At 69.7% G+C, this 56,299-nt stretch carries 56 protein-coding genes (1 of these 56 cut by a window edge); 26 read left to right on the plus strand and 30 right to left on the minus strand.

Annotation, left to right across the window (positions count from 1 at the left end; translation table 11 throughout):
* From FHX42_RS24350 to purB (FHX42_RS24365), 5 genes are all read left to right on the plus strand, one after another.
* Positions 1-479: TetR/AcrR family transcriptional regulator (locus FHX42_RS24350; RefSeq protein WP_182546816.1), on the plus strand; the 479-nt coding region annotated here is incomplete at its 5' end.
* 248 nt (positions 480-727) lie between these two features.
* The gene (locus tag FHX42_RS27940) at positions 728-850 is read left to right on the plus strand and encodes a hypothetical protein (protein ID WP_407926321.1); all 123 of its coding nucleotides are present in this window, start codon (positions 728-730) and stop codon (positions 848-850) included.
* A gap of 93 nt (positions 851-943) precedes the next feature.
* Positions 944-1,117 carry a sigma factor-like helix-turn-helix DNA-binding protein gene (locus FHX42_RS27945; protein ID WP_407926322.1) on the plus strand — a complete coding sequence of 58 codons (174 nt, stop codon included), beginning with the start codon at positions 944-946 and terminating at the stop codon, positions 1,115-1,117.
* A complete protein-coding gene (locus FHX42_RS24360; RefSeq protein WP_182546817.1) occupies positions 1,117-1,896 on the plus strand; it encodes a hypothetical protein in 780 nt (259 codons plus the stop codon). Before FHX42_RS27945 ends, FHX42_RS24360 begins: the two co-directional genes overlap by 1 nt.
* A gap of 103 nt (positions 1,897-1,999) precedes the next feature.
* Positions 2,000-3,433 (plus strand): adenylosuccinate lyase, encoded by a 1,434-nt coding sequence (purB, locus tag FHX42_RS24365; RefSeq protein WP_182546818.1) that lies wholly within the window; start codon positions 2,000-2,002, stop codon positions 3,431-3,433.
* Between the two features lie 23 nt (positions 3,434-3,456).
* Here purB (FHX42_RS24365) and FHX42_RS24370 read toward each other — a convergent pair whose 3' ends face one another.
* Both FHX42_RS24370 and FHX42_RS24375 read right to left on the minus strand, forming a co-directional pair.
* Positions 3,457-4,479 carry a TerC/Alx family metal homeostasis membrane protein gene (locus FHX42_RS24370; protein WP_182546819.1) on the minus strand — a complete coding sequence of 341 codons (1,023 nt, stop codon included), beginning with the start codon at positions 4,477-4,479 and terminating at the stop codon, positions 3,457-3,459.
* Between the two features lie 224 nt (positions 4,480-4,703).
* The gene (locus tag FHX42_RS24375; RefSeq protein WP_182546820.1) at positions 4,704-5,048 is read right to left on the minus strand and encodes a hypothetical protein; all 345 of its coding nucleotides are present in this window, start codon (positions 5,046-5,048) and stop codon (positions 4,704-4,706) included.
* A gap of 223 nt (positions 5,049-5,271) precedes the next feature.
* Here FHX42_RS24375 and FHX42_RS24380 point away from each other — a divergent pair, with 223 nt between their 5' ends.
* Positions 5,272-6,459: a 4-hydroxybenzoate 3-monooxygenase gene (locus FHX42_RS24380; protein ID WP_182546821.1), complete on the plus strand. Its 1,188-nt coding sequence runs from the start codon at positions 5,272-5,274 to the stop codon at positions 6,457-6,459.
* Between the two features lie 38 nt (positions 6,460-6,497).
* Here FHX42_RS24380 and FHX42_RS24385 read toward each other — a convergent pair whose 3' ends face one another.
* Positions 6,498-7,148, minus strand: coding sequence for a TenA family protein (locus FHX42_RS24385; RefSeq protein ID WP_328796720.1), 651 nt, complete (start codon positions 7,146-7,148; stop codon positions 6,498-6,500).
* A 96-nt stretch (positions 7,149-7,244) separates the two neighbouring features.
* Between FHX42_RS24385 and FHX42_RS24390 the strand changes: the two genes are divergently transcribed.
* From FHX42_RS24390 to FHX42_RS24400, 3 genes are all read left to right on the plus strand, one after another.
* A complete protein-coding gene (locus FHX42_RS24390; RefSeq protein ID WP_182546823.1) occupies positions 7,245-8,138 on the plus strand; it encodes a phosphoribosylaminoimidazolesuccinocarboxamide synthase in 894 nt (297 codons plus the stop codon).
* A 102-nt stretch (positions 8,139-8,240) separates the two neighbouring features.
* Entirely contained in the window at positions 8,241-9,029 is a 789-nt protein-coding gene (locus FHX42_RS24395; RefSeq protein WP_182546824.1) for a DUF2334 domain-containing protein, read from the plus strand.
* A gap of 163 nt (positions 9,030-9,192) precedes the next feature.
* Positions 9,193-9,597: an ATPase gene (locus FHX42_RS24400; protein WP_328796722.1), complete on the plus strand. Its 405-nt coding sequence runs from the start codon at positions 9,193-9,195 to the stop codon at positions 9,595-9,597.
* Positions 9,598-9,682: 85 nt separating this feature from the next.
* Here FHX42_RS24400 and FHX42_RS24405 read toward each other — a convergent pair whose 3' ends face one another.
* The 5 genes from FHX42_RS24405 to FHX42_RS24425 form a co-directional block, all read right to left on the minus strand.
* Positions 9,683-10,318: an MBL fold metallo-hydrolase gene (locus FHX42_RS24405; protein WP_182546904.1), complete on the minus strand. Its 636-nt coding sequence runs from the start codon at positions 10,316-10,318 to the stop codon at positions 9,683-9,685.
* Positions 10,319-10,329: 11 nt separating this feature from the next.
* Positions 10,330-10,527: a hypothetical protein gene (locus FHX42_RS24410; RefSeq protein ID WP_235987922.1), complete on the minus strand. Its 198-nt coding sequence runs from the start codon at positions 10,525-10,527 to the stop codon at positions 10,330-10,332.
* 77 nt (positions 10,528-10,604) lie between these two features.
* Complete coding sequence (locus tag FHX42_RS24415) at positions 10,605-11,009, minus strand: ATPase (RefSeq protein ID WP_328796722.1); 405 nt, start codon at positions 11,007-11,009, stop codon at positions 10,605-10,607.
* 163 nt (positions 11,010-11,172) lie between these two features.
* Positions 11,173-11,961 (minus strand): DUF2334 domain-containing protein, encoded by a 789-nt coding sequence (locus FHX42_RS24420; protein ID WP_182546824.1) that lies wholly within the window; start codon positions 11,959-11,961, stop codon positions 11,173-11,175.
* Positions 11,962-12,063: 102 nt separating this feature from the next.
* Positions 12,064-12,957, minus strand: coding sequence for a phosphoribosylaminoimidazolesuccinocarboxamide synthase (locus tag FHX42_RS24425; protein WP_182546823.1), 894 nt, complete (start codon positions 12,955-12,957; stop codon positions 12,064-12,066).
* Between the two features lie 96 nt (positions 12,958-13,053).
* Between FHX42_RS24425 and FHX42_RS24430 the strand changes: the two genes are divergently transcribed.
* Entirely contained in the window at positions 13,054-13,704 is a 651-nt protein-coding gene (locus tag FHX42_RS24430; protein WP_328796720.1) for a TenA family protein, read from the plus strand.
* Between the two features lie 38 nt (positions 13,705-13,742).
* On the opposite strand, the gene FHX42_RS24435 is transcribed toward FHX42_RS24430, so the two are convergent.
* Positions 13,743-14,930: a 4-hydroxybenzoate 3-monooxygenase gene (locus FHX42_RS24435; RefSeq protein WP_182546821.1), complete on the minus strand. Its 1,188-nt coding sequence runs from the start codon at positions 14,928-14,930 to the stop codon at positions 13,743-13,745.
* A 223-nt stretch (positions 14,931-15,153) separates the two neighbouring features.
* Between FHX42_RS24435 and FHX42_RS24440 the strand changes: the two genes are divergently transcribed.
* Together FHX42_RS24440 and FHX42_RS24445 are read left to right on the plus strand one after the other, a co-directional pair.
* Positions 15,154-15,498, plus strand: a complete 345-nt coding sequence (locus tag FHX42_RS24440; protein WP_182546820.1) for a hypothetical protein — start codon at positions 15,154-15,156, stop codon at positions 15,496-15,498.
* Positions 15,499-15,722: 224 nt separating this feature from the next.
* Positions 15,723-16,745, plus strand: a complete 1,023-nt coding sequence (locus FHX42_RS24445) for a TerC/Alx family metal homeostasis membrane protein (protein ID WP_182546819.1) — start codon at positions 15,723-15,725, stop codon at positions 16,743-16,745.
* Between the two features lie 23 nt (positions 16,746-16,768).
* On the opposite strand, the gene purB (FHX42_RS24450) is transcribed toward FHX42_RS24445, so the two are convergent.
* The 7 genes from purB (FHX42_RS24450) to FHX42_RS24480 form a co-directional block, all read right to left on the minus strand.
* Positions 16,769-18,202 (minus strand): adenylosuccinate lyase, encoded by a 1,434-nt coding sequence (gene purB, locus FHX42_RS24450; protein WP_182546818.1) that lies wholly within the window; start codon positions 18,200-18,202, stop codon positions 16,769-16,771.
* A 103-nt stretch (positions 18,203-18,305) separates the two neighbouring features.
* Positions 18,306-19,085, minus strand: a complete 780-nt coding sequence (locus FHX42_RS24455) for a hypothetical protein (protein ID WP_182546817.1) — start codon at positions 19,083-19,085, stop codon at positions 18,306-18,308.
* Positions 19,085-19,627 carry an RNA polymerase sigma factor gene (locus FHX42_RS24460; RefSeq protein WP_182546826.1) on the minus strand — a complete coding sequence of 181 codons (543 nt, stop codon included), beginning with the start codon at positions 19,625-19,627 and terminating at the stop codon, positions 19,085-19,087. The genes FHX42_RS24455 and FHX42_RS24460 overlap by 1 nt, the downstream gene beginning before the upstream one ends.
* 90 nt (positions 19,628-19,717) lie before the next feature.
* Positions 19,718-20,302: a TetR/AcrR family transcriptional regulator gene (locus FHX42_RS24465; RefSeq protein ID WP_182546827.1), complete on the minus strand. Its 585-nt coding sequence runs from the start codon at positions 20,300-20,302 to the stop codon at positions 19,718-19,720.
* 50 nt (positions 20,303-20,352) lie between these two features.
* The gene (locus FHX42_RS24470) at positions 20,353-20,676 is read right to left on the minus strand and encodes a DMT family transporter (protein ID WP_182546828.1); all 324 of its coding nucleotides are present in this window, start codon (positions 20,674-20,676) and stop codon (positions 20,353-20,355) included.
* A 192-nt stretch (positions 20,677-20,868) separates the two neighbouring features.
* The gene (locus FHX42_RS24475; protein WP_182546829.1) at positions 20,869-21,525 is read right to left on the minus strand and encodes a hypothetical protein; all 657 of its coding nucleotides are present in this window, start codon (positions 21,523-21,525) and stop codon (positions 20,869-20,871) included.
* Between the two features lie 14 nt (positions 21,526-21,539).
* Positions 21,540-22,058 carry a SigE family RNA polymerase sigma factor gene (locus FHX42_RS24480; RefSeq protein WP_182546830.1) on the minus strand — a complete coding sequence of 173 codons (519 nt, stop codon included), beginning with the start codon at positions 22,056-22,058 and terminating at the stop codon, positions 21,540-21,542.
* Positions 22,059-22,216: 158 nt separating this feature from the next.
* Between FHX42_RS24480 and FHX42_RS24485 the strand changes: the two genes are divergently transcribed.
* Positions 22,217-23,242, plus strand: a complete 1,026-nt coding sequence (locus tag FHX42_RS24485) for a threonine aldolase family protein (RefSeq protein WP_182546831.1) — start codon at positions 22,217-22,219, stop codon at positions 23,240-23,242.
* Between the two features lie 19 nt (positions 23,243-23,261).
* Here FHX42_RS24485 and FHX42_RS24490 read toward each other — a convergent pair whose 3' ends face one another.
* A complete protein-coding gene (locus FHX42_RS24490) occupies positions 23,262-23,441 on the minus strand; it encodes a hypothetical protein (RefSeq protein WP_182546832.1) in 180 nt (59 codons plus the stop codon).
* Between the two features lie 154 nt (positions 23,442-23,595).
* Positions 23,596-24,636, minus strand: coding sequence for an NAD(P)-dependent alcohol dehydrogenase (locus FHX42_RS24495; RefSeq protein ID WP_182546833.1), 1,041 nt, complete (start codon positions 24,634-24,636; stop codon positions 23,596-23,598).
* Positions 24,637-24,898: 262 nt separating this feature from the next.
* Here FHX42_RS24495 and FHX42_RS24500 point away from each other — a divergent pair, with 262 nt between their 5' ends.
* Positions 24,899-27,169, plus strand: a complete 2,271-nt coding sequence (locus FHX42_RS24500; protein WP_182546834.1) for an oxidoreductase — start codon at positions 24,899-24,901, stop codon at positions 27,167-27,169.
* Between the two features lie 65 nt (positions 27,170-27,234).
* Here FHX42_RS24500 and FHX42_RS24505 read toward each other — a convergent pair whose 3' ends face one another.
* Positions 27,235-27,426: a hypothetical protein gene (locus FHX42_RS24505; RefSeq protein WP_182546835.1), complete on the minus strand. Its 192-nt coding sequence runs from the start codon at positions 27,424-27,426 to the stop codon at positions 27,235-27,237.
* A 312-nt stretch (positions 27,427-27,738) separates the two neighbouring features.
* Between FHX42_RS24505 and FHX42_RS24510 the strand changes: the two genes are divergently transcribed.
* Entirely contained in the window at positions 27,739-28,749 is a 1,011-nt protein-coding gene (locus tag FHX42_RS24510; RefSeq protein ID WP_182546836.1) for a BRO family protein, read from the plus strand.
* A 238-nt stretch (positions 28,750-28,987) separates the two neighbouring features.
* Positions 28,988-29,524, plus strand: a complete 537-nt coding sequence (locus tag FHX42_RS24515; RefSeq protein WP_182546837.1) for a DUF4232 domain-containing protein — start codon at positions 28,988-28,990, stop codon at positions 29,522-29,524.
* 71 nt (positions 29,525-29,595) lie between these two features.
* Here the strand turns inward: FHX42_RS24515 and FHX42_RS24520 are convergent, their stop codons facing one another.
* The 5 genes from FHX42_RS24520 to FHX42_RS24540 form a co-directional block, all read right to left on the minus strand.
* On the minus strand, positions 29,596-31,425 hold the full coding sequence (locus FHX42_RS24520; RefSeq protein ID WP_182546838.1) for a phosphoenolpyruvate carboxykinase (GTP): 1,830 nt from the start codon (positions 31,423-31,425) through the stop codon (positions 29,596-29,598).
* A gap of 342 nt (positions 31,426-31,767) precedes the next feature.
* Entirely contained in the window at positions 31,768-32,454 is a 687-nt protein-coding gene (locus FHX42_RS24525; RefSeq protein ID WP_182546839.1) for a DUF6802 family protein, read from the minus strand.
* Positions 32,455-32,564: 110 nt separating this feature from the next.
* Positions 32,565-34,466 carry a dynamin family protein gene (locus FHX42_RS24530; protein ID WP_182546840.1) on the minus strand — a complete coding sequence of 634 codons (1,902 nt, stop codon included), beginning with the start codon at positions 34,464-34,466 and terminating at the stop codon, positions 32,565-32,567.
* Positions 34,463-34,822, minus strand: coding sequence for a nucleotide exchange factor GrpE (gene grpE, locus FHX42_RS24535; RefSeq protein WP_182546905.1), 360 nt, complete (start codon positions 34,820-34,822; stop codon positions 34,463-34,465). Before grpE ends, FHX42_RS24530 begins: the two co-directional genes overlap by 4 nt.
* Before the next feature lie 242 nt (positions 34,823-35,064).
* Positions 35,065-36,588 carry a dynamin family protein gene (locus FHX42_RS24540; protein ID WP_182546841.1) on the minus strand — a complete coding sequence of 508 codons (1,524 nt, stop codon included), beginning with the start codon at positions 36,586-36,588 and terminating at the stop codon, positions 35,065-35,067.
* A 173-nt stretch (positions 36,589-36,761) separates the two neighbouring features.
* Between FHX42_RS24540 and FHX42_RS24545 the strand changes: the two genes are divergently transcribed.
* The 4 genes from FHX42_RS24545 (at position 36,762) to purL (ending at position 40,544) form a co-directional block, all read left to right on the plus strand.
* On the plus strand, positions 36,762-37,145 hold the full coding sequence (locus tag FHX42_RS24545; protein WP_182546842.1) for a hypothetical protein: 384 nt from the start codon (positions 36,762-36,764) through the stop codon (positions 37,143-37,145).
* A gap of 173 nt (positions 37,146-37,318) precedes the next feature.
* Positions 37,319-37,558, plus strand: a complete 240-nt coding sequence (gene purS, locus FHX42_RS24550) for a phosphoribosylformylglycinamidine synthase subunit PurS (RefSeq protein ID WP_182546843.1) — start codon at positions 37,319-37,321, stop codon at positions 37,556-37,558.
* Positions 37,555-38,244, plus strand: coding sequence for a phosphoribosylformylglycinamidine synthase subunit PurQ (gene purQ / locus FHX42_RS24555; protein ID WP_182546844.1), 690 nt, complete (start codon positions 37,555-37,557; stop codon positions 38,242-38,244). The genes purS and purQ overlap by 4 nt, the downstream gene beginning before the upstream one ends.
* The gene (gene purL, locus FHX42_RS24560; RefSeq protein ID WP_182546845.1) at positions 38,241-40,544 is read left to right on the plus strand and encodes a phosphoribosylformylglycinamidine synthase subunit PurL; all 2,304 of its coding nucleotides are present in this window, start codon (positions 38,241-38,243) and stop codon (positions 40,542-40,544) included. Before purQ ends, purL begins: the two co-directional genes overlap by 4 nt.
* Before the next feature lie 250 nt (positions 40,545-40,794).
* Here the strand turns inward: purL and FHX42_RS24565 are convergent, their stop codons facing one another.
* A complete protein-coding gene (locus FHX42_RS24565) occupies positions 40,795-41,613 on the minus strand; it encodes a lysozyme (RefSeq protein WP_182546846.1) in 819 nt (272 codons plus the stop codon).
* 319 nt (positions 41,614-41,932) lie between these two features.
* Between FHX42_RS24565 and FHX42_RS24570 the strand changes: the two genes are divergently transcribed.
* The gene (locus FHX42_RS24570; protein WP_182546847.1) at positions 41,933-44,119 is read left to right on the plus strand and encodes a putative bifunctional diguanylate cyclase/phosphodiesterase; all 2,187 of its coding nucleotides are present in this window, start codon (positions 41,933-41,935) and stop codon (positions 44,117-44,119) included.
* 43 nt (positions 44,120-44,162) lie between these two features.
* Here the strand turns inward: FHX42_RS24570 and FHX42_RS24575 are convergent, their stop codons facing one another.
* Complete coding sequence (locus tag FHX42_RS24575) at positions 44,163-45,017, minus strand: GGDEF domain-containing protein (RefSeq protein ID WP_182546848.1); 855 nt, start codon at positions 45,015-45,017, stop codon at positions 44,163-44,165.
* 351 nt (positions 45,018-45,368) lie between these two features.
* Between FHX42_RS24575 and FHX42_RS24580 the strand changes: the two genes are divergently transcribed.
* Positions 45,369-46,583: a glycosyltransferase 87 family protein gene (locus FHX42_RS24580; protein WP_182546906.1), complete on the plus strand. Its 1,215-nt coding sequence runs from the start codon at positions 45,369-45,371 to the stop codon at positions 46,581-46,583.
* Positions 46,584-46,705: 122 nt separating this feature from the next.
* Here the strand turns inward: FHX42_RS24580 and FHX42_RS24585 are convergent, their stop codons facing one another.
* Complete coding sequence (locus tag FHX42_RS24585) at positions 46,706-48,052, minus strand: hypothetical protein (RefSeq protein WP_182546849.1); 1,347 nt, start codon at positions 48,050-48,052, stop codon at positions 46,706-46,708.
* Positions 48,053-48,252: 200 nt separating this feature from the next.
* Positions 48,253-49,275, minus strand: a complete 1,023-nt coding sequence (locus FHX42_RS24590; RefSeq protein ID WP_182546850.1) for a hypothetical protein — start codon at positions 49,273-49,275, stop codon at positions 48,253-48,255.
* Positions 49,276-49,543: 268 nt separating this feature from the next.
* On the opposite strand from FHX42_RS24590, the gene FHX42_RS24595 reads away from it, so the two are divergent.
* Positions 49,544-50,701, plus strand: a complete 1,158-nt coding sequence (locus FHX42_RS24595; RefSeq protein WP_182546851.1) for an AI-2E family transporter — start codon at positions 49,544-49,546, stop codon at positions 50,699-50,701.
* A 28-nt stretch (positions 50,702-50,729) separates the two neighbouring features.
* Here the strand turns inward: FHX42_RS24595 and FHX42_RS24600 are convergent, their stop codons facing one another.
* Complete coding sequence (locus FHX42_RS24600; protein ID WP_182546852.1) at positions 50,730-51,926, minus strand: GGDEF domain-containing protein; 1,197 nt, start codon at positions 51,924-51,926, stop codon at positions 50,730-50,732.
* Between the two features lie 205 nt (positions 51,927-52,131).
* Between FHX42_RS24600 and macS the strand changes: the two genes are divergently transcribed.
* The gene (macS, locus tag FHX42_RS24605) at positions 52,132-53,343 is read left to right on the plus strand and encodes a MacS family sensor histidine kinase (protein WP_328796732.1); all 1,212 of its coding nucleotides are present in this window, start codon (positions 52,132-52,134) and stop codon (positions 53,341-53,343) included.
* Complete coding sequence (locus FHX42_RS24610; protein WP_182546854.1) at positions 53,340-54,002, plus strand: response regulator; 663 nt, start codon at positions 53,340-53,342, stop codon at positions 54,000-54,002. The genes macS and FHX42_RS24610 overlap by 4 nt, the downstream gene beginning before the upstream one ends.
* Before the next feature lie 181 nt (positions 54,003-54,183).
* On the opposite strand, the gene FHX42_RS24615 is transcribed toward FHX42_RS24610, so the two are convergent.
* On the minus strand, positions 54,184-55,821 hold the full coding sequence (locus tag FHX42_RS24615) for a phosphoenolpyruvate--protein phosphotransferase (protein WP_182546855.1): 1,638 nt from the start codon (positions 55,819-55,821) through the stop codon (positions 54,184-54,186).
* Between the two features lie 205 nt (positions 55,822-56,026).
* On the opposite strand from FHX42_RS24615, the gene FHX42_RS24620 reads away from it, so the two are divergent.
* Positions 56,027-56,299: the 5' portion of a hypothetical protein gene (locus FHX42_RS24620; RefSeq protein WP_182546856.1), read on the plus strand. The gene runs 132 nt beyond the window's last position; 273 of the gene's 405 nt are visible here — the first part of the coding sequence; the start codon lies at positions 56,027-56,029; the stop codon falls past the right edge of the window.

Here is a 56,299-nt window from a genome sequence, read left to right on the forward strand (position 1 = left end):
CGGTGGCCGAGCGCGCCGAACTGCCGCTCGCGTCCACCACGTACTACTTCACCTCGCTGGACGACCTGGTCACCGAGGCCGTCAGGTACGAGGCCGGTGAGGAGCTCGAAGCGGGACGGCGACGCCTGGAGCAGCTCACCGAGGAGCACCGCGGTACCGAGACCGTCACAGAGCTGATGCTGGATCTGCTGCTGGGCGTCCGCTCCCGCGACGGTGGGGTCGAGCCGGTGTTGCTGCGCTACGAGCGGCTGGTCGGCGCGCCCCGGCGCCCCTATCTGGCGCCGCTGATGCGGGAACTCTCCGCGCAGCTCCACGACCTGCTGGCCGAGATCCTCGCGCACTGCGGCATGGAAGTCGGCCGCGACCGCATGTTCGAACTGATCGCGCTGGTCGACGGTACGGTCGTCAACGCGCTGAACGAGAGCGATCCCGATCCGCGTGGTGCCGCGCGGCGAATGCTGCGTTCCCAACTGGAGTGATCGCGCGCGGAAAGTCTCTCCGCGCTCACGCAACCCCTCTTCGCTTTCCGGCGCGTAGTAGGGGCCGGTAGTGCGGAAAGGGGCCATCGACCGATGCGGAGTTCAGTACGAGGAATCGTTTCGCGTGTTCGCCAGAGACCAGGCCGCGGCGCTGCGTCGCTCGGCGTACCTGCTGTTGCGGTGACTGGCACCTGGCGAGGATCTCGCTTCAAAACACCTTCACCAAGCTTTATCGGGCCTGGAAGCGGGTGGACGACACGACGAAGGAGGCCTACGCGCGCAAGGCCCTGATGCGTGCGTGGTTGGACGAACGACGACGTCCCTGGCGCCGGGTGGAGAACCGCCAGCGGGGTGATCCCGGACTCCGGTAGTACCGGGTCCGATCCCGAGGTGGCGGGGCAACGCGCGCGGACGCGGAATCTCGTCGCGCACGCGTTGACCGAGGTGCCGCCACGGAGCGGGCGGTGCTCGTACTGCGCTACTGGGAGGACCTGCCGATCGCCGAAGTGGCGGCGGCGCTGAGGTGTTCCGAAGGCACGGTCAAGAGCCAGAGCTCGCGCGGGTTGCAGAGCCTGCGGGAGGCGATCGCGCGGTACGACCCCGACCTGGTCGGTGTCGACGCGGAAGGGACAGCGTGATGGACGAGCAGACACTGCGCGCCGGCATGCGCGACGCCCTCGACGACGAACCACCGCTGGGACTCGAGCCCGACCGGATCGCCGACGAGGCCAGGAGAGCCCAGCGCAGGCGTCGGGCGACCTTCGGCACGGGCGTGGCCACGCTCGCGGTTCTCGCGGGAGCCGCCACGATCCCCGCCGTGACGGGACCGCACCACCGGGAGGTGATCCCGGCCGCACCTTCGGTGGTCACCGACGTCCCCACCGAGGGCGCGGTCCCGCCGAAGCTGTCGCAGGACGAACTCGACCAGCGTCGCCGGATGCTCGAGAACCACGCGGCGAAGGCGGTGCGCAGGGTCGCACCGAAGCTCGACGACGTGAGTCTGGAGCATTCGGGGCTCATCGGCATCGGCGCGCCCCGGCCCCGCATGCCCCGGAAGCTGAACATGAGCGTGGGTTTCACCGACAGCACCGGGCCGACCGCGGTCTCCGTCGAGGTCGGCACCGCGGGCACCTTCGACAAGGCTCCGTCCGAATCCTGCGACGACACGCTGACCTGCGAGGTCGTGAACCGCCCGGACAGGTCCGTGCTGGTTCGCGACGCGGTGCTGGTGGGGCCGCGGTCCGCCGTGACGGAGTCGGTGTCGCACTACCGCACCGATGGCACCGTCGTCAGGGTCACGGCCTTCACCTACGACCCGGCCACGCCTTCAGCGGACGAGGTGCGCGAGAACCCCGCGCTCAGTGAGGAGCAACTCACCGGCCTGGCCACCGACCCGAAGTTCACGTTGGGCAAGTGACTCCGCAACGCCGCGCCCGCGCCCGCGACCCGGGCGCGGCACGGCCGCGTCGGGCGGACCAGGTGCACCGCCCCGAGTGGCACCGCACGTATCCTCGACGGTCGTGACGGACAAGCCCAGCATCCCCAACGTCCTGGCCAACCGCTACGCCTCGCCCGAGCTGGTCGAGCTGTGGTCACCGGCGCACAAGGTCGTTCTGGAGCGAAGGCTGTGGTTGGCGGTGCTGCGCGCGCAGGCCGACCTCGGCATCGACGTTCCCGAGCAGGCACTGGCCGACTACGAGCGGGTGCTGGAACGGGTCGACCTGGACTCCATCGCGGAGCGGGAGCGCGTGACCCGGCACGACGTGAAGGCGCGCATCGAGGAGTTCAACGCGCTGGCCGGTCACGAGCACGTGCACAAGGGCATGACCTCGCGCGACCTGACGGAGAACGTCGAGCAGTTGCAGGTGCGCCGCAGCCTGGAGCACGTGCGCGACCGCACGGTCGCCGTGCTCGCGCGGCTGGCCCAGCTCGCCTCCGAACACGGCGAGCTGGTCATGGCGGGACGTTCGCACAACGTCGCGGCCCAGGCCACCACGCTGGGCAAGCGCTTCGCCACCGCCGCCGACGAACTGCTCGCCGGGTTCCACCGGCTCGAGGAGCTGCTGAGCCGCTACCCGCTGCGCGGCATCAAGGGTCCGGTCGGCACGGCCCAGGACGCGCTGGACCTCGTCGGAGGCGACCGGGACAAGCTGGCCGAGCTGGAGCGCCGGGTGGCCGGTCACCTCGGTTTCGGCAAGGTGCTGACCAGCGTCGGTCAGGTGTACCCGCGCTCGCTGGACTACGAGGTGCTGACCACGCTGTCCCAGCTGTCCGCCGCCCCGTCGAGCCTGGCCAAGACGATCCGGCTGATGGCTGGTCAGGAGCTGGTCACCGAGGGGTTCAAGCCCGGTCAGGTCGGCTCCAGCGCGATGCCGCACAAGATGAACACCCGTTCCTGCGAGCGCGTCAACGGCCTGGCCGTGGTGCTGCGCGGGCACGTGTCGATGGCGAGCGAGATCGCCGGTGACCAGTGGAATGAGGGCGACGTGTCCTGCTCGGTGGTGCGCCGGGTCGCGCTGCCGGACGCCTTCTTCGCCTTCGACGGGTTGCTGGAGACCTTCCTGACGGTGCTCGACGAGTTCGGCGCCTACCCCGCCGTGATCTCCCGCGAGCTGGACCGCTACCTGCCGTTCCTGGCCACCACGAAGGTGCTCATGGCCGCGGTGCGGGCCGGGGTCGGGCGCGAGACCGCGCACGAGGCCATCAAGGAGAACGCCGTCGCCGTCGCGCTGGACATGCGCGAGCGGGGTATCGAGGGCAACGACCTGCTCGACCGGCTCGCCGCCGACGAGCGACTGCCGCTGGACCGCGACCAGCTCGGCGCGCTGCTGGACGACCGGCTCGACTTCACCGGAGCGGCCACCGACCAGGTCCGCGACCTCGTCGCCGAGGTCGACAGGATCACCACCCGCCATCCCGAGGCCGCCGCCTACACCCCCTCCGACATCCTGTGAGACGTCGAGCCCGGTGAGCGTGGTCAGCTCCCGTGGCTGGTCCCCTCCGCACCGCGACGGGCGTACAGGCTGGTCAGCGTGACGGTCGCCAGGATGACCACGATGACCGCCAGGGAGAGCGCGGTGGGAACGGTCGGCACGGCGGGCCAGATTCCGTGGGCCCAGTGCAGCACCAGCTTCACCCCGATGAACGCGAGGATCAGCGCCAGGCCGTGGTTGAGGTGGACGAGCTTGGCCAGCGCGGTGTGCAGCACGAAGTACAGGGCCCGCAGCCCCAGCAGGGCGAAGGCGTTGGTGGTGAACACCAGGTAGGGATCCTCGGTGATGCCGTAGACGGCGGGCACGGAGTCGACGGCGAAGACCACGTCCACGGCGAAGATCGCCACGACCACGACGGTCAGCGGGGTCAGGGCGCGCCGTCGGCCTTCGCGCACCGTCAGCCGGGCGCCGCGGTAGTCGTCGGTGACCGGCATCAGCCGGCGCAGCAGCCGCACCGAACGCATCTGCGAGACGTCGTGGTCGAAGGCGCTCCCGCTGAGCGCTTCGTGCAGGACCTTGACGGCGGTGCCGAACAGGATCGCGCCGAACACCAGAAATGCCCAGGTCCCGGCCTGCAGCAGGGCGGCCCCGGCGGCGATGAAGACGCCGCGCAGCACCAGCGCCCCGATGATGCCGTACAGCAGCACGCGCTGCTGCAGCGCCGCCGGGACGGAGAAGCCGGACAGCACGAGCATGAACACGAACAGGTTGTCCACCGACAGCGACTTCTCCACCACGAACCCGGTGAGGAACTCCAGCGCCTGGCTCGTGCCGAACGTCAGCCACAGGAGCACGCCGAAGATCAGTGGTAGCGCGAGGTAGAACACCGACCACCCCACGGCCTCGCGCATCGAGACCTCGTGGGGGCGGCGGGTCACCAGGAAGTCGGTGGCCAGCAGGGCGAGCAGGACGGCGATGCTGACCGCCCACAACAGCGGCGATCCGATCGATTCCGACGGAGCGGCGAGAGCAGCGGTGGGACCGGGCACGGAAGCCTCCTCGAACATCGTTCGCGTTCGAGGTCTCCTTCGCCCACCGCGGACGGCCTCCCGGGGACATCGGCGGATGTCCGGACTGACCGGGTCGACCCGAGGAAGTACTCCCCTCGCACGCGAGTGTCGCGTATCCGGCCTGTTCAGCCAACCCGAGCCCGTTGCTCCACCGACGAGCGAGCCCGCACCGCTCGGCGCCAACGGTTGGGCGAGCTCGGTGGTGTGCCCGCGCGGCGGGATCAGTCGAAGTCGATGTGCACGTGTACGTGGCCCTGGTCGTCTCGGGTCGCGAGCGCGTCGCCGGTGCGTTGTTCACCGGCCACTTCGAGCGTGGCGGCTCGGCGCTGGTGTCGGAAGTTGCGCCACCAGCGCTTCCGGTCCGGCAGCTGCACCTTGATGACGATGCCGTCGCTGGTGCGGTGGAAGCCGACGACCAGTGAGAAGTGGCGACCGGACCGGTGCCCCCGGTAGGAGAGGACCGCCATGCCGAGGCGGCCGGTGGTCGAGGGCCAGCGGGAGAACTTTCTCACCAACGGCATGGCGATCTTGTTGACCCAGCGGCCGGCAGTGGTAACGGTTGTCATCGTGACGACTCCTGTCTCGGCAGTGGGTGGTTCGCGTTCGGTCGGGCACCGCACGGCCCGCGGTCGCCGGCCGGAGCGCGTCGAAGCGGCACGAGGGTTCGTACTTCCCGCCGGTGCGAAGGTCACCCACGGGACGCGGAGTCACCGAGCCGAGTCCGGTCACCTCACATGACAGCAACGAGGAAGAAGCCATGCACGTTCCCGGAGAAGAGGGCAGCTCCTGATGTCCACCCGTACCAAAGTCGCCGTCGTCGGTGCCGGTCCCGCGGGGCTGACGGTGGCGAACCTGCTCAACCACAGCGGAATCGACTGCGTCCTGCTGGAGGAGCGGAGCCGAACCCACATCGAGCAGCGCCCCAGAGCCGGTTTCATCGAGGAGTGGGCGGTACGCGCGCTGGACGAGCACGGTCTGGCCGACCGGCTGCTGCGCACCGCCGGGACGCAGACCTTCTCCGAGTTCCGCTTCGACGGGGCCCGCCACTTCTTCCGCTACGGGGACCTCTCGGGCCACCGGCACTTCGTCTACCCGCAGCAGGAGCTCGTGACCGACCTGGTCGCGACCTACGTCGACGACGGGGGCGGTGACGCGCGCTTCGAGGTCGCCGACGTGCGGCTGCACGACCTGGACACCGACGCCCCGGCCGTCACCTACACCGACCGGGACGGGCGGGAGCAGCGCGTCGACTGCGACTTCGTCGCCGGGTGCGACGGTGCGCAGGGAGTCTCCCGCAAGCACATGCCGCCCGATGCCGTGGTCGCCCGGCACGACTACGGCATCGGGTGGTTGGCCCTGCTGGCCGAAGCGCCGCCGTCCGCCGACGGCGTCCTGTTCGGCGTCCACCCCCGCGGGTTCGCCGCGCACATGGCCCGCTCGGACCGGGTCACCCGCTTCTACCTGCAGTGCCCGCCCGGGGACACCGAGGACTCCTGGCCCGACGAGCGGGTGTGGCGGGAGCTGCAGGCCCGGCTCGCGGTCCCCGGCGGGGAGATCACCGAGGGCGAGCTGATCGAGAAGCGCGTCCTGGACATGCACAACTACGTGGTGGAGCCCATGTCGCACGGCCGGCTGCATCTGGCGGGCGAGGCGGCGCACCTGGTGGCTCCCATCGCCGCCAAGGGCATGAACCTCGCCCTGCACGACGCGCTGCTGCTGGCCGATGCGTTCGGGGCGCACTACCGGGGCGATGACGCGAAGCTGGACGGGTACTCGGACACCTGCCTGAGCCGGGTGTGGCAGTACCAGGAGTTCTCCCAGTGGCTCTCCGACGTCTTCCACAGCTCCACGCAGGATCCGCCGTCCGATCCGTTCCGGGCGCGGCTCGCGCAGGCGCGGTTGCGCAGGCTGCTCGGCTCCGAGGCCACGGCGACGGCGCTGGCCGAGGTCTACATCGGCAAGCGCGCCGACTTCTGAGGGACGGCCACGTCCCTCCGGCATCCCGCGAGCCCCCGCTACGACCAGTGGGCGTTGAAGAAGTCCAGTTCGTAGCGGGTGGCGAGCTGGAACAGCCGCAGGCACCGGGCCTGCTCGCGCTCGTCCAGGGTGGCGCCGACGCGGTCGAGCTCGGCGCACAGCCACCGGACCCACTCGTTGAAGGCCGCGTTGTTGTGCAGCGTGATCCACTCGCTGTGCAGGAAGTTGTACGGCAACCGCTCGGGTGCCCGAGCGGCCCACTGCTGGTAACTCCACTCGGCGACCACCAGCACCGTCAGGACGTCGGCGTAGCTGCCGCGCGTGTTCATGTCGGCCATCAGCTCGCGGAACGCCTCGGTCGCCTCGTGCCGCTCGGGAACGCTGCGCTCGGCCGCCGGCACTTCCAGCTCGTCGAAGGCCCGCTGGAAGTACGTGTTCTCGTCACTGGTGACCACGGTGATGCTGCCCGCGATCGCCAGCCGTGACGGGTAGGCGTCGGCCCTGGCCAGCGCCGCCCCGAGCAGGGCGAGGAACTGGTCGACGAACTGGTAGTCCTGCACCAGGTAGGAGCGCATTCTCGAGTTCGGCATCGAGCCGTCGAACAGCGCGTCGGTGAAGGGATGGTGGACCACGGCGGTCCAGTCCGGTTCGCTGCGGGAACGCAGCCATTCGGTGAAGCTCCCGGTCACTGTGGGGTCCTTTCGAGCCACGGTCGTCGTGTGCACCATGCCGCATCGGCGGCCCGCCCGGCGCGGTGAAGCACCCTATGCGGCAAAATTCGAGCCGTGGTCACCCTCGCCGAGTACCCCCTGATCGCTGCGGGCAAGGTCCGACAGCTGCACGCCGTGGACGACGAGCACCTGCTGATGGTGGCTTCCGATCGCATCTCCGCCTACGACCACGTGCTGGCCACCCCCATTCCGGACAAGGGCCGGGTGCTCACGGCGATGAGCGTGTTCTGGTTCGAGCTGTTGTCCTCCGAAGTGGACAACCACCTGGTCTCCGCCGACGATCCGCGCGTCCCGGACGAGGTGCGCGGCCGCGCGCTGCTCGTGCGCAGGCTGGAGATGCTGCCGGTGGAGTGCGTCGCGCGCGGCTACCTCACCGGATCCGGGCTGATCGACTACCGCGCCACCGGCACTGTCTGCGGCGTGGAGCTGCCGAACGGACTCACCGAGTCCTCCCGGCTGCCAGAACCGATCTTCACACCGGCGACGAAGGCCGAGCTGGGCGAGCACGACGAGAACGTCAGTTTCGCCGCGGTCGCCCGCACCGTGGGTGACGAGCGCGCCGAGCAGCTGCGCGAGCTGACGCTGCGGCTCTACCGGCGAGCGGCCGAGCACGCCGAGAGCAGGGGCGTCATCCTCGCCGACACCAAGTTCGAGTTCGGCCTCTCCGAGCGGGGCGACCTCGTGCTGGGGGACGAGGTGCTCACTCCCGACTCCTCGCGGTACTGGCCCGCCGACGGCTACGAGCCCGGCCGGGTTCAGCCGTCCTTCGACAAGCAGTACGTCCGGGACTGGCTGACCTCGCCCGCCTCCGGCTGGGACAGGTCCTCGGAGCAGCCCCCACCGGAGCTTCCCGACGAGGTGGTGGCCAACACCCGCGCCCGCTACGTCGAAGCCTACGAGCGCATCACCGGTCGCGATCTGGCTGACTGGCCCGGCCCCGGCGCGTGAGTCCCGCTCGTCATCCGTCCGGGTGGATTACGGCGGGCGTTGACCTCGATCGGGTCCGATCGTTACCGCTCCGTCGAGCGCACGACACTCGAATCAGGCCTAATGGACGGCGTGAGCACGTGGCTCGTGGTGTCGCTGTCCGGACTGGAGAACCGAACCCTGGACCGCTGCGCGGAATTCGCCGCGGAACTGCGGTGTCGCGGGGTTCCGCTGACCCTGCTCGTGGCTCCTCGCCCCGAGCGGGCGGAGCCTCCCAGGCCGGACTCGCCCGTGCAGCGGTGGGTCCGGGGCAGGGTCGCCGACGGCGACGCGATCGCGCTGCACGGTTTCGAGCACTCGGTTCCGGCGGACGGCTTGCTGCCCCGGCTCGTCACGGGGCGCGGTGCCGAGTTCGCCACGCTTCCCGCTCACGAGGCGGGACTGCGGTTGATCGCCGCTCTGGCCACTGTGGAGCGACTCGGGTTGCGCGTCGAGACCTTCGTGCCGCCGCGCTGGCTGGCCTCGCCCGGCACCCTCTCGGCGCTTCGTCACCACGGCTTCACCGTGTGCGCCGACGGTACGGCGGTGCACGAGCTCGACGCGGGGCTGGTGCACCGCGCCCGAGTGCACTCCTTCGGCTCCGGTGAACGCGGCGAGGTCCGGCGCTGCCGCTCCCTGGTGTCGCGCGTCGGTCGCACGGTCCGGCGCGACCTCCCTGTGCGGCTGGCGGTCGACGCGGCCGATCTGCAACGGCCGCTACCGGGACGAGCCGTTCTCGACGCCGTCGACCTCGCCCTGGAGCAGGGCGCCGTCCCGCGGAGCTACGACGATTTCGCCTCGCGGGTCCCGCGCCCGCGTGGTGCGGAGCCTTCGGGCAACGTCGCCGTCAACATCGACCCGCTGTCGCGCTGACCAGGTATTTTCCCGTTCATGTCGATATGAAAACCCCTTCATGGTGCTTTCAGGGGTACTTCATCGGCAGCACCGAAGCTGGTTGGTGTCGGGGCGCCGAGACGGTGGTGCCCCGCTACGGCGGGAAGGTGCAATCATGCGTACGAAGTCCAGGGGCGTCTGGGTGGTCGCGGCGATCGTGGGAGCGGTCGGCCTCACCGGTACCGGCATCGCGATGGCCGGCGACGATGGTGCCCGGCCGGCTCCGGTTCCGGCCTCGGCTCCGGCTGCGGAACGGCCGGCCCCGGCGCCCGTTCCGCAGCAGTCGGCTCCGCAGCAGCTGGAGCGGGACGACGACGCCGACGACCGCGACGACGTCGACGACCGCGACGACGTCGACGACCGCGACGACGTCGACGACCGCGACGACGTCGACGACCGCGACGACGTCGACGACCGCGACGACGTCGACGACCGCGACGACGTCGACGACCGCGACGACGTCGACGACCGCGACGACGTCGACGACCGCGACGACGCCGACGACCGCGACGACGTCGACGACCGCGACGACAGGAACGACGACTGACCGATGTTCGCCGGTGAACGGAGGCGTTCTGGCGGTGTGAGTGCCAAAACGCCTCCGCTCGCCCCCGGGAAGTTCCGGTGAGCCGCTACGGGGAGGTCGGTTCTCCCCTGTTGAGCACGGTGACGCTGGTGTCCCGGGGACCGAGCTGGTCGAACATCCTGTAGTGCATCTCGGGCATCGCGAGCACCGCCTCGTGGATCGGGACGGTGACTCGCGGCCCGACCGCGCGCAGGAAGTCCACCGCCTCGGACAGCTTCAGCCAGGGCGCCCCGGTCGGAAGCCCCAGCACGTCGATGCGCTGCTCGGGAACGTGGAACGAGTCGCCGGGGTGGTAGAAGGCACCGTGGTCGACGATGTAGCCGATGTTGGCCACGGCCGGGAGATCGGGGTGGATGGCGGCGTGCTGTCCTCCGACGACGTTGACCGCCGCCCCGGCCGGCTCCAGCGCGTCACCGGGACGCACCGTCTCGGGGGTCAGCCCGGACTCGGCCAGGCTCTCCGCCGACTCCGAGTCGGCGATGAGCCCGGCTCCCGGGTTGGCCTCGAGCAACGGGAGCAGCCGCCGGGTGTCCAGGTGGTCGGGGTGCTTGTGGGTGATCAGCACCGCGTCCAGCCCCCGGAGTTGTTCGAAGTCGGTGGAGAAGGATCCCGGGTCGATCAGCAACCGGGCCGAGCCGGCCTCGACCAGGACGCAGGAGTGCCCGTAATGAGTAATCCGCACCATAACTCTCCTCAGCGTTCCGCGGGTTTCCACCGGCGTCCCTCGACCATATCGCCGAATCCCATCCAGACCATGTTCATCAGCCGCATCGACAGACCGTCGGCGGTGTGCTCGGGATGGTCGATCCACCAGTCCAGCATGGACTCGCCCGCGCCGACGAGCGCGGCGGCGAACGGTTCCATCTGCTCGACCTCCCCGTAGCGGCTCACCGGAACTTCCCGGGGGCGAGCGGAGGCGTTTTGGCACTCACACCGCCAGAACGCCTCCGTTCACCGGCGAACATCGGTCAGTCGTCGTTCCTGTCGTCGCGGTCGTCGACGTCGTCGCGGTCGTCGGCGTCGTCGCGGTCGTCGACGTCGTCGCGGTCGTCGACGTCGTCGCGGTCGTCGACGTCGTCGCGGTCGTCGACGTCGTCGCGGTCGTCGACGTCGTCGCGGTCGTCGACGTCGTCGCGGTCGTCGACGTCGTCGCGGTCGTCGACGTCGTCGCGGTCGTCGACGTCGTCGCGGTCGTCGGCGTCGTCGTCCCGCTCCAGCTGCTGCGGAGCCGACTGCTGCGGAACGGGCGCCGGGGCCGGCCGTTCCGCAGCCGGAGCCGAGGCCGGAACCGGAGCCGGCCGGGCACCATCGTCGCCGGCCATCGCGATGCCGGTACCGGTGAGGCCGACCGCTCCCACGATCGCCGCGACCACCCAGACGCCCCTGGACTTCGTACGCATGATTGCACCTTCCCGCCGTAGCGGGGCACCACCGTCTCGGCGCCCCGACACCAACCAGCTTCGGTGCTGCCGATGAAGTACCCCTGAAAGCACCATGAAGGGGTTTTCATATCGACATGAACGGGAAAATACCTGGTCAGCGCGACAGCGGGTCGATGTTGACGGCGACGTTGCCCGAAGGCTCCGCACCACGCGGGCGCGGGACCCGCGAGGCGAAATCGTCGTAGCTCCGCGGGACGGCGCCCTGCTCCAGGGCGAGGTCGACGGCGTCGAGAACGGCTCGTCCCGGTAGCGGCCGTTGCAGATCGGCCGCGTCGACCGCCAGCCGCACAGGGAGGTCGCGCCGGACCGTGCGACCGACGCGCGACACCAGGGAGCGGCAGCGCCGGACCTCGCCGCGTTCACCGGAGCCGAAGGAGTGCACTCGGGCGCGGTGCACCAGCCCCGCGTCGAGCTCGTGCACCGCCGTACCGTCGGCGCACACGGTGAAGCCGTGGTGACGAAGCGCCGAGAGGGTGCCGGGCGAGGCCAGCCAGCGCGGCGGCACGAAGGTCTCGACGCGCAACCCGAGTCGCTCCACAGTGGCCAGAGCGGCGATCAACCGCAGTCCCGCCTCGTGAGCGGGAAGCGTGGCGAACTCGGCACCGCGCCCCGTGACGAGCCGGGGCAGCAAGCCGTCCGCCGGAACCGAGTGCTCGAAACCGTGCAGCGCGATCGCGTCGCCGTCGGCGACCCTGCCCCGGACCCACCGCTGCACGGGCGAGTCCGGCCTGGGAGGCTCCGCCCGCTCGGGGCGAGGAGCCACGAGCAGGGTCAGCGGAACCCCGCGACACCGCAGTTCCGCGGCGAATTCCGCGCAGCGGTCCAGGGTTCGGTTCTCCAGTCCGGACAGCGACACCACGAGCCACGTGCTCACGCCGTCCATTAGGCCTGATTCGAGTGTCGTGCGCTCGACGGAGCGGTAACGATCGGACCCGATCGAGGTCAACGCCCGCCGTAATCCACCCGGACGGATGACGAGCGGGACTCACGCGCCGGGGCCGGGCCAGTCAGCCAGATCGCGACCGGTGATGCGCTCGTAGGCTTCGACGTAGCGGGCGCGGGTGTTGGCCACCACCTCGTCGGGAAGCTCCGGTGGGGGCTGCTCCGAGGACCTGTCCCAGCCGGAGGCGGGCGAGGTCAGCCAGTCCCGGACGTACTGCTTGTCGAAGGACGGCTGAACCCGGCCGGGCTCGTAGCCGTCGGCGGGCCAGTACCGCGAGGAGTCGGGAGTGAGCACCTCGTCCCCCAGCACGAGGTCGCCCCGCTCGGAGAGGCCGAACTCGAACTTGGTGTCGGCGAGGATGACGCCCCTGCTCTCGGCGTGCTCGGCCGCTCGCCGGTAGAGCCGCAGCGTCAGCTCGCGCAGCTGCTCGGCGCGCTCGTCACCCACGGTGCGGGCGACCGCGGCGAAACTGACGTTCTCGTCGTGCTCGCCCAGCTCGGCCTTCGTCGCCGGTGTGAAGATCGGTTCTGGCAGCCGGGAGGACTCGGTGAGTCCGTTCGGCAGCTCCACGCCGCAGACAGTGCCGGTGGCGCGGTAGTCGATCAGCCCGGATCCGGTGAGGTAGCCGCGCGCGACGCACTCCACCGGCAGCATCTCCAGCCTGCGCACGAGCAGCGCGCGGCCGCGCACCTCGTCCGGGACGCGCGGATCGTCGGCGGAGACCAGGTGGTTGTCCACTTCGGAGGACAACAGCTCGAACCAGAACACGCTCATCGCCGTGAGCACCCGGCCCTTGTCCGGAATGGGGGTGGCCAGCACGTGGTCGTAGGCGGAGATGCGATCGGAAGCCACCATCAGCAGGTGCTCGTCGTCCACGGCGTGCAGCTGTCGGACCTTGCCCGCAGCGATCAGGGGGTACTCGGCGAGGGTGACCACGGCTCGAATTTTGCCGCATAGGGTGCTTCACCGCGCCGGGCGGGCCGCCGATGCGGCATGGTGCACACGACGACCGTGGCTCGAAAGGACCCCACAGTGACCGGGAGCTTCACCGAATGGCTGCGTTCCCGCAGCGAACCGGACTGGACCGCCGTGGTCCACCATCCCTTCACCGACGCGCTGTTCGACGGCTCGATGCCGAACTCGAGAATGCGCTCCTACCTGGTGCAGGACTACCAGTTCGTCGACCAGTTCCTCGCCCTGCTCGGGGCGGCGCTGGCCAGGGCCGACGCCTACCCGTCACGGCTGGCGATCGCGGGCAGCATCACCGTGGTCACCAGTGACGAGAACACGTACTTCCAGCGGGCCTTCGACGAGCTGGAAGTGCCGGCGGCCGAGCGCAGCGTTCCCGAGCGGCACGAGGCGACCGAGGCGTTCCGCGAGCTGATGGCCGACATGAACACGCGCGGCAGCTACGCCGACGTCCTGACGGTGCTGGTGGTCGCCGAGTGGAGTTACCAGCAGTGGGCCGCTCGGGCACCCGAGCGGTTGCCGTACAACTTCCTGCACAGCGAGTGGATCACGCTGCACAACAACGCGGCCTTCAACGAGTGGGTCCGGTGGCTGTGCGCCGAGCTCGACCGCGTCGGCGCCACCCTGGACGAGCGCGAGCAGGCCCGGTGCCTGCGGCTGTTCCAGCTCGCCACCCGCTACGAACTGGACTTCTTCAACGCCCACTGGTCGTAGCGGGGGCTCGCGGGATGCCGGAGGGACGTGGCCGTCCCTCAGAAGTCGGCGCGCTTGCCGATGTAGACCTCGGCCAGCGCCGTCGCCGTGGCCTCGGAGCCGAGCAGCCTGCGCAACCGCGCCTGCGCGAGCCGCGCCCGGAACGGATCGGACGGCGGATCCTGCGTGGAGCTGTGGAAGACGTCGGAGAGCCACTGGGAGAACTCCTGGTACTGCCACACCCGGCTCAGGCAGGTGTCCGAGTACCCGTCCAGCTTCGCGTCATCGCCCCGGTAGTGCGCCCCGAACGCATCGGCCAGCAGCAGCGCGTCGTGCAGGGCGAGGTTCATGCCCTTGGCGGCGATGGGAGCCACCAGGTGCGCCGCCTCGCCCGCCAGATGCAGCCGGCCGTGCGACATGGGCTCCACCACGTAGTTGTGCATGTCCAGGACGCGCTTCTCGATCAGCTCGCCCTCGGTGATCTCCCCGCCGGGGACCGCGAGCCGGGCCTGCAGCTCCCGCCACACCCGCTCGTCGGGCCAGGAGTCCTCGGTGTCCCCGGGCGGGCACTGCAGGTAGAAGCGGGTGACCCGGTCCGAGCGGGCCATGTGCGCGGCGAACCCGCGGGGGTGGACGCCGAACAGGACGCCGTCGGCGGACGGCGGCGCTTCGGCCAGCAGGGCCAACCACCCGATGCCGTAGTCGTGCCGGGCGACCACGGCATCGGGCGGCATGTGCTTGCGGGAGACTCCCTGCGCACCGTCGCACCCGGCGACGAAGTCGCAGTCGACGCGCTGCTCCCGCCCGTCCCGGTCGGTGTAGGTGACGGCCGGGGCGTCGGTGTCCAGGTCGTGCAGCCGCACGTCGGCGACCTCGAAGCGCGCGTCACCGCCCCCGTCGTCGACGTAGGTCGCGACCAGGTCGGTCACGAGCTCCTGCTGCGGGTAGACGAAGTGCCGGTGGCCCGAGAGGTCCCCGTAGCGGAAGAAGTGGCGGGCCCCGTCGAAGCGGAACTCGGAGAAGGTCTGCGTCCCGGCGGTGCGCAGCAGCCGGTCGGCCAGACCGTGCTCGTCCAGCGCGCGTACCGCCCACTCCTCGATGAAACCGGCTCTGGGGCGCTGCTCGATGTGGGTTCGGCTCCGCTCCTCCAGCAGGACGCAGTCGATTCCGCTGTGGTTGAGCAGGTTCGCCACCGTCAGCCCCGCGGGACCGGCACCGACGACGGCGACTTTGGTACGGGTGGACATCAGGAGCTGCCCTCTTCTCCGGGAACGTGCATGGCTTCTTCCTCGTTGCTGTCATGTGAGGTGACCGGACTCGGCTCGGTGACTCCGCGTCCCGTGGGTGACCTTCGCACCGGCGGGAAGTACGAACCCTCGTGCCGCTTCGACGCGCTCCGGCCGGCGACCGCGGGCCGTGCGGTGCCCGACCGAACGCGAACCACCCACTGCCGAGACAGGAGTCGTCACGATGACAACCGTTACCACTGCCGGCCGCTGGGTCAACAAGATCGCCATGCCGTTGGTGAGAAAGTTCTCCCGCTGGCCCTCGACCACCGGCCGCCTCGGCATGGCGGTCCTCTCCTACCGGGGGCACCGGTCCGGTCGCCACTTCTCACTGGTCGTCGGCTTCCACCGCACCAGCGACGGCATCGTCATCAAGGTGCAGCTGCCGGACCGGAAGCGCTGGTGGCGCAACTTCCGACACCAGCGCCGAGCCGCCACGCTCGAAGTGGCCGGTGAACAACGCACCGGCGACGCGCTCGCGACCCGAGACGACCAGGGCCACGTACACGTGCACATCGACTTCGACTGATCCCGCCGCGCGGGCACACCACCGAGCTCGCCCAACCGTTGGCGCCGAGCGGTGCGGGCTCGCTCGTCGGTGGAGCAACGGGCTCGGGTTGGCTGAACAGGCCGGATACGCGACACTCGCGTGCGAGGGGAGTACTTCCTCGGGTCGACCCGGTCAGTCCGGACATCCGCCGATGTCCCCGGGAGGCCGTCCGCGGTGGGCGAAGGAGACCTCGAACGCGAACGATGTTCGAGGAGGCTTCCGTGCCCGGTCCCACCGCTGCTCTCGCCGCTCCGTCGGAATCGATCGGATCGCCGCTGTTGTGGGCGGTCAGCATCGCCGTCCTGCTCGCCCTGCTGGCCACCGACTTCCTGGTGACCCGCCGCCCCCACGAGGTCTCGATGCGCGAGGCCGTGGGGTGGTCGGTGTTCTACCTCGCGCTACCACTGATCTTCGGCGTGCTCCTGTGGCTGACGTTCGGCACGAGCCAGGCGCTGGAGTTCCTCACCGGGTTCGTGGTGGAGAAGTCGCTGTCGGTGGACAACCTGTTCGTGTTCATGCTCGTGCTGTCCGGCTTCTCCGTCCCGGCGGCGCTGCAGCAGCGCGTGCTGCTGTACGGCATCATCGGGGCGCTGGTGCTGCGCGGCGTCTTCATCGCCGCCGGGGCCGCCCTGCTGCAGGCCGGGACCTGGGCATTTCTGGTGTTCGGCGCGATCCTGTTCGGCACCGCCGTCAAGGTCCTGCACGAAGCGCTCAGCGGGAGCGCCTTCGACCACGACGTCTCGCAGATGCGTTCGGTGCGGCTGCTGCGCCGGCTGATGCCGGTCACCGACGACTACCGCGGCGCCCGGCTGACGGTGCGCGAAGGCCGACGGCGCGCCCTGACCCCGCTGACCGTCGTGGTCGTGGCGATCTTCGCCGTGGACGTGGTCTTCGCCGTCGACTCCGTGCCCGCCGTCTACGGCATCACCGAGGATCCCTACCTGGTGTTCACCACCAACGCCTTCGCCCTGCTGGGGCTGCGGGCCCTGTACTTCGTGCTGCACACCGCGCTGGCCAAGCTCGTCCACCTCAACCACGGCCTGGCGCTGATCCTCGCGTTCATCGGGGTGAAGCTGGTGCTGCACTGGGCCCACGGAATCTGGCCCGCCGTGCCGACCGTTCCCACCGCGCTCTCCCTGGCGGTCATCGTGGTCATCCTGGCGACCGTCACGCTGACCAGCCTGTACGCCCGTCGCGGTGCGGAGGGGACCAGCCACGGGAGCTGACCACGCTCACCGGGCTCGACGTCTCACAGGATGTCGGAGGGGGTGTAGGCGGCGGCCTCGGGATGGCGGGTGGTGATCCTGTCGACCTCGGCGACGAGGTCGCGGACCTGGTCGGTGGCCGCTCCGGTGAAGTCGAGCCGGTCGTCCAGCAGCGCGCCGAGCTGGTCGCGGTCCAGCGGCAGTCGCTCGTCGGCGGCGAGCCGGTCGAGCAGGTCGTTGCCCTCGATACCCCGCTCGCGCATGTCCAGCGCGACGGCGACGGCGTTCTCCTTGATGGCCTCGTGCGCGGTCTCGCGCCCGACCCCGGCCCGCACCGCGGCCATGAGCACCTTCGTGGTGGCCAGGAACGGCAGGTAGCGGTCCAGCTCGCGGGAGATCACGGCGGGGTAGGCGCCGAACTCGTCGAGCACCGTCAGGAAGGTCTCCAGCAACCCGTCGAAGGCGAAGAAGGCGTCCGGCAGCGCGACCCGGCGCACCACCGAGCAGGACACGTCGCCCTCATTCCACTGGTCACCGGCGATCTCGCTCGCCATCGACACGTGCCCGCGCAGCACCACGGCCAGGCCGTTGACGCGCTCGCAGGAACGGGTGTTCATCTTGTGCGGCATCGCGCTGGAGCCGACCTGACCGGGCTTGAACCCCTCGGTGACCAGCTCCTGACCAGCCATCAGCCGGATCGTCTTGGCCAGGCTCGACGGGGCGGCGGACAGCTGGGACAGCGTGGTCAGCACCTCGTAGTCCAGCGAGCGCGGGTACACCTGACCGACGCTGGTCAGCACCTTGCCGAAACCGAGGTGACCGGCCACCCGGCGCTCCAGCTCGGCCAGCTTGTCCCGGTCGCCTCCGACGAGGTCCAGCGCGTCCTGGGCCGTGCCGACCGGACCCTTGATGCCGCGCAGCGGGTAGCGGCTCAGCAGCTCCTCGAGCCGGTGGAACCCGGCGAGCAGTTCGTCGGCGGCGGTGGCGAAGCGCTTGCCCAGCGTGGTGGCCTGGGCCGCGACGTTGTGCGAACGTCCCGCCATGACCAGCTCGCCGTGTTCGGAGGCGAGCTGGGCCAGCCGCGCGAGCACGGCGACCGTGCGGTCGCGCACGTGCTCCAGGCTGCGGCGCACCTGCAACTGCTCGACGTTCTCCGTCAGGTCGCGCGAGGTCATGCCCTTGTGCACGTGCTCGTGACCGGCCAGCGCGTTGAACTCCTCGATGCGCGCCTTCACGTCGTGCCGGGTCACGCGCTCCCGCTCCGCGATGGAGTCCAGGTCGACCCGTTCCAGCACCCGCTCGTAGTCGGCCAGTGCCTGCTCGGGAACGTCGATGCCGAGGTCGGCCTGCGCGCGCAGCACCGCCAACCACAGCCTTCGCTCCAGAACGACCTTGTGCGCCGGTGACCACAGCTCGACCAGCTCGGGCGAGGCGTAGCGGTTGGCCAGGACGTTGGGGATGCTGGGCTTGTCCGTCACGACCGTCGAGGATACGTGCGGTGCCACTCGGGGCGGTGCACCTGGTCCGCCCGACGCGGCCGTGCCGCGCCCGGGTCGCGGGCGCGGGCGCGGCGTTGCGGAGTCACTTGCCCAACGTGAACTTCGGGTCGGTGGCCAGGCCGGTGAGTTGCTCCTCACTGAGCGCGGGGTTCTCGCGCACCTCGTCCGCTGAAGGCGTGGCCGGGTCGTAGGTGAAGGCCGTGACCCTGACGACGGTGCCATCGGTGCGGTAGTGCGACACCGACTCCGTCACGGCGGACCGCGGCCCCACCAGCACCGCGTCGCGAACCAGCACGGACCTGTCCGGGCGGTTCACGACCTCGCAGGTCAGCGTGTCGTCGCAGGATTCGGACGGAGCCTTGTCGAAGGTGCCCGCGGTGCCGACCTCGACGGAGACCGCGGTCGGCCCGGTGCTGTCGGTGAAACCCACGCTCATGTTCAGCTTCCGGGGCATGCGGGGCCGGGGCGCGCCGATGCCGATGAGCCCCGAATGCTCCAGACTCACGTCGTCGAGCTTCGGTGCGACCCTGCGCACCGCCTTCGCCGCGTGGTTCTCGAGCATCCGGCGACGCTGGTCGAGTTCGTCCTGCGACAGCTTCGGCGGGACCGCGCCCTCGGTGGGGACGTCGGTGACCACCGAAGGTGCGGCCGGGATCACCTCCCGGTGGTGCGGTCCCGTCACGGCGGGGATCGTGGCGGCTCCCGCGAGAACCGCGAGCGTGGCCACGCCCGTGCCGAAGGTCGCCCGACGCCTGCGCTGGGCTCTCCTGGCCTCGTCGGCGATCCGGTCGGGCTCGAGTCCCAGCGGTGGTTCGTCGTCGAGGGCGTCGCGCATGCCGGCGCGCAGTGTCTGCTCGTCCATCACGCTGTCCCTTCCGCGTCGACACCGACCAGGTCGGGGTCGTACCGCGCGATCGCCTCCCGCAGGCTCTGCAACCCGCGCGAGCTCTGGCTCTTGACCGTGCCTTCGGAACACCTCAGCGCCGCCGCCACTTCGGCGATCGGCAGGTCCTCCCAGTAGCGCAGTACGAGCACCGCCCGCTGCCGTGGCGGCACCTCGGTCAACGCGTGCGCGACGAGATTCCGCGTCCGCGCGCGTTGCCCCGCCACCTCGGGATCGGACCCGGTACTACCGGAGTCCGGGATCACCCCGCTGCGGTTCTCCACCCGGCGCCAGGGACGTCGTCGTTCGTCCAACCACGCACGCATCAGGGCCTTGCGCGCGTAGGCCTCCTTCGTCGTGTCGTCCACCCGCTTCCAGGCCCGATAAAGCTTGGTGAAGGTGTTTTGAACGAGATCCTCGGCCAGGTGCCAGTCACCGCACAGCAGGTACGCCGAGCGACGCAGCGCCGCGGCCTGGTCTCTGGCGAACACGCGAAACGATTCCTCGTACTGAACTCGCATCGGTCGATGCCCCTTTCCGCACTACCGCCCCCTACTACGCGCCGGAAGCGAAGAGGGTTGCGTGAGCGCGGAGAGACTTTCCGCGCGCGATCACTCCAGTTGGGAACGCAGCATTCGCCGCGCGGCACCACGCGGATCGGGATCGCTCTCGTTCAGCGCGTTGACGACCGTACCGTCGACCAGCGCGATCAGTTCGAACATGCGGTCGCGGCCGACTTCCATGCCGCAGTGCGCGAGGATCTCGGCCAGCAGGTCGTGGAGCTGCGCGGAGAGTTCCCGCATCAGCGGCGCCAGATAGGGGCGCCGGGGCGCGCCGACCAGCCGCTCGTAGCGCAGCAACACCGGCTCGACCCCACCGTCGCGGGAGCGGACGCCCAGCAGCAGATCCAGCATCAGCTCTGTGACGGTCTCGGTACCGCGGTGCTCCTCGGTGAGCTGCTCCAGGCGTCGCCGTCCCGCTTCGAGCTCCTCACCGGCCTCGTACCTGACGGCCTCGGTGACCAGGTCGTCCAGCGAGGTGAAGTAGTACGTGGTGGACGCGAGCGGCAGTTCGGCGCGCTCGGCCACCGCACGGTGGCGGATGGCGTCGAAGCCGCCCTCCGCCAACAGTTGCGCCGCGGCCCGCACCAACGTCTGCCGCCGCCGCTCGCCCTTCGGAGTACTGGCCGCCGTCATGGTCGCCGATCCTATTCCCACTGCTCCACCGCCGACCGGCGCCGACCGGTTCAGTGACCGTCACCGGTGAGGTTCAGTCCGATGACCCCGGACACGATGAGCACGAGCGACAGGGTCTTGATCACGGAGGTTCCCTCGCCGAGCCAGACCATGCCGATCACCGCCGTCAGGGCGGCCCCGATGCCGGTCCAGACCGCGTAGGCGGGGCCCGCGGGCAGCACCCGCATCGCCCAGGCCAGCCCCGAGAAGCTCAGCCCGGCCAGCACGAGGAACGACGCGCTGGGCACCAGCTTGCTGAACCCCTCCGAGAGCTTCAGCGAGATGGCCCACCCCGCCTCCAGGACCCCGGAGAGCATCAGCACGATCCACGCCATCCTCGGCACCGTCCCTCGACTCGTCGCGGGCGGTCCGTTCCCACCCGCCGAATGGCACTACCGTACCAATAAAATGGCACAGTCGTACTTCTTTGGTGGGCGAGAACACCGCCCCGCTCGTGTCGGCGCGGACGGTTGCGATTTTCCCTAAAGTTGTGGATCCCCGCGCGGCGAGTTGACAGCGGCGAGCCGTCAGAACCGCTTGGCGAGATCACCGGCGATGGCGGAGAGCCGATCACCGTAGGGAGCCTGCGCTCCGGGGTCGGGATCGCTGCGCACCATGACGACGCGGCCGCTGTTCGCACGCTCGACGGCCAGCTTCGTGCCGTCCGGCATCCGGGACGTGCCGGGCTCGCGCCGTTCCGGCGGAACCGTGGCGACCGGGCTGACGATCGCCGTCACCCTGCCCTTCGACTCCCCCTCGACGAGCCGGAAGGAGGCGGCCCGCGAGGCCGTCGGGCACTCCCGCGCCGCCAGCGGCATGTTCCCCGACGTGTGGGGCAACCGCGTCGCCAGGGCCTTCGCGAGCCGTTCGTCCGGACCGCAGCCACCCCCGGGCAGACCGAGCACGGACGGACCGCTGTCGGTGCCACCCGTGCGGGGCATCGGTTGTTGGGCGGTGGTTCGGGGCGACGGTCCCGCCTGCGGCTCCGAGGGCAGCATCCCCGTGCCGGCGCCGATCCCGACCGCGAGCACCGCCGCGGCCACCAGCGAACCACCCGTGGCCGCCATCCGGCGGCGTGCCGTCACCCGACGCGACCGGGCGGCGATGTCGGCCGCGTCGAACGCCGCCGGAGGCGCGGTCCGCGCCGCATCGCGGAACAGCTCCTCGAGCTCCCGCTCCTTCACTTAACCGCACCTCCTCACGACATCGACCGCAGATCACCGAGGGCGTCACCGAGCGCTCCCCGAAGGGCCTCCAGGCCCCTCGCGGACTGGCTCTTCACATTGCCCTCGCTACAGCGCATGACCTCGGCGACCCCCGCGACGTCGAGTCCCTCCAGATACCGCAGCACCAGCACGGCCCGCTGCTTCGGCGGAACCTGCTGAAGCCCGGCCAACAGCGTCCGCCGCGTGGCCACGGTCCCGGCCACGTCCTCGGAGTCCGACGGCGAGTCCGGCAACGCCTCGACGCTACGCTCGCGCCGCCAGGGTCGGCGCGATTCGTCGATCATGGCCCTGGTGAGGGTGCGCCGGACGTAGGCGTCGAGTGCGTCCTTGTCCCGCACCTTGCGCCACCGGCGATGCAGGGCGATGAACGCCGTCTGGGCAAGATCATCCGCGCGGTGCCAGTCACCGCACATCATGTATGCCATCCGACGCACCGCCTCCCGCCGAGCCGCGAAGTACTCCGCGAACTCCTGCTCTTCGCGTTGGTCCACGCGGACTCTCCGCTTCTGTGTGCTGACACGTACGTAGACGGCAGGCCGGGCCTCAACGGTTGCACGTCGGTTTCACCGAATTCATCCGCCCCCCTTAGCGTGCGATTCGCGACGGCACCCGTTGCCGAATCCCCGTGCGGATATGGTGTGATATTTTCGTGACCACTTCGGCGCCTATCGATCTCCGTTCCGACACTGTCACTCGCCCAGACCGGCAGATGTCCGCGGCGATGGCCGCTGCCGAGGTCGGCGACGACGTGCTGGACCACGACCCGACGATGCGTGCTCTGGAGACCAGAACCGCCCAGCTGCTCGGGACCAGCGACTCCCTCTGGGTGCCCAGCGGCACCATGGGGAACCTGATCGCGTTGTCCCTGCACCTGCGACGTGGTGACCGGTTCCTGGCGCCCCGGGGTGCTCACGTGCTGACCCACGAACTCGGTTCGGCGGCGTGGCTGGCGGGGGGCATGCCGGAAGCGCTGGCCTGCGCGGCCGGCCCGGGCAGGCCCACACCCGAGCTCGTGCGCTCGTACAACGACGAGAGCTCCCGCTACGACGCGCTGCGCACGACGCTGCTGTGCCTGGAGAACACGCACAACGCCGCGGGTGGGACCGCCATCCCTCCGGACGAGCACGCGCGACTCGCGGCGGCGGCTCGCGACAGCGGTCTACGGGTCCACCTCGACGGCGCGCGGATCTGGCACGCCGCGGCAGCGCTGGGTGTGCCACCCGCCGCGCTGACCGTGGGGGTCGACACGGTGCAGACCTGCCTGAGCAAGGGGTTGGGGGCGCCGGTCGGGTCGGTCGTGGCCGGGTCGGCCGAGTTCGTCGCCGAGGCCCGTCGGATGCGCAAGATGCTCGGCGGCGGCGTCCGTCAGGGTGGCGTCCTGGCCGCGGCCGGGATCGTGGCCCTCGACCGCCTCGAAGCGCTGGCCGAGGACCACGACAACGCCGCGCGCCTGGCCAGGGGGCTGACCGAGCTCGGCTGGGAGGTCGACACCCCGCAGACGAACATCGTGCTGGCCACGGTGCCCGACACGAGCCGGACCCTGGAGCGACTGCGGGCCGTCGGAGTCCTCGGCGTCCCCATGGCGGGACGGCTGCGCTTCGTCACCCACCGCGACGTCACCACCGACGACGTCGACGAGGCGCTGCGCAGGATCGACTCCGGACAGAACCGGTGAAGCCCCGGGCCGGGACCGGTCACCGCTCGATTTGCTTGCGGTCCTTCTTCGCCCAGCCGATCGCCGCCGTAGCCAGGAACAGCCCACCGCCGATCACCGCGATCCAGAACAGTCCCTTGACCACGAAACCGATCACGGCGCCGGCCACGGAGACCACCAGCCACAGCGCCAGCAGCCCTCCGATCACCTTCCACCACATGGCACCTCACCCCTTCGTCGAAGCCGCCACGATCCCGTGACCGCGGGCTTCCCCCTCAGCTTGCCAGACGCCGGGGCGTGCGGGGCCCCTCGGAAGCTCGATATCGGGGAAAATTCCGGGGCACCGGGGAAACGAGGGTTCGGCGAGCAGGAAATCAGCGACCTGGGACGACGACGGCACGGCCGTTGACCTCGCCGCGTTCCAGCCGTTCGTACGCGCCGGGGGCGTCCTCGATCCCGTACACCTCGACCTCGGACCGCACCGCACCCTGCCGGACCAGGCGCACCAGCTCGATCAGCTCGTCACGGGCACCCCAGTAGGGCGCGGAGACCGCGCACTCGTACGGGACCCGGCCGAAACCGACGGGCAGACTGCCACCGCCCACGCCGAGGATCGTCAAATCGGACTCCACCCCCGCACAGCCCACGGCCGTGGCACCGGTGGCGTCATTGCCGACCACGTCGAGGACGAGCTCGGCACCGCGCCCCTCGGTGAGTGCGCGGACCTTCGACGCGGCGTGCTCGTCGGAGTACAGCACCTCGGCGGCCCCCGCGCGCCGAGCCGCCTCCAGCTTCGCCTCGCCGACGTCCATGGCCACGACCCGCGCCGGGGACAGCGCCCGCAGCAACTGGATGGCGATGTGGCCGAGACCGCCCGCGCCGATGACGACCGCCGTGCTTCCCGGTACCAGCTTGGGCAGCGAGTGCTTGATCGCGTGATACGGCGTCAGCCCCGCGTCGGTGAACGGCACCGTCCGCACCGGATCGAGGTCGCCGATCGGCACGAGGTGCCGCGCCGAGTCGACGAGCAGGTAGTCGGCGAGAGCACCGGGAGCGCCCAGGCCGGGCGGGTCGATCCCCAGCTCGGCCGCTCGCAGGCAGTAGTTCTCCTTGCCGCGCGCGCAGTAATGACACAGACCGCATCCCCACGGGCCGTACACGATCACCGAGTCCCCGTGGGAGATCCCTTCGACCCCGCCCCCGAGAGCCGCGACGCGGCCCGCGCCCTCGTGTCCGAGAGTCATCGGCAGCGGGAACGGGTACTGCTCGGCGGACCAGCTCATGACCGCGATGTCGGAGTGGCACAACCCGGCGGCGGTGACTTCGAGCAGCACCTGGCCCGGGCCGGGCTCGGGAGCGGCGACCTCGCGGACCTCCGGCGGCTCACCCACGGTGTGGTACTGGACGGCACGCATACCCACTCCTCCCCTCACCGGACACGTTACTGGTTCTCCGGGAGCTCGGCTCCGGGCCGAGAGCGTCCATTCGGGACCGGCCCACCGCACCCTCCACTCGAAAAAGCCCGTCGGTCTACTGCAACCGGGTGAGCGCGGGAACTCCTCGCCGAGATCACACGTCCACGTGGAAGAGGTGTTCGATCGGATACCTTGCGTGTCGGGTGATCGTCAGCGCCGACGATCACCAGCGCTGGCGACCATCAATGCTGGAGGGCGAGAAGTGCCGGGAAGACCCTGGGAGGGCAACGGATCGCCGACCGTCGCCGAACAGCGCCTCGACGAACTCCTCGGCCAGGGCAGACCCTGGGGCAACCGCCGCGCCGAGGAGCCGGTACGGCTCGACGTCCACGCCGACTTCCACGACCCGAGCCAGGAGGTCCGCGGGGAGTACCTCACGCGCAGACTCGTGGAGTCCCCCGACGAGGGTGGCTGGCTGCCGTTCTGGCGTCGCAGCGCGCAACCGCCGGTGATCCGGGTTCGCGACTCGGTCATCACCGGCGGGCTCGACCTGCGAGCGGCGGAACTGCCGTACCTGCTGGAGTTCGTGCGCTGCCGCTTCGAGGAGACGCCCGACCTGCGCCAGGCGCAGCTGGCCGGACTGGTGCTCTCGCACTGCCGCCTGCCCGGCGCGAGAGCCCGGAACATGCGCACCACCAACGACACGGTGTTGTACAGCTGCACCAGCACCGGTCTGGTCAGCCTCACCGACGCCCAGATCGGCGGCTCGCTGGAACTCATCGACAACAGCCTGCACAACCCCGGGTACCGGGCCGTGCACGCCGATCGACTCTCGGTCGGCGGGGCGCTGCTGGCGATGCGGCTGCGGGTGTCCGGCGAATTCCGGATTCCCGGGGCGAAGATCGGCGGCAACGTCAACCTGTGCGGCGCCGTCCTGCGCAATCGGGGCCGCTACGCCTTCAACGGCAACGGCATCCAGATCAGCGGCTCGCTGCGCGCCGGTGTCGATCCCGATCGCGGCGGCGTGTTCTCCGCGGCGGGCGTGATCTTCATGCCCAGCGCGCACCTGGCCGGTGACCTGCGGATGCGTGATGCCGTGCTGGAGCCGGGAGTACGTCCGCCGAAGCGGGACGAGTCCACCCACGACGATCCCGTCAGCACCCTCATCCTCGACCGCAGCGAGATCAACGGGGACGCCCAGCTCGACCAGGGATTCTTCAGCGGTGGCACGATCCGCATGGTCAGCACCCGCATCAGCGGTGACCTGCGCATGAGCGGCTCCACGATCGATCTGAGCTGGTCGCGCTCGTCGACGGACTCGGTCGAGCGGCCACTGCGCTCGATGCACATCGACGGTGCCGAGGTGCTCGGCAACGTCGAGGCCATCGGAGCCACGCTGCACGGCCAGCTGCGCATGATCGACGCTCGGGTGGGCGGTAGTTTCCAGCTCAACGAGGCCGCTCTCGTGGGCCCGCGCACCGACGTCCTGCAAGCCAACCGGATACGGGTGGGCAGCAACCTGGACTGCCGTGACGCCGACATCACGGGAACGCTGCAGCTTCAGGGCGTCCACGTGGGCGCCAACCTCGACCTGCGCTCCACCGTGCTGACCAAACCCGCCTGGCACCGGCACCGCGGGGCCTACAAGTCCTCATTGGACCTCCGCGCGGGCAACGTGGGGCACGACCTGGTGTGCGCAGCGGGACGGAGGGCGTTCAGCGCCGAGGGAGAGGTGCAACTGCGGCGCGCGGTGATCGGCCGGCAGACGAACCTGTGGGGAGCGCAGCTCGGCGAGGGCAGCGCGACCAACGCGCTCAACGCGTTCGGTCTGAGCACGCAGGAGCTGGCGATGCGTCCGCCCGAGCCACCACGTGGCCGGATCCTGCTGCGGCAGGCCCACTGCGAACTCCTCGAGGACAACGCCACGCTGTGGGAGGCCACGGGTGGGGTCGACGTGGAGGACTTCGTCTACGGCAACTTCTCCAAGCCGATCGAGTCCACCGACACCGAGCGGGTCCGGCAGCGGCTGGAATGGCTGCGCACCACCTCCGGTACGTACCAACCCGGACCGTACGACCAACTGGCCGCGGTGTTCCGGGAGAACGGCAACGAGGAACACGCCGTGACCGTGCTGATCGAGAAGCAGCGGCGCAGGTACCGGGCGGTCGCCCAAACCGTCCGGCCGCCGCTGCGGGCGACGGTCCGAGTGTGGAGCCTGTTGCAGCTGATCACGGTCAGCTACGGCTACCGGCCGGGGCGAGCACTGATGTGGCTGCTGCTGTTCGCCGCAGGAGGGACGGCGTGGTTCAGCCTGCACGAGCTCGAACCGCTCAACGAAGAGGACGATCCCGTGTGGAATCCAGTTCTCTACACCGTGGACCAACTTTTGCCGATCATCAATCTCGGTCACGACGTGATGTGGCGCGCCGCGGGCGGTTCCCAGTGGATCACGACGGTGCTGATCGCGGCGGGCTGGGTTCTGGCCACCACCGTCGCGGCAGGGATCACCCGCTCATTGCGCCGCGAACGCTGAGAGCGAAAGAGGGAGTGGGCAATCCTCGCGGATCGGCCCACTCCCCGGTTGCTTTCGCGGATTCCTCATCCGGCCATCCCCGTCGGGGAATTGTCACGGGATGTTCCGACCGATCGCTCCGCCGAGCGCGGAGACTGGATGCCGTCGACCCCTCCACTTTCGGGGTCATCGACACCGTCGTCCGCGTCTCGCGGGGTCACCAACAACACCGCGACGGCGGCGAACACCCCCAGCACCAGGATCGCCAGTCCGGCCATGACGCACCTCCCTCGGGTTTTCGCTTGCTGATTCCCGAACACTCCCCAAGACGCGCGCGACGCCGGGAGGTTCCAGATCATCGCGGTTTTTCCCGTCACGGCCGGAAAAATCGCGCACCGGCCCTCCGACGGTGATTCGACCGGCGGAACGCCGCCGTGGCAACATCGTCGATCAAGCGCGTGCATCGAGACACAGCGGTACGGGCGATGAACCGCACGGGCGCAGCCGACGGAGAACGATTCCCCCGGAGCCTGAAATCTCTTCGGGAAAGCACGTGGTGACCACTCACGACGTATTCGGGAGAACGAGCAGTGACGGACGTCCGGACCTTCACGTTCATGAACCAGGCCTCGATCCGGGTGGTCGAGCGCGACCGCCGGCCGTGGTTCGTGGCCCTCGACGTGTGCACGGCCCCGGGGCTAGAAAAACCGGTGCGGAGCACACGCTACCTCGACGAAGAAGAAAAACTGCACGTCAGCCCGACGGTGCTTAGTAAGCACCGTCGGGCAGGAGTTGGTCCACAGGGCTACTTGTTGATCGACGAATCAGGTCTGTACTCACTTGTTCTGCGTAGCCGCAGGCCCGCAGCGAAGCAGTTCAAGCACTGGGTGACCCGCGAGGTGCTGCCGACGATCCGCCGGACGGGTGCCTACGTCGACCCGCGCCGGGTGGACACCACCGACCCGGAAGCCGTGGCGAAGGCCGCGTGGGAAGCGGCGCAGACGGCGCGGGAGCTGCTCGTCGAGGAGCGCGCGAAGCGCTGGGAGGTCGAGCAGGCCCGTGAGCAGGACAGGCCGAAAGTGCTGGTCGCGAACGAGTTCTTCGGCAGCAGTGGTCTGATGGGCCTGCGCGAGGCGGCCCGCGCGTTCGGGATGCGGCAGAGCGGCTTCACGGGCCCGCTGCGCCGATGGGGCTGGCTCGACCAGCAGAGCGTCGGCGCCAAGGCGTACGCAACGGAGTCCGGCTACATGGAGAACAAGGTGTACCTGACCGCCGGTGGCCAGACGATCAGCGGCAAATTGATCCGCAAGGGGGTCGCCCGGGTCGCGCGGAAGCTGGTCGATGCGGGAGAACGCTCCACACGACCCGCCGAGCATTCTCGACACATCCCTGTGGACAACTCATCACTGCTGATCCAGCGCACGGATCGTCCACAAACCGCACGTCACCCGACTGTCGCCACTACTGGCAGTCGGGGAGCGGCGTCTGTGGACAGGTCTCGCAGCACCACGCCAGGATCCGCGAAGCCGCAGGTCATGCCGACTGCGTTTACTGAACGGGGTCGGCCAGGACCCCTGTGGACAACTCCACCAAGGGTGTGACCGTTACTGACACCCTTGGCGTTGCCCTGCGGTTCCACCGCCACTCGACGCGACCGCCGAGGAGCTGACCGGCGGGCGCGAGACTCCGAGCAGTGCTCCCTGTTCACGAAGCAAACTCACACGAATTGGTGTGTTCACGACCACATCGAACAACCCCGTGTCGCCCCGAGCGTCTTCGGAAGAGACGGCCGTCCAGACAGAGCTACGCGAAAGAGTGACACAGCAGGGAGTTACGACCGTGGGTAAGCGCACGAGTTTCCGGAAAATGGGGACCGCCGCAGCAGCAGTGGGCGCGGCCGTACTGGTGAGTGCGTCGACGGCCGGAGCGGCGCAGGCGATGCCGAGCGACCACCCGAACTTCGACCGGTACTGCACCTCCGATCAGGTCCACGTCACGACCACGCGCCTGGACTCGGGGATGGGCAAGAGCGGAACCCAGCTGGTGTTCACGGCCCGCCCCGGACAGAGCTGCCTGCTCGGCGGGGCACCGGGAGTGACCTTCACCGACCCGGCGGGGCACGCGCTGGACATTCCGACACGGCCCACGAGCGACCAGCGCACGCCTGTGCGCGTGGACCAGGAGCACTCCGCGACGGCTTCGCTCAGCTTCCAGCGCGTGAACATGAACACCGGGCGGCAGCTATCCGGCCCGACCCCCGCGTCGATGGCGGTCACCCTGCCCGCGCCGATGAAGGTGTACACGGTCACCGTGCCCTGGATCAGTGGCGTCGAGGTGCCCAGCACGGTCCACGTCACCCCCGTCAGCGCCCGGTAGGACAAAACCAGAACGGGGCCGTCAGTGACGAAACACCGACGACCCCGTTCCCCTCGTCGAGCTAACCCGAGTCAGCCGTTGAGGCGCTGCTTGAGCGCCTCCAGCTCGTCGCGCATCGAGTCGGGCAGGTCGTCACCGACGAACTCGAACCAATCCTCGATCCGCGGGATCTCGGCCTTCCACTCCTCGTCGTCCACGTGCAGCGCGGTCTCCACGTCCTCTCGCGGAGTGTCCAGACCGGAGAGATCGATCTGGTCGGCCGTGGGAACCCGCCCGACGGAGGTGTCCTCGGCGGCGGCGTTGCCCTCCATGCGGTCGACGATCCACTTGAGCACGCGGGAGTTCTCGCTGAAGCCCGGCCACACGATCTTCTCGCCGGACTCGTCACGGCGGAACCAGTTCACGTAGTAGATCTGGGGCATCTTGGAGGCGTCGTGCTCCTTGCCCAGATTGACCCAGTGCTGGAAGTAGTCGCCGACGTTGTAGCCGAGGAACGGCAGCATCGCCATCGGGTCGCGCCGGACCTCGCCGACGTTGCCCGCGGCGGCGGCCGTCTTCTCCGAGGACATCGTCGCGCCCATGAACACACCGTGCTGCCAGTCGAAGGCCTCGTTGACCAGCGGAACCGTGGTCTTGCGGCGACCGCCGAACAGGATCGCCGAGATCGGCACGCCCTGCGGGTCGTCCCACTCCGGCGCCATGATCGGGCACTGCGACATCGGCGTGCAGTAGCGCGCGTTCGGGTGGGAGGCCTTCTCCTCCGAGTCCGGCGTCCAGTCGCGCTGCTTCCAGTCGATCAGGTGCTGCGGCTGACCCTCGAGGCCCTCCCACCACACGTCGTCGTCATCGGTGAGCGCGACGTTGGTGAAGATCGAGTTGCCCTGCTCGATGGTGCGCATCGCGTTCGGGTTGGTGTTCCAGTTGGTGCCGGGGGCGACGCCGAAGAAGCCCGCCTCCGGGTTCACCGCGTAGAGCCTGCCGTCGCTGCCGAAACGCATCCAGGCGATGTCGTCGCCGAGCGTCTCGACCCTCCAGCCCGGCAGCGTCGGTTCCAGCATGGCCAGGTTCGTCTTGCCGCAGGCCGAGGGGAACGCGGCGGCCACGTAGTGGACCTTGTTCTCCGGCGAGATCAACTTGAGGATGAGCATGTGCTCGGCCAGCCAGCCCTCGTCGTGGGCCATCGCCGAGGCGATACGCAGCGAGTAGCACTTTTTGCCGAGCAGCGCGTTGCCGCCGTAACCGGAGCCGAAGCTCCAGATCATCCGCTCCTCGGGGAAGTGGGTGATGTATTTGGTGTCGTTGCAGGGCCAGGCGACGTCCTGCTCGTCCGGCTCCAGCGGCGCGCCCACGGAGTGCAGCGCGGGCACGAACTCGACGTCACCGTCCTCGCTGAAGCGTTCCAGTACCCGCGGTCCCATCCGGGTCATGATGTGCATCGAGACGACGACGTACTCGGAGTCGGTGATCTCGATCCCGAGCCGAGGCGGTTCGGCCTCCACCGGCCCCATGCAGAAGGGCACGACGTACATCGTGCGACCCCGCATGCAGCCCCTGTAGAGCTCGGTCATGGTCGCCTTCATCTCTTCCGGCGGCATCCAGTTGTTGGTGACACCGGCGTCCCGCTTCTCGCGGGAACAGATGAAGGTGCGCTCCTCGACGCGAGCGACGTCGCTGGGGTCCGAGGCCGTCCAGAACGAGTTCGGCTTCTTGGAGTCGTCCAGACGCTTGAAGGTGCCCGCCTCGACCAGGCGGTCGGTCAGTCGCTGCCACTCCTCCTGCGAGCCGTCGCACCACACCACCTGCTCGGGGGTGGTCAGCTCCGCAACCTCGCGTACCCACGACTGTAGACGTTCGTGCGTGACAGGTGCCTGGTCGAGACCGGGGATGGTCAAAGCGGTCATCGCGTCGTGTCTCCTGACTGGGCGCCACAGCCCGAATTTCACGCCACCGGCGCCCCAGAGGCGTTTTCAGGGAAAGCTTCGCTCCATCCGGAAAGCCGGATGGAAACGAAGTGGGGATGCAACGAGAGTAACGGCCGTGAGCGGCCACAGCGGAGATCAGTGCTGTCGCTTCCCTCACAGGAACGATAAGGGAATCGATTCAGTTGGCTCCCATCCCGAAAAAAGGCCGGAAATCCGCCCGTCAAGCCCTCTCCGCGCACAAGTATTTCCGGCGAACCGGACATGATCTCGGCGGCTTCCGGTTCGCGTACCGAACAGCCGCTGAATCGTTCACCGAACCGATCACTTCCAGGCCGAGTCGGGAGCGGCCTGCTGGTAACCGGCGGAGCGTGCCGATTCGGGGCGGTCCTGCTCCTCGAACCGCCACACCTCGTCCCCCTCGGCCGACCGCTCCGGCGCGTACTCGCCCCGCTGGTCGAGCCGCCCCTGCTCGACCACGGTCCACTGCCCCTCCCCGGTGTGGTGGGCGACGGTGACCTCCCCGGAGTCGCTGATCTCGACCAGCTGGTCGGCCGAACCGTCGCCGTCGACGTCGGTGACCATCATCTGGCCGGTCTCGGTGTCCACGATCGCGGTGTCGGGCTTGCCGTCGTCGTTGGTGTCCTCCGTGGGAGGACCGACGCTGTGATCCCCCTCCGGGGTGTCCACGAACAGCGACTTCGCGTCCGCGTCGTCGCCGGTGTCCACGGCGCCGGGCTGCTGGGGCGGTTCGGCCACCCATTCCCCGGTGGTCTCGTCGTAACCGGCCTGGCTGGTGACTTCGCCCCGGGAGTCGATGGTGCGCATGACATCGGCTCGGCCGTCGGCGTCGGCGTCGGTGTAGGCGAGGAAGCCGTCCCCGGTCATCACCGCGACCGTCTCGTCGACGCCGTTGCCGTCGACGTCGTAGTTGGCCTCGGCCGTGTACTCCTGGCCATCGACGGTGACCTGAACGTCGCCATCGCCGGCGCCCGTGTTCTCGACGTACATGCCCGTTCCCCTCGATCGGCTCGCGCAACGATCCGTTGCGTTCCCTTGTTGTGACGCAGCGTAAGACAAGTTGGTTCCCCGTTCGACGAATCACCCACATCCGACCGCCGTCAACCGGAGCGGTCGCGGATCCCACGGATGTCGGCCAGCAGTCGTTCGATCCGCTCGCGACCCGCCTTGGCCTCGTCCAGCCTACGGTTGACGGTCTGCAGCTCGTGACTACGCTCGGCGGCGTCCATCTTCAGCGCTTGGTCGACTTCGCGCAGCTCGCCCTCGATGGCCTCGATCCGCTTGCTCAACACCTCGTCCAGCGCCAGCGAGAACTGCTGTTCTGCCTCGATGAGCTGTTCGGAGACCAGCTGGTCGAGCGTGGAGCGCGCGTCGGCGATCGCCTCCGTCAACCACTGCTTCATGTGCTGCTTGTCCGCGACGTGCTTGCGGGTGCGGGCCATCCACCAGCCCGCTCCCAGTCCGAGCACGATCGTGACCGGCAGCACCACCGGGTTCAGCGCGGCCACTCCCACCCCCGCCAGCGGCAGCGCCGCCGCACGGCCGACGCCGAGACCACCGGAGACCCCCATGAACACCAGCAGCTTGTCCTCGGCCGTGGGCGGGCGCTTCTCCGGTGGCCGCAGCGCCACGGACCGCCGGGTTCCCCTGGCGAACTGGGAGCGGATCACGGCGAGCTCGTCGTGGGAGAACAGCTCGGCCAGCGATGACTCGGCCACCGCACCCAACCTGGCCGACAGCGTCGCCGACACCCGTGAGGAGACCAGCTGCAGGGCCGCGTCGACGTGGCGGGGAAGCTCGACCAGCTGGGCGCGGTCGGCGGCATCGATGGCACGGCGGAACCAGTTCTGCACCTCGCGCACCTGTTTGGTGACCTCGTGACTGGTCTCCACCCTGGCGCGCTGGATCTCTCCGCGCAGCTTGAGCTGCCACCCCCTGGTGGACGACCGGCGCGCGGCGTTGAGTTCGTCGCGCCGGGTCCGCAACGACTCCGCTTCGTCCTCGCCGACCGTCAACGCGCGCTTCTCGGCTTCCAACCGCGAGGTCAGCTCGTCCAGCACGGTGGACAGCGCACGCAGCGTGTTCGCCGCACCGAGCATCGCCGGACGTCCCGCGACGAGCTGTTCCAGGGACGAACGCAGTTCGGTCACGCCCGAGCGCTGCCGCAGCAGCTCGCCGGTTCGCTCGTCGGCGGCCTCAGCCGCGGTCTCGGCCATCCTGGCCGAGACCGCGTGGATCGGTACCTCGGCGAAGCGCGGGGCGTGCTCGGCCAGCAGCCTGCGGTTCTCCTCCAGCACCCGTCTCCAGCCGCGGTGCCGGTCGGCCTTGGCCAGGACGAAGAGCACCGTCTCCACCCGGTCACCGACGTTGCGCAGGAAGTCGAGCTCACCGCGGGTGAGCGGGGCGGAGGCATCGACGACGAACAACAGCGCCGTCGCGGAGGCGGCCGCCTCGGCGGCGAGTTCACCGTGCACGGACTCCAGCCCCCCGACACCGGGCGTGTCCACCACCGTCACCCGTTCGAGCAGCTCCAGGGGTGCGCGCACCCGCACGTAACCGGGTGGCCTGCCCTCCGGAAGTCCGTGGGTGGCCGAGACCCTGGAGGCCAGCTCACCGAGGTCGAGGGGAACCGGATCCCGGTGCTCGGGATGGCAACCGTGGGCGCTCCACTCCGGGCCGTGCTCGAACATCAGATACGTTGCCGTGGCGGTCTCGGCGTCCGCGGGAGACAGGCCCGGGCTACCGATCAGAGCGTTGACCAGCGAACTCTTACCCCGGTTGGTCTCACCGACCACCGCGACGCTCGGCACCTCCGGAGGAGTGCGCCGAACCCGGTCCACCCACTCGGCCGCCTTCGGATCCACCTCCCGGACCAACGACAACAGCTTGTCCCTGGTGCGCTTGACCAGCTGGGGCAGTGGTGTCGCCGCACCGGAACCCGCGATGGACGGCCCGGAAGGTGCTCCGGTCGTGGTCGTGGCTTCTCGGCTCTCGGAGGTCATCGACGCGACCGCGGTGACTCGGCGACGACGAGTTGGTACACGGTCACGACCGGAGGGCGCACCAGGCGGTCCCGATCGGCGAAGCCGACGACCTCGGTCTCGGCGATCAACCCGTCCCGATCCGGATCGTCGGTGTCCACCGTGCCGGCCGCTTCGTGGTGGCAGGGGTCGAAGCGCTCCCCGTCCGGCCGCAGCACCTTCACGCCGATCCCGTCCATGCCCTCGGACAGCCGCTCGGCCACCCCGATGCTGCGGGCACGGTCCAGTGCGTACATGCACAGTTCGATCAACTTCGCCCGTTCCGCGAGCGCCCGGTTCAGCGGGTCGCTGACGGCCTCACTGCCCACGACGGTCATGTCGGCTCCCCACTCGGTCCTGCCCGACTCGGGATCCGTCCGGTCGGGGTTCGCTGCCTCGGTGTGTTCCGGGGCCGCACCGTCCCCGGCAGTGGTGTGCACGGCACACGAGTCCACTTCCGGTGAAGACGCAGGCGAGGACGACTCGGTTCCACCAACGTGTGAATTTTCCTGACCGTCGTTACTCTGTGAATCCACGCCGGGGGGATCCGGGGGTGACCGCCGCAACCACCGCATCACGATCATCCTTCCCCGCTCGCCCGGAGGCACTTCCAGATCAGGAAGTAGGCGCGGTGCACCACGTGCGCGATCCGGCTCTGCGCGGGTGTGGCGCCGAGGGAGGCGAACGAACGCCACCACTTCGCGCGATCCAGCGCGTGCTCCGCCAGCTCGCGGGGACCGCGCCCGCTCATTCCGAGCTGTTCGGGGATGTCGCCGCAGCCACCGACGCGCAGTACCTCCGCGGTGAGGTCCGCGGGCAACTCCACCGTCCCCGAGGTGACCAGCGTCAGCGCCTCCAACACCCGGAGCTGGTGCGCCTCGGGCTTGGTCAGCAGGACCTCGATCGCGTCGTGCACCCTGCTGCGCTCGCCGTCGTCCCCGGAGGACTGGGCCAGCGCCGTCAGCGAAGCCAGTCCGGCCGCCGCCTTGATGCCGTCCGTGCGGACGCGGAACAGCGAGTCCAACCTGCCGCGAACCGCCTCCAGCCCGGAGGAGTCCAGCAGGAGACGCCGCAGTCGGCCCGCCGTGATCGCGGGGTCCGCGTCGATGGCCTCCAGCGCACGCCCGATCCCGTAGAGGTCCATCCGCTCCAGCAGCCCGCTTCGGACGTTCGCGGGAACGTCGCAGTCCCAGTCGGTGAACAGGTCGGCCGACATCAGCAGCATCTCCCGCGTGCTCGCGTCCAGCCCGGCGAGCTCGTGCAGCGCGGCGGCGTCGGCGGAGGTGAACTCGCCGGTCTCGGCGGTCTCCGCGAGCAGCCCGACGACCGGGACGACATCGGCGACCCTGGGCTTGAGCACCTCGGCCTGACCCTCGGCCAACGTCCACGCGGCCCGCCACGGGTCGCCCTCGGCTCCGGACACCGAGTCCGGCTCGACGGTGTCGACCTTGTTCAGCACCGCGAGCGCGTTGACCGGCCCCGAGTCCCGGCTGCCGGTGGCGCTCGTGAAGGCGGACAGGATCTGCCGGTCGTCGGCACGAACCTGCTGGGTGACCACGTACAGCACCGCCTCGGCGCCGACGACCGCGCTGCGCGAGACCGAATCCAGCTCGTCGTCCGTACCCAGCACCTGCTCCGTCCGGGTGACCGAACCGGAGTCCAGCGATCCCAGTCCCGGCGTGTCGATCACCGTGAGATCGCGCAGCACCGCGTTGGTCAGGTACGCCTCCAGGTGCGAGATCCTGTCGACGTCGATGCCCAGATCGGCGGGAATGGCGCCGTCGGAGTCGAACGGCACCGCCCGGCTGCCGCCGTCGTGGAAGACCACCTCGACGCGGTCGACGGTCCCGTACCGGAAGCGGGTCACCAACCTCGTGCACTCGCCGACGTCGGTCGGTGCCACCCTGCGCCCGATCAACGCGTTGACCAAAGTGGACTTCCCGGACTTGATGCGGCCCGCCACCGCCACCTGCAACGGCGCGGACAACCGCCGCAGCACGTCGTCGAGTCCCGCCGCGGTCGCCGCGCAGACCTGCGGCCGCAGGCCCTCGCACAGCTGCGCCACGGCCGTCGACAGTGGACCGCGCGTATGTTCGGTGCTCACCTCGGCCCCTTCGCTCCGGCGTGCTTACCGCGCCGGGAGCCCATTTTGCCACTGCGTAATCGCCCGAGTACGCGAAGTTCCTTCAGACGGCGGTTTGATCGATCGGGGACGACGGGTAGTCCTGACCATGCGCGGGAAACCCGGCGCGCACCGCGCGGAAGGACGGAAGGACGATGGAACCGAACGTGCAGTCCCACATCGTGTTCCTGGTCGTCGGCATCGTGCTCGTGTTCGTCGACGGGCACCTCATTCGACGCAGCGGAGCGACCTACCTCGAGGAGGTCTACCCCGACCCGCGGGTCGCCGACTCGGTCAACCGCCTCATCAGTGTCCTGTTTCACCTGGCCGTACTCGGCGTGCTCGCCCTCATCTCGACGATCGACATGAGCGCGGGCAACGCGTTCGAGGCGGTCGTGGCCCGGCTCGGCGTCGTGCTGCTCGTGCTGGCGCTGGCCCACGGCATCACGATCTGGGCCATGACGAGGCTCCGTTCCCGGCAGCGGGCGCTGCACCTGCGTGCGGAGATCGACGAGGACAGGACGAACCAGTCTCCCTGAGCCCGTCGGCGGTCGCCGGTTCCGCAGGCGGGTGCACTCGTGCGGGCGAGCCCGGCGACCTCGGCGGACGTGACCCACACCGCATACCCAGCCTCCTCGCGTCAGGTGAACATGCAGGTCAGGTATGCTCTAACACGTACTGCTGGCCATCGCACGGAACCGGAGCAGCGCCCGTGGCCCGAGTCGTTGTCGACGTCATGCCCAAGCAGGAGATCCTCGATCCGCAGGGACAGGCCGTGGCGAGTGCCCTGCCCCGACTGGGTTTCGAGGGCATCTCCGAGGTCCGTCAGGGGAAGCGTTTCGAGTTGGAGGTCGCCGCCGACGTCGACGACGAGACGCTGTCCAGGATCGCGGAGACGATGCTGGCCAACCCGGTGATCGAGGACTGGACCGTACGGCGGGAGGAAGCATGACCGTCGCCACCGGTGCCCGCATCGGAGTCGTCACCTTCCCCGGCACCCTGGACGACGTGGACGCGCAGCGGGCGGTACGTCGCGCCGGCGCCGAACCCGTCGCCCTGTGGCACGGCGATCACGACCTGCAGGGGGTCGACGCCGTGGTCGTGCCGGGCGGTTTCTCCTACGGTGACTACCTGCGCTGCGGCGCCATCGCCAAGTACTCCCCGGTCATGACGGAGCTGGTGCTGGCCACGGGCCGGGGCCTGCCGGTGCTCGGCATCTGCAACGGCTTCCAGGTGCTCTGCGAGTCCGGACTGCTCCCGGGAGCGCTGACCCGCAACGCCGGACTGCACTACGTCTGCCGCGACCAGTGGCTGCGGGCCGAGAACACCACGTCGACCTGGAGCACCCGTTACGAGCCGGGAGCCGAGGTGCTCATCCCGGTCAAGCACGGCGAGGGCTCCTACGTGGCCGACGAGGACACCCTCGACGAGCTCGAGAGCTCCGGCCGCGTGCTGTTCCGCTACGTCGGCGGCAACCCGAACGGCTCTCGGCGCGACATCGCGGGCATCACCGACACCGCGGGCAGGGTGGCCGGTCTGATGCCGCACCCCGAGCACGCGGTCGACCCGCTGACCGGCCCGACCGACGACGGCCTCGGCATGTTCCTGTCCGCCCTCGACGCACTGGTGACAGCGTGACCCACAGCGATCTCCCCGAAACCGTCCGGCCCGACAGCGTCGAACACGCCAGGGAGACGCCGGAGCTGGCCCAACCGCACCGGGAACTGGGGCTCGCCGAAGACGAGTACCAGCGGATCCGCGACATCCTGGGGCGGCGGCCCACCGAGGCCGAGCTGGCGATGTACTCGGTGATGTGGAGCGAGCACTGCTCCTACAAGTCCTCCAAACCGCACCTGAAGTACTTCGGCACCACGACCACGCCCGAGATGCGCTCCAAGATGCTGGCCGGTATCGGCGAGAACGCCGGCGTGGTCGACATCGGCGACGGCTGGGCGGTCACGTTCAAGCTGGAAAGCCACAACCACCCCTCCTACGTGGAGCCCTACCAGGGAGCGGCCACCGGGGTCGGCGGCATCGTCCGCGACATCATGGCGATGGGGGCCCGTCCGGTGGCGGTCGCCGATCCGCTGCGCTTCGGTCCCGCCGACGCGCCGGACACCCGACGGGTGCTGCCGGGCGTGGTCGCCGGGGTCGGCGGCTACGGCAACTGCCTGGGGCTGCCCAACATCGGCGGTGAGGTCGTCTTCGACGAGTCCTACGCCAGCAACCCGCTGGTCAACGCGATGTGCGTGGGTGTGCTGCCCTCGCAGGACCTGCACCTGGCGCACGCCAGTGGTACCGGCAACAAGCTGGTCCTGTTCGGCGCCCGCACGGGGCTGGACGGCATCGGCGGGGTGTCGGTGCTGGCGTCGGAGACCTTCGAGGGCGACGAGTCCGGCGGCGGCCACAAGAAGCTGCCCAGCGTGCAGGTCGGCGACCCGTTCACCGAGAAGGTCCTCATCGAGTGCTGCCGGGAGCTCTACGGCGCCGGGCTGGTCCTGGGGATCCAGGACCTCGGTGGCGCCGGGCTGTCCTGCGCGACCTCCGAGCTGGCCTCCGCCGGTGACGGCGGAATGCGGGTCGACCTCGACGAGGTGCCGCTGCGGGCGAGTGGGATGAACGCCGCCGAGATCCTGTCCAGCGAGTCGCAGGAGCGCATGTGCGCTGTCGTGCGCCCCGGTGACGTGGAGGCCTTCATGAAGGTCTGCGCGAAGTGGGACGTCCCCGCGACCGTCATCGGCGAGGTCACCGACGGCGAGAACCTGGAGATCTACTCCGGCGACGAGCTCGTGGTGGACGTGCCACCGCGCACGGTCGCCCACGAGGGGCCGGTCTACGACCGACCGGTGGAACGGCCCGCCGAGCAGGACCTGATCGCCGCGGACAATCCGAACACGCTGGAGCGACCGGAGACGCCGGAGCAGCTGCGGGCCACGCTGCTGCGGATGACCGCCTCCCCGAACCTCGCATCCCGCGAATGGGTGACCAGCCAGTACGACCGCTACGTGCGCGGCAACACCGTGCTGGCCCAGCCGTCGGACGGCGGTGTGCTGCGGGTCGACGAGGACAGCGGGCGCGGTATCGCGGTGGCCACCGACTGCAACGCCCGCTACACGCGACTCGACCCGTACGAGGGCGCGCGGCTGGCACTGGCCGAGGCCTACCGCAACGTCGCGGTCACCGGCGCCACCCCGATGGCGGTGACCAACTGCCTGAACTTCGGCTCGCCCGAGGACCCCGGCGTGATGTGGCAGTTCCAGCAGGCCGTGCGCGGGCTGGCCGACGGCTGCGTCGAGCTGGGCATCCCGGTCACAGGCGGCAACGTCAGCTTCTACAACCAGACCGGGGCCAAGCCGATCCTGCCGACCCCGGTCGTCGGTGTGCTCGGCACGATCGACGACGTCACCCGCCGGATTCCCACCGGCGTCGGCGAGGAGGCGGGCGAGACCCTGCTGCTGCTCGGCGAGACCGGCGAGGAGTTCGGCGGCTCGGAGTGGGCTCGCGCCGAGCACGACCACCTGGGCGGAAAGCCGCCGCAGGTGGACCTGGCCCGGGAGAGGCTGCTCGCCGAGGTGCTGCGCACGGGATCGCGGGACGGCATGGTCTCGGCGGCCCACGACCTGTCCGAGGGCGGGCTGGCCCAGACGCTGGTGGAGACGACGCTGATCGGCGAGTGCGGCGCGCGCGTGGTGCTGCCCGAGGGGGCGGACCCGTTCGTGTGGCTGTTCTCGGAGTCGGCCGGACGAGTGCTCGTCGCGGTTCCGCGCAGCGAGGAGTTGCGCTTCACCGAGATGTGCGTGGCCAGGGAGCTGCCGTGCACCAAGATCGGCGTGGTCGACGCCGAGTCGGAATCGCTGGAGATCCAGGACGTCGCCGACATCCCGCTGACCGAGCTGCGCGAAGCCTGGGAAGGCACCTTCCCCCGCCTCTTCGACTGAGCTTTCGAGGTTTCCCCGATCGGCCTGCGTAGGGGTCTGGTGGGGAACCTCGGGCGTCGTCTCGCTCCGTCAGGCAAGCGGCGAAGCCGCTTCCCACCAGGCACGCAACGGGACCCACCGCGGGTTCTCAGGCGCGGGCCTCGCGAGGACAGCTGGGACGTGGCGTTAGCTACTCGATGTCCCAGATCCCACAGCGAGGCCCCGCCTGAGGTTCCGCTACTTACGCCCTAAGCAGCCGTTCCGAGAACCCTCATTTCCCCTTGGCCAGGCGCTTGAGGCCCTCGTAGGAGCCGTTGAAGAAGTTCTTGTCCAGCGGCTTCGAGGTGTACTGCCAGAAGGTGTGGAACCCCCAGTCGTGGGGGAGCTCGCCGATGTGGTCGGCGTAGCGGGCGACCCACAGCGGACTGGTCGAGCTGAAGTCGCCGCTGACGCACTTGTTCCACCAGTGCGTGCTCGTGTAGATCACCGGGTAACGACCGGTGCGGGCGTGGTAGGTGTCGCTGAAGGACTTGATCCACGCGGTCATCCGACGCGGTGACTTGCCGTAGCAGTCGGGTCCGTAGGGGTTGTACTCCACGTCCAGGGCGCCCGGCAGCGTCCTGCCGTCGGGCGACCAACCACCGCCGTGGTCGATGAAGTAGTTCGCCTGTGCGGCGCCGCTGGAGCGGTCCGGCAGGGCGAAGTGGTAAGCCCCCCGGATCATGCCCACTCCGTGGGAACCGTTGTACTGATGTGCGAAGTCGGGGCTGGTGTAGCCGGTGCCTTCGGTGGCCTTGACGTAGGCGAACCTCACGCCCCGGTCCCACCAGTGCCGCCAGTTCACGGTGCCCTGGTGACCGCTGACATCGATCCCGGGCACCGACGGCACGCTCGGAGCCGGTTCGAGGGATCGCTTTTCGCCCGTATCCTCGTGCTTGCGGATCTGCGAGCCCATGGCGTGATCACCCACCGGTGGTGGCGGGGGCACGGCTGCCTGGGCGGTGACGCCGACCAGTAGGGCACTTCCACAGAGAATCGGCAGTATGGAGCTCAGTACTCGCAGGTGTCGACGTCCACTCGGCTGGTTCATATTGGTCCCCCGGGAATCGGCCCACCGCCGGAGTGACGGCTGCTTACCGGAAAGTGTGGCAAGAGCTTAACGCACATACGAGCACTCTTGTGGCTTTTTAACCTGAAGGAGGGAACGCCACCCTCTAAGGTGGGACGGTGACGACAGACCGGAACCACCTCGTCGAAGCCGGGGAGACGCTCTTGCGCACACCATCCGAGCAACGGTCCCCATCACCGCGAGTAACCGGTGGTACGTGTTCGACCCGGACGCCCCCTCGGCCGTATGCTCCCGACGTGGCTGGCGCAAACGAGCACTACGAGCGGAGGGCGCCGCGGGGATGACCGGGTGGACAGCGCCCCTGCCGGGCGCTCGCGAAGCCACTGCCGTGGAGCGGGATGGCCGCCACGGTTTCGCCGCCGCCTGGGCACAGGCCCTCGTCGGCACCAGCTACGTTCCCATGACCAGCGCGGAGGTCGAGGAACACCTGCGGGGCCACACCGACCGGCTGGTCGAGGTGCTGCTGAGTGAGCCGCTGGACACCGCCGCGGCGGATGCCGTCGGTGCCGACCTGGTCGCGATGCACTTCACCAGCGCCGCGTCCCTGTCCGGGACGATCACCACGATCGGTGCACGGATGCTGCCGCTGCTGGGGCTGGGCGAGGACGCGACGCTGCGGGATCGGGTCTCGACGATCCAGGCGGTGATCTGCTCGGGGTTCATGCAGGCCGTGCGCAAGCGCACCCTCGACGAGCAGGAGGCGATTCGTCAGGCGGTGCTGGACGCGCGGGACGCGGTGGAGCAGGCGCTGCGGACCAGCGAGGCCCGTTTCCGGACGATCTTCTCCGAGGCGGCGATCGGCATCGGCATCGCCGACACCGAGGGCAGGATCATAGAGGGCAACGCCTCACTGCGACGCATCCTCGGGCGCACGGCCGACGAGCTGCGGTCCACGACGGTGCACGACCTGATGGAATCGGACGACATCGAGGCGGTGTGGCACTGGTACCAGCAGCTGATCCGGGGCGAGTGCGACCAGTACCGGGTGGAGAAGCAGTTCACCCGCCCCGACGGGGGCCGCTCCTGGACCGAGCTGATCGTGTCCCTGGTGCGCGACGAGGAGGGCCTCCCGCTGTACCAGGTCGCGCTGGTGGAGGACGTCACCGACCGCAAGCTGTTGCAGGACAGGTTGCGTCACCAGGCGCTGCACGACCCGCTGACCGGCCTGCCCAACCGCGCGCTGTTCCTGGAGCGCCTGGAGGAGGCGCTGGGAGACGGGGACGTCGCCGAGAATCCCGACGAGCGACGGGTCGCGCTGTGCTACATGGACCTCGACAGCTTCAAGGTCGTCAACGACAGCCTCGGGCACCTCGTCGGTGACGAGTTGCTGACGACGGTGGGCAACCGTCTCGCGGAGTCGATCAGCGGCCCCGACCGGCTGGTGGCCCGGATGGGTGGTGACGAGTTCCTGATCCTGCTCCAGGGCTCCCGGGGCGCCGAGCAGGCCGTCGAACTCGCCGAGCAGGCCCTGGCGACCCTGGTGGATCCCATCCACATCGACGGGCAGGAGCTGTCGGTCTCGGCCAGCATCGGCATCGTGGAACGCCCGACACGAGAGCAGACACCGGTCGGCCTGATGCGCGACGCCGACGTGACCCTGTACTGGGCCAAGGCCGAGGGCAAGGACCGGTGGACGCTGTTCGACACCGAACGCAGCGCCACGGAGGTCGCCCAGTTCCGGTTGTCGGCGAGCATGCCCGCCGCGCTGGAACACGAGGAGTTCTACGTCGAGTACCAGCCGCTGGTGGGACTGCGGGCCGAGGACGTGGCCGGAGTGGAAGCGTTGGTGCGCTGGTGGCACCCGGAGCTGGGACGCCTCGGCCCGGACCGGTTCATCGGCCTGGCCGAGGAGACCGGCCTGATCGTGTCACTGGGCCGCTGGGTACTGCGGCAGGCGTGCTACCAGGCCAAGTACTGGCAGGAGGAGTTCGGAGCCGCCGCACCGTTCGTCAGCGTCAATCTCGCCGTGCGCCAGTCCCGGGATCCCCAGTTGGTCGCGGACGTGGCCGAGATCCTCCACGAAACGGGGCTGGACCCGGGCAAGCTCCAGCTGGAGCTCACGGAGAGCGCGATCATGAGCACCGCCGACGAACCGCTCGAAGCGCTCCGCGAGCTGGCGCGCATGGGGGTGCGCATCGCCATCGACGACTTCGGGACCGGCTACTCCAACCTCGCCTACCTGCGGCACCTGCCGGTGCACGAGCTCAAGGTCGCGGGATCCTTCATGGAGGGGATCCGCGACGACGAGCCCGATCCCGTGGACGAGCACATCGTGCGTACCCTGGTCGAACTGGCCCACACACTGGGTCTGACGGTCACGGCCGAAGGCGTGGAGACCCGCGAGCAGGCGCGTCGCATGGCCGTCATCGGCTGCGAGACCGGTCAGGGATGGTTCTTCGCGCGACCCGGAACACCCGATGCGATCCGCTCCCTCATCGTTCGAAGCGGCACGGAACCCGAGCGCTGACATCGTTCCCGCCCGGGGCCGGTCTCGACGGGAACCTCCGGCACTAGCTGTGCTGGAGGTGGTGTTGAGCCCGCTCGATGACGGAGTGCACCGAGGCCTGACCGTCCGTGGTGACCCAGGACACCCGCAGGTTCGGGCGGAACTGCTTGGCCTCGATCCGTACCGACCGGGTGGCGACCTCCCGGACCCGCCTGGCGAAGTCGACGCCCGCGCCGGTGGGGTGATCGGCGATGACGGCGAACTCGTCCCCTCCGTAACGAGCGACGGTCTGATCGTCCCGGAGCCCCTGCCGCAGTTGCGCGGCGATCTCGGCCAGCAGTCGATCACCCTTGGCGAAACCGTGCTCGTTGTTGAACGCGCTCAGCCGCCGGACGTCGGCGATCACCAGCGTCGTCAGCGTGCCTCCCACGCGGGAGCGCACCAGCGTCTGCTCCAGTCTGTCCAGCAACAACGCCCGTCCCGGCAACCCGGTCAGCGGATCCAGCAACCCCTGGCCGTGCGACACACCGGTGTGCACCGGTCGCAACAACATCAGCGCCCTGTCACGCCCGTGCGCCGAGACCGGGTGATAATCGATCCAGACCCGGCTCGAAGGCTGTCCGGACCAGAAGATCACCGCCGGAGTGGACAACGACGATCCGGCCCGCAACACCTGGCCGGCCAGCTCGGCCCAGTCCGGCATGGCCGAGCCGGTGTCATCGGACATCGACCACCCGTAGGGGCGCACTCCGGTGAGCAGGTCGGACTTGCTCAGCCGCATCAGCCCCGCCGCGACGTCGTTGGTAGCCAACACCTGACCGTGCGCATCGGTGAGCAGGACGCCGAGATCCAGGCCGCCGATGAGCTCGTCCCAGATCGGGGTGAGCTGAGACGGCACGGAGGCATCCACGACACTCATTTGGCTCTACCCTCCCCACCAAACGGAGTAATGTCTCTGAGCCTCTCTTCTGCGAGGGCCGGAATTCAAGAGGAGTGCTACCCCACGTAATGGTGATTTATGCAGTGGATCAACGACCCTACGTGAGCAGAGACCGAACGCCGCCACCTGATCCGGCATGACGGGCGTCACGTCCCGCCCACGCGCACGGGGCCGCGAACTCAGCCCCCTTACCCTGGACGCGGTCGCCGAACTCGCCACGACCCAGAGCAACCCGGACGGTGCCCCGTGCCCTTGACTGAACGAGCCGAGCCCCAGCGATCCCTGGGTCAACGAATCCGTGAACACCGAAAATTACTCGCTGTGATCGGAATGTGCGAGTTGATCGCGGTCGTCATGGTCTCGGCCATCGATCCGCACGCCCACATCGACGGCGAGGTGTACCAACTCGGTGCGCAGGCGTGGTTGTCCGGTCACGACATCTACCAACACCTGCCGCCCACCGACTCCGGGCTGCGACTGCCCTTCATCTACCCGCCCTTCGCGGCGATCGTGTTCACCCCACTGGCCGTGGTGCCCAAGCCGGTGGCGATCGCCATGATCATGGTCGTCACCCATCTGTGTCTGTTGGCCACGCTCTACGTGGTGCTGCGGGCGTCGACGTTCCTGCGATCCCACCGCCATTCGGCGCTACTGGTGACGGCGGCCCTGCTGCCGCTGGCCACCGTTACCGAACCGGTGAAGGAGACCATCACCTACGCCCAGATCAACGTGGTGCTCATGGCGCTGGTCGCCGTCGACTGCCTGTGGCGGGTGGACGGGCCCAGGAAGCTGCCCTACCCGCGTGGCCTGCTGATCGGGCTGGCCGCCGGGCTGAAGCTCACCCCTGCGGCGTTCCTGCTGCTGTTCCTGCTGCGCAGGGACTACCGCACCATCGTGACCTCGATCGTGACGTTCCTGGGCACGATGCTGCTCGGTGTGGTGCTGGCCTTCGACGCCGCCAAGCGCTTCTGGCTCCACGAGGTGTTCTCCACCAGCGGTGTCTCCTTCGGCCCGAAGTTCCAGGGCGACGCGTCCATGTACGCGGGCAACCAGTCGGTGCGCGCCCTGCTGAGCCGGATGCAGGTTCCCGAGCCGTGGCAGACGGTGATCTTCGGTCTGCTCGTCGTGGCACTGCTGGTACTGGCGGTGCTGGGGATGCTGCACGCGCTGCGCCGACGAGACTTGCCGACGGCGCTGGCGACCAATGCCGTCCTCGGCCTCCTGGTCTCGCCGATCTCCTGGTCGCACCACTGGGTGTGGGCGGTACCGGCCCTGGTGCTGCTGGGCGGGAGCGCGTGGCGGAACAGGAACTGGCCGCTGATGCTGGCCACGGTGCTGGTAGCCGAGTTCTTCGCGCTGGGGCCGCACTGGCACGTCCCCCAGGGCGAGGGGCTGGAACTGACCTGGAACGCCTTCGAGCACTTCATCGGCAACGCCTACGTGTACTTCGGCGCGGCTTACCTGCTCTACAACGCGCACGCCTGGTGGCGTGCGCGCCACGAGGCACCGGCGCGAAACTCCTCCGACGAGCACGCCACCGTGTAACCGCGCGTACCGCGCGAAAAGCTCGGGCCGGGAAGTCCACGACTTCCCGGCCCGAGCTCGTCCGCTGGCCCTTCACGCCTCCTCGAAGCGGCTCGTGCCGCTCGGGGAGCGCGCGTGCGCGGTCAGGCCCTGCCGGCCACGTCCCGCAGCAGCGCCCCGGCCCTCAGCTGCTCCGTCACCGGGTTTCCGAACACGGAGGCCAGGGTCTCGCCCTGTGCGACGGTGACGGTCGGGAGCGCACCGCCGTCGTCGACGACCGGCAGGGACATCCCACCCGTGGGAGCGGTGCGGGTGGACCGGCGGAAGGGGTTGCGGGCGACCTCGTCGCGCTCGGGCAACGCGACGGCGAGCTCGTCCGCCGTGAACACCACGACCTCGGAGAGCTCGGGCGCCGTCGAGAACGCCGGTGCCGCCGCGGGCTCGTCGGCCCGCGGCTCGGGCAGCAGCTCTCCCCGCAGGACCTGGGTGATGCGGCTCGGTTCGGACTCCTCGGCGCGCGGAGCCGGAGCGACGACGAGCTCCGCGGCCTCCGACGGGTTCGGGATCTCGGTGACCTGGTGCTGCATGTCACCGGGAACGTGCAGGGGGAGGAACTCCTGGGCCTCCCGGCGCGCGGCCGGAACGGTCGACACGGCCGAGTCGAGCAGCTCCCGGGGGACGGTGTGCAGCTTCTTGGCCGGCAGCCCGGCCGAGGTGAGGTCCACGGTCCGCGGGGAGAGGAGAGGCTCCCCGGCCGGAGCGGGGACGGTCTTGCCGAGGCTGGACTTCCAGAGCTCGACGATGCTCTGCGTGGACTCGGCGGCGAACCCATCGACGGTGGCGGGGTCGACAGCCGGAACCACGAGCGGAGCTTCGTGATCACGGATCGTGGGAACGACGATGGCGCCGCGAGTGTCGTGGACCACGTCGCCAATGGCGTCCGACGAGTTCGACGAGCGGTGAAACCCCTCCGCCGGACTCCCGGACTCGGCCTCGAGCGCGTGCCGCCCGCTCGAGGCCGGCGGACCGGACGTGGTCTCGGAGGGATCCGGCCGCGGGGCGCGTTCCGTGGTCGGCTCCGGGTCGATGACGGGGATCTCCGTCGTCTCGGGATCCGTCGAGCGGTGCCGGCCGGTGGTGGGCTGCTCGGGAACTCGCGGGATCTCCTGGGTCAGCACGTCATCGACGACGGGGATCACTTCGGTGACCGGGTCGATGGGTCCGGTCAGCGCGGCGACAGTGTGCTTGCCGGGGGCCGGGTTGTTCCGCGGCGTGTCCGTCGGGAACAGCTCACCGGCGAAGCACAGACCGTTGCGGCGCGGGGTGCCGTCGTCGAGGACGTCGGCGCCCTGGGGAAACGTCGTTTCCCCCAGCGGTGGGGCCGGGCGGTCCGGACAGTCCTCGGACGCCGAGGCCACGCCGCTTCCCGCGGCCAACATGCCGCCGGTAACCAGGGCGGCCCGAACACCGCGCTTTGCCCAAGTCTGCATCGAAAATTTCTCCTTCGGGGTGTTTTCGCGGGATGCGAGGAGAGGTGCGTCGGAACGTCTTGTGGACACCACGCCGGCTCGGCCGTTCGCCGTGGAGCGCGGTCGACGCGTCGTGTCACACGGCTTGGGCGGGATCGTGGGAAGGCGGCCGGACTCGGACGAGTCGCGAGCGCGCAGCGGATCACCGCCACACGAGGGGGTCAGTCCGGGTTCGTACCGGGTTGCGGCTTCGGCCCACCGGTCAGCGCGGGGGTGGTGCGGCGCGTGGTGGTGCTGCCACGAGTTTCGGAGAGCAGCGCCGCACCGAACAGCCAGCAGAGGCCCACACCACCGTTCGAGCCACCGCTGTCACCGGTGGCACCTCCGCACCCGGACGAGAGTGGTGCGGGCATCGGAACCAGCGGTTGCCACCACGGCAGCGGCCGGGGTTCCGGGGGAACGTCGGCACCGTCCCGAACACCGACGGTGTCCGGGGACGGAGTCGGCCGGCTCTCGGTGGTGCCGATCGATTGCGAGGCCGGCACGGGCGCGGGGTCCGTACGAGGCATCGGCGAAGCGTCCCGGTGATCCGGAAGCACCTGCGCGTTCTCGTTCGGCGCGTGCTCCGGGCAGTCGGCGTTCCGGTCCGGGGCGACGATCGGCAGCGTCTCGGAAACGTCGGGGACGAGGGGGTCCAGTGACTGCTCGACGGGTTCGAGTCCGGTGCCGACGCTCTCGGTCACCTTCCGGACCGGTTCGAGGACCTCGCCGGTCACCTCCCCGGCCGGTTCGAGCACCGGTCGGGTCACCTCATCGACCGGTTCGAGCACCGGTCGAGCCTGCCGGACGAGCTCGTGCACGGAGTCGCTCACCGGCGCGGTCACCGCACCGGAGTCCCGCTCGGGGGTGGAAGCGATCTCGTCCGTCACCCTCTCGACCCGGGTGAGGATCCTCGTCGCGTCGAGCTCGGTCGGATCGAGCGTCGCCGGGCCGGACGAGTTCGACCCGTCCTGCCCCGACTCCTCCACGGGGTCGACGGGACCGCGCGAGGACGTCTCGACCATCTCGGCCACGTCGACGGGCTGGTCCTCCTCGCCGAACGACGTGGTCTCCGCCGTCGCGATACCGGCTCCGAGCAACCACACCGCCGAGGTTCCCGCCACCGCGGTGCCGGTGAAGACCAGAGCACGGTTCAGCAGCCGCCGCAGGCGGCCGGATTCCGTGCTCCGCTCGGTTCCGGACATGGGCTTCGCGAGCCTCCTGGTATCGGGTACATGGACCGTGATCGGCGGGCTCGACCGACGTGCTCAACCGAAACCGACCGTGATCTTCGCGCTACCGAACGGAACTCTGCCAAAAGATCCACCGCCGGCGCAGCTTCTCCACGGCAATATCGCCACATCGTGTGACCAGCCATCGTTGCATGTTCGGAGAGTGACGAGTTCGTGTCCTGACGACGACGTCGCGGATCTCCGCCCCACGAGATGACGATCTCCCGCTACGGTGGCGGGCGTGAGCGACCCCAGGAACATCGGTTCGGAAGACGCCGCCCGCATCCCTCCCGCCCTGCGGCTGTCGGCCGCGGTGAGCTGGCGCGTGCTGCTGGTGCTCGGCCTGCTGTACGTGCTCGGTGTGGTCGTGGGCAGACTCTTCATCGTGGTGGTTCCGGTCGCCATCGCCCTGCTGCTGGCCGCGCTGCTCGCCCCCGCGGTCTCCGCGCTGCACCGGCTGCGGGTCCCGCGCTCGCTGGCCACGGCGATCGTGCTCGTGGGCGGGTTGGCGGCGCTGGGCGGACTGCTCACGTTCGTGATCAACGCCTTCATCGCGGGACTGCCCGACATGCAGACCCAGATCGTGCGCAGTATCGACAACATCCACCAGTGGCTGCTCAACGGCCCGCTTCCCCTGAACCAGCAACAGCTCGACGAGTACGTGCTCCAGATCCAGGAGTGGTTGAAGGGAAACCGAGCGTGGTTGACCTCGGGGGCGTTGGCCACGGCCAGTTCCTTGGGCACCTTCCTGACCGGCCTGGCGCTCATGCTGTTCACGCTGATCTTCTTCCTGCACGACGGGCGCCGCATCTGGAAGTTCCTGCTGCGCATGCTGCCCGCTTCCTCTCGCGATCGGATCGACGCGGCGGGAATGCGGGGGTTCGCCTCGCTGTCCGGCTACATTCGCGGCACCGGTCTCGTCGCAGTGGGGGACGCGCTGGGCATCGGCATCGGTCTGGCGGTGCTGGGAGTGCCGCTGGCGGTGCCGCTGGCGGCGCTGGTGTTCCTCTCCGCCTTCGTCCCGATCGTCGGTGCCATCGCCTCCGGGGCCGTGGCTGTCCTCGTCGCACTCGTCACCAAGGGGCCGATCACGGGGCTGCTGGTGCTCGCGGTGGTCCTCGGCGTGCAGCAGATCGAAGGCAACGTGCTGCAACCCCTGGTGATCGGGCGCGCGGTCAAGCTGCACCCGCTGGCGGTCGTGCTGGCGATCAGTGCCGGCGTGGTCGTCGCCGGGATCGCCGGAGCCCTGCTGGCGGTGCCGCTGCTGGCCGTGCTGAACGCCGCGATCCGATCGCTGGCCGCCGGGGAGGACGACGCCGACGCGGTGTCCTCGCTACGGCCACGCGACTCCCTCCCCGCGAAGGAGGAACCCGCCGAGACCGGCACCGTCGAGGAGTGACCCGCTCGGACCCGCTCCGCGGGACCTCCTACGCCATCGTGACGGCGTTGCGACCACCGGACTTGGCGGCCAACAGCGCCGCGTCGGCGGCCACCAGCAGATCCGGCAACTCGTAACCGAACCGCACCGAGGTCGCCACCCCGATGCTCACGGTCACGTCGTCGAGCTCGCACGGGCGGCCGTGGACGTCCTGCGCCGGCACGGACAGCGAGGCGGTCGCCGCCCGAACGCGCTGCGCGACCGCACGAGCGACCTCGGTGTCGGCCCCGGGAAGCAGCACCACGAACTCCTCACCGCCGAAGCGCCCCACCACGTCCTCCTTGCGCACGCTGCCGCGCAGCATCAGCGCCACGGCGGCCAGCACCGCGTCCCCGGCGAGATGGCCGATCTCGTCGTTGACCCGCTTGAAGTGGTCGAGGTCGAGCAGCAGCACGGCGGCGGGATGCCCCCGGTTTCCGACGCGCACCAGTTCCGCACGAGCGCGCCGCTCCCAGTGCATCGCGTTGGCCAGCCCGGTCTTGCCGTCGCGCTGCGCGGAGCGGCGCCACTGCGGCAGCTGACCGGCCAGGTCCAGCAGCGCCAGCGGCGGCACCGCCAACAGCGCCGAGGCGGGGTACGCGTCCACCGCCATCGCCAGCAGGCCACCCAGGCTCGCCGCCACGATGCCCAGCAGGACGTCGATCGGCTCGCCCAGCACTCCCCGGCGAGAGGCGTCCGGGCTGCGCAACCGGAGTCCGACCGCGATCACGAAGGCCCGCGCCAGCAGCAGCACCGTCGCGCTCAGCACGAGCAGCACCGGGTTCCAGGACGGGTGCTGCCAGCCGATCACCCAGCGCGCCGCGAAGACCGCCAGGGTGGTCGCGGCCGTGGTGAACATCCAGCGGTACAGCTCGGGACGATTGTCGAGCACCCCGTGCAGCGCGGGGCCGAGCAGCAACAGCACGAGCATGTTCGGCGGCAGCGTCAGTATTCCCGCCGCCAGGTAGGCAATGTGGAGCGTCCACGGGTTGCGCCGGATCTCCTTGCGCAGGTGGATCGACAACGAGGTGGCCACGATCACCACACCGGCCGTGATCGCGATCATGGCGAACAGCCGCAGCGCGCCCATGCTCGGTGGCGACGTGGTCGCGATGACCAACGTCACCACGATCAGGGCGACGGACTGCACCGCCAGCACGTAGACCAGCGCGGGTGGACGCAGTTTCCACAGCGACCAATCCCCCATGTGCCCTTCACACCTCCCGGGAGGAGCCTCGCACTGACGACACCGGAGTGGAGCTCCACCCGTACGATCGCGCTTCGAACGCTCCCTGTCACCAACAATCGTGAATCCGATTCGGCGCCAAGGGTTGCTCCTCCGCTCTCGTACGGCAGGATGACCGCCGGGGGAAGGAGCAGTTGTGGCCAATCAGCGAACGACCGGCGAGCGAGTGGACTCTCGAAACACGACCAGTGACCAAACGTTACAACCTTCGACGCATCCACCGGACGGCCGGTCACCACTGTGGCGCGCGCACAACGTCATGCGCGTCGTCATGCTCTGCTACGCGCTGATCTGGTTCACGATCCTGGTGGACGATTACGCGTACCCGTTGCTGGGAACGGCCGTACTCGTGGTCATGGCACTGTGGACCGCTTTCACGATCCATCGTTACCGACACCGTTCCGGACGGACGAACAGGTTGGTGCTGGCCGACCAGGTCGTGGTCACGGCGCTGTTCGCGATCTGCGCCCTCGTCATGACCGACGATCAACTCAAGGCCGGGCTGCCCACGGTGGTCACGATCTGGCAGGGATCGATGGTCACCTCGGCCGCCGTGCAGTGGGGAATGCTCGGTGGCGGGATCTGCGGTGTGGTGGCCGCGGTGGGCAACCTCCTGATGCGCGGTCTCATCGACTCCAACATGGCCATGGACACGGTGCTGCACGTCGGTACCGGGCTGCTGCTCGGTCTCGCATCGGACACGGCTGTCCGCTCCACCGAGCGGCTGAGCAAGGCACTGCGCGCGGAAGCCGCCACGGCCGAACGGGAGCGGCTGGCCCGGTCCATCCACGACAGCGTGTTGCAGGTACTCGCGCGGGTGCGCAAGCGCGGCGCGGAAATGGGCGGCGAGGCGGCCGACCTCGCCCGCCTCGCCGGTGAGCAGGAGGTCACGCTGCGCGCGCTGATCGCGTCGAGCCCCCCGGAACCGGACGAGGACGGTGGCCAGGATCTCGCCGCCCGGTTGCAGGCGCTGAGCACCGCCAGGGTCCAGATCTCGGTCCCCGCCACACCGGTCCCACTACCAGTCGCGACGGCCTCGGACCTGTTCTCGACGGTACGAGAGGCGTTGGAGAACGCCGATCGACACGCGGGGGACGAAGCGCGGGTGTGGGTGCTGTTGGAGGATCTCACCGAAGAGGTCGTGATCAGCATCAGGGACGATGGAGAGGGCATTCCCGAAGGCAGGTTGGCCGTGGCCGAGTCGCAGGGCCGGATGGGCGTGGCCCAGTCCATCCGGGGTCGGGTCGAGGGGTTGGGTGGCACCGCCACCCTGGAAACCGCGCCCGGCGAGGGCACCGAGTGGGAGCTGCGGGTCCCTCGACCGGAGTCCTCCGACCGGCAGCACGGCAGTGGGCACCGTGGAGGAGTGAGTCGATGATCGACGTCTCGGTGATGGTGGTCGACGACCATCCGATGTGGCGCGACGGAGTGGCCAGGGACCTGCAGGAGCGCGGGTTCGAGATGGCCGCCACGGCCGGGGACGCGGAGGCCGCGCTACGCATCGCGCGGACGGTGCGGCCCGACGTGGTGCTGATGGACCTCAACCTCGGCGACACTTCCGGGGTCGAGGCGTCCCGGCAGATCACCCAGGAGGTCTCGGGCACTCGCGTCCTGGTGCTGTCGGCCAGCGGGGAGCACAGCGACGTGCTGGAGGCGGTCAAGGCGGGTGCGTCCGGCTACCTGGTCAAGTCCGCCTCCGCGGAGGAACTGGTGGACGCGATCCGGCGCACGGCCATGGGCGACGCCGTGTTCACCCCCGGCCTGGCCGGGCTGGTGCTGGGTGAGTACCGCCGGATGGCCGTCGCCCCGGACTCCGGCTCACGGGCCCCGACGCTGACGCCGCAGGAGACCAACGTGCTCCAGCAGGTCGCCAAGGGACTCACCGCACGGCAGATCGCCAACAAACTGGTGATTTCGCACCGCACGGTCGAGAACCACGTTCAGTCCACCCTGCGCAAGCTACAGCTGCACAACCGCGTCGAACTCGCTCGCTACGCCATCGAGCACGGCCTCGACGGCGACGACTCCGAGAAGTGAAGCGGAGCAAGGCGAGGCAAGGCGGAAAGGCCACGGGTTCGCGCGGACCGTGTCCCCAGCGACACCGTGCACCACGCCCATGACGGTGCACTCTGCCCAGTAGGGCTACCCGGTTTCGCGCGAAAGCGGACTTTCCCGGTTTCGCGCGAAAGCGGGCGAAACTCACCCGATCGGGTGCACCTCACTCCAGGACGGCACGGGCCGCCCGGCGCGCGTCCACCGGACCCGCCGCGGCCAGCGCCGCTTCCGCGGCCCGGCGGTAAGTACTCAGTGGATGACCCGCCAGCGCGGATCCCACGGCGGGCACCGCCGCCGCGACCATCGACAGGCTGCCAACGCCGAGCCCGACGAGCACGCGAGCCAGCAGCGGGTCGGCGGCGGCCTCCCCGCACACGCCCACCGACTTGTCGAGGTCCCGGCCGGCCCGACCGACCGCGTCGATCAGCCGCAGCAGGGCGGGCTGCCAGGGATCGTTGAGCTCGGCCAGCGCCCCCAGCATCCGATCGGCCGCGAAGACGTACTGGGCGAGGTCGTTGGTGCCGATGCTGACGAAGTCGACCGCCTCCAGGATCTCCGGTGCGCTCAACGCGGCGGCGGGAACCTCGATCATCACCCCGGCGCGGTCGACACCGGCCGCACGGGCCCGCTCGGCGAACCACCGCGCCTCCGCTGCGGTGGCCACCATGGGGGCCATCACCGAGACCTCGGCCCCGGAGTCGGCGGCGGCCGCGGCGATCGCCTCCAACTGCCGGTCGAGCACACCCGGCTGCTCGAAGGAGACGCGCAGCCCACGCACCCCCAGCGCGGGGTTCGGCTCCGTACCCGGTTCGAGAAAGGACAGTGGCTTGTCCGCGCCCGCGTCCAGGGTGCGCACCACGACGGGCTGCCCCGCGAAGGGCGTCAGCACCTCGGCGTACGCCCGGCGCTGGGTGCTCACGTCGGGTTCCTCGGCGGCGGCGAGGTAGCAGAACTCGGTGCGGAACAGGCCGACTCCCTGGGCGCCGGCCTCGACCGCCCCCTGCGCGTCGGTCACCGAGCCGACGTTGGCGAGGACCTTGACGGCGTGACCGTCGGCCGTGGCCGCCGTTCCGTCCCACTCCTCGCCCGCCACGCGGTCGACGGCCTCGACGGGCACAGGCTGGTCGGACAGGTCGACGGTGCCCGCGTCCCCGTCGACCACGGCCCCCACGGCGCTGTCGGCGGCGAGCACTCCGCGCGCGGCGACCACGGCCGGGATTCCCAGCGAACGCGCCAGGATCGCGGTGTGGCTGGTCGGCCCGCCTTCCTCGGTGACCAGCGCGAGCACCAGGGCCGGATCCAGGTCGGCGGTGTCGGCGGGAGCGAGGTCGCGGGCGAGCAACACGGCGGGCCGGTCGAGTCCGGGGACGCCGGGGGCGTCGACACCGATCAGCGAAGCGATGATCCGGTCCCGCACGTCGTGCACGTCGCGGACCCGCTCGGCGAGGTAACCGCCCGCCTCGCGCAGCGCGTCGGCGAAACCGTTGGCGGCCTCCTGGACGGCGCGGGGCGCGGGCAGCGAACGAGTGGTGACCAGTTGCTCGGCCTGGGAGATCAGCGCCGGGTCCACCGCCATCGCGGCCGTGGTCTCCAGGACGGCCTTCGCGTCGCCCTCGACCTCGGCCGCGCGGGCCGACAGCCGACCGGCGACGTCCTCCGCGGCCGGACGAATGAGTCCCGACTCGGCCTCGGGACTGACGGGAGCGGGTGTGGAGGGAGGTTCGGGAAGGGGTTCGGCCACGCGGACGAGAGGTCCGGCGGCACGTCCGGTACTCACTCCGACACCACTAATACTCGACATGGTCTAGACCATACCTCTCTCCGTGTTCACCTGCGAGGATGGTAGGTAATTCCGTCGCGACCCTGCTCAACCGCGCGGCACGAAAGCCCCGGGGCAGAGGGATTCTACGTCCGTCGAACGACGCGATCCGGCCATTACTCATGAGTAACCAGTTGAGTAGGCGTACGGATCCGGTGACCCCCCGGCGACCAGCACTCTTGGGCCCATGACAACACGATCGAATCAGACACTCGACCACGACTCGTCCTCCTCGATCGCGCGGATCGCCACGATGTGCGCCGACATCGGTGCGGAGCTCGACCGCCTCGGCGGTAAACCGTCCTCGCAGGACAGCACGGCCCGTGGCCCCGACCTGGTGCGCGGGGAACCCGTCGATACCAGCTATGCCGAGCCCCGCCGGTCTCCGACCGCTTCGGCGGACGGGGCCGCCTCGGCGCGGGGAACGGTGGTGGTGCTCCCAAAAGTACTGCGGCTCGAC

It is taken from the genome of Halosaccharopolyspora lacisalsi (genome assembly GCF_014137975.1).
GTDB classification, from domain to species: Bacteria; Actinomycetota; Actinomycetes; order Mycobacteriales; family Pseudonocardiaceae; genus Halosaccharopolyspora; species Halosaccharopolyspora lacisalsi.

Bases quoted from the DNA above. Each gene is read 5' to 3' on its own strand.
- FHX42_RS24375 (WP_182546820.1), bottom strand. From the start codon at position 5,048: ATGACAACCGTTACCACTGCCGGCCGCTGGGTCAACAAGATCGCCATG.
- FHX42_RS24575 (WP_182546848.1), bottom strand. From the start codon at position 45,017: ATGAGTGTCGTGGATGCCTCCGTGCCGTCTCAGCTCACCCCGATCTGG.
- FHX42_RS24525 (WP_182546839.1), bottom strand. From the start codon at position 32,454: ATGTACGTCGAGAACACGGGCGCCGGCGATGGCGACGTTCAGGTCACC.
- FHX42_RS24610 (WP_182546854.1), top strand. From the start codon at position 53,340: ATGATCGACGTCTCGGTGATGGTGGTCGACGACCATCCGATGTGGCGC.
- FHX42_RS24520 (WP_182546838.1), bottom strand. From the start codon at position 31,425: ATGACCGCTTTGACCATCCCCGGTCTCGACCAGGCACCTGTCACGCAC.
- FHX42_RS24545 (WP_182546842.1), top strand. From the start codon at position 36,762: ATGGAACCGAACGTGCAGTCCCACATCGTGTTCCTGGTCGTCGGCATC.
- purQ (WP_182546844.1), top strand. From the start codon at position 37,555: ATGACCGTCGCCACCGGTGCCCGCATCGGAGTCGTCACCTTCCCCGGC.
- FHX42_RS24590 (WP_182546850.1), bottom strand. From the start codon at position 49,275: ATGTCCGGAACCGAGCGGAGCACGGAATCCGGCCGCCTGCGGCGGCTG.
- FHX42_RS24395 (WP_182546824.1), top strand. From the start codon at position 8,241: ATGGACGGCGTGAGCACGTGGCTCGTGGTGTCGCTGTCCGGACTGGAG.
- FHX42_RS24465 (WP_182546827.1), bottom strand. From the start codon at position 20,302: ATGACGGCGGCCAGTACTCCGAAGGGCGAGCGGCGGCGGCAGACGTTG.
- FHX42_RS24455 (WP_182546817.1), bottom strand. From the start codon at position 19,085: ATGGACGAGCAGACACTGCGCGCCGGCATGCGCGACGCCCTCGACGAC.
- FHX42_RS24470 (WP_182546828.1), bottom strand. From the start codon at position 20,676: ATGGCGTGGATCGTGCTGATGCTCTCCGGGGTCCTGGAGGCGGGGTGG.
- FHX42_RS24370 (WP_182546819.1), bottom strand. From the start codon at position 4,479: ATGTTCGAGGAGGCTTCCGTGCCCGGTCCCACCGCTGCTCTCGCCGCT.
- FHX42_RS24580 (WP_182546906.1), top strand. From the start codon at position 45,369: ATGTGCGAGTTGATCGCGGTCGTCATGGTCTCGGCCATCGATCCGCAC.
- FHX42_RS24530 (WP_182546840.1), bottom strand. From the start codon at position 34,466: ATGACCTCCGAGAGCCGAGAAGCCACGACCACGACCGGAGCACCTTCC.
- FHX42_RS24615 (WP_182546855.1), bottom strand. From the start codon at position 55,821: ATGTCGAGTATTAGTGGTGTCGGAGTGAGTACCGGACGTGCCGCCGGA.
- FHX42_RS24380 (WP_182546821.1), top strand. From the start codon at position 5,272: ATGTCCACCCGTACCAAAGTCGCCGTCGTCGGTGCCGGTCCCGCGGGG.
- FHX42_RS24435 (WP_182546821.1), bottom strand. From the start codon at position 14,930: ATGTCCACCCGTACCAAAGTCGCCGTCGTCGGTGCCGGTCCCGCGGGG.
- grpE (WP_182546905.1), bottom strand. From the start codon at position 34,822: ATGACCGTCGTGGGCAGTGAGGCCGTCAGCGACCCGCTGAACCGGGCG.
- FHX42_RS24505 (WP_182546835.1), bottom strand. From the start codon at position 27,426: ATGGCCGGACTGGCGATCCTGGTGCTGGGGGTGTTCGCCGCCGTCGCG.
- FHX42_RS24495 (WP_182546833.1), bottom strand. From the start codon at position 24,636: ATGCGTGCCGTCCAGTACCACACCGTGGGTGAGCCGCCGGAGGTCCGC.
- FHX42_RS24565 (WP_182546846.1), bottom strand. From the start codon at position 41,613: ATGAACCAGCCGAGTGGACGTCGACACCTGCGAGTACTGAGCTCCATA.
- FHX42_RS24490 (WP_182546832.1), bottom strand. From the start codon at position 23,441: ATGTGGTGGAAGGTGATCGGAGGGCTGCTGGCGCTGTGGCTGGTGGTC.
- FHX42_RS24445 (WP_182546819.1), top strand. From the start codon at position 15,723: ATGTTCGAGGAGGCTTCCGTGCCCGGTCCCACCGCTGCTCTCGCCGCT.
- FHX42_RS24440 (WP_182546820.1), top strand. From the start codon at position 15,154: ATGACAACCGTTACCACTGCCGGCCGCTGGGTCAACAAGATCGCCATG.
- FHX42_RS24420 (WP_182546824.1), bottom strand. From the start codon at position 11,961: ATGGACGGCGTGAGCACGTGGCTCGTGGTGTCGCTGTCCGGACTGGAG.
- FHX42_RS24460 (WP_182546826.1), bottom strand. From the start codon at position 19,627: ATGCGAGTTCAGTACGAGGAATCGTTTCGCGTGTTCGCCAGAGACCAG.
- FHX42_RS24585 (WP_182546849.1), bottom strand. From the start codon at position 48,052: ATGCAGACTTGGGCAAAGCGCGGTGTTCGGGCCGCCCTGGTTACCGGC.
- FHX42_RS24570 (WP_182546847.1), top strand. From the start codon at position 41,933: ATGACCGGGTGGACAGCGCCCCTGCCGGGCGCTCGCGAAGCCACTGCC.
- FHX42_RS24360 (WP_182546817.1), top strand. From the start codon at position 1,117: ATGGACGAGCAGACACTGCGCGCCGGCATGCGCGACGCCCTCGACGAC.
- FHX42_RS24600 (WP_182546852.1), bottom strand. From the start codon at position 51,926: ATGGGGGATTGGTCGCTGTGGAAACTGCGTCCACCCGCGCTGGTCTAC.